The sequence below is a fragment of the Paracoccus aeridis genome (assembly GCF_004923205.2).
GTDB classification, from domain to species: Bacteria; Pseudomonadota; Alphaproteobacteria; order Rhodobacterales; family Rhodobacteraceae; genus Paracoccus; species Paracoccus aeridis.
In genome coordinates this window covers 1-54,508 of sequence record NZ_SELD02000019.1, presented here as the reverse complement: position 1 = coordinate 54,508, position 54,508 = coordinate 1, and the positions used below count along the sequence as shown (strand labels likewise).

Genomic DNA, 54,508 nt, shown 5'->3' with positions numbered 1-54,508 from the left:
GCGGCCTGCAGCGAGGGTTCGACCCGCGTGACCTTCGCCAGGTAGATGTTGCCGGCAAGCTGGCGCTTGTTCAGCGTTTCAAAGTCGAACTCCTCGACCTTGGTTCCGTCCACGACGACCACGCGGGTTTCCTCCGCATGGGTTGCGTCGATCAGCATCTTGTTTGCCATGAGTCTTTCTTTCGCGCAGCCGGTCCGGCCCGCGTGTCGGCGGGGAAAGGGACAGGGTGCGGCTTGATGCGGACGCGGGCCGCGCGGCGGTGCCGGTGATGGCGGCTGCGGCCGGGATCATGTCCCGCCGCCCCCTTGCATCATCGTCAATCGCGCGATCCATCGCGTCTCTTTTTCCTGTTGTCCCGGTCCGCGACATGCAGACGGGACGGCGATTGTTCAGGCTGCCCGCGCGTCAGGACGACGCGCCGGGCGGCCGGCTTTCCCGCAAGGCGTGCTGTCCGGAAGATCCGAAACCGGCCGCCAAGCTGCGAAACTGGGGTGCAGGACACAACCGCCGGTTGACGGTCTGGACCATGCATGAGGCCAACATAGGGTGTCCGGTTGCGAAATGACAATCCGAAACTGCCGTGAACCCGGCACGCCGTCCGCTCAGGCCCTGTCACGACATGGTACCGCGGCTCGTGCCCGACCGGGAACGCGACCGAGCGGGCGATGAGGCAGCAGCATCCGATTTCGTGATGACGCGCCGCGCACGCCACCGGGTCCGATGCGGGATCAAGGCCGATCCGCAGCCGCAGCACCGCGCGGACGAAGCGCCCGGCGCCGTCTGGCGACGTCTCGCCGAGCCCAAGCAGCGCATCCTCGCAGGACCGCACGATGGCGCCGTCGCGGCTGGCCAGGTGCAGGAACCACAGCATCGGACACGCCGCCCGCGCCGACAGAAGGAGGTCTTCCGGGTTCGGGCGCGCGGGATCGCCGCCTAGTTGCGGGTCGTTGGAACAGTGGATGACGGGTTATCCCGGGGTCACGATGTCCCAGGTCCGGCCGCAGCAGCGCCAGGTCGCCGTGCCCTGCACCCGGTCGCCGGTCCAGCGGATCAGGCTTTCGACCCGCCGGCCGGCCATCTCAGCCGCCCGACAGGTAGTCGCCGCGGCTGAGCCCGTATTTCGCCATCTTCTCGTTCAGCGTCCGCCGCGGCAGGCACAGCTCGTCCATGACCGCGCTGATGCTGCCCTTGTGGCGGCGCATCGTGTTGTCGATCAACATCTTCTCGAACGACTCGACGTATTCCTTGAGCGGCTTGCCCTCGGTCGTGGTGGCCTCGCGCGCCTCGTCACCCTCGGTCATCAGCAGCGAGGTGATCGACCCCGTGCCGCGCCGGTTCTGCAGCACCGCGCGTTCGGCCACGTTGATGAGCTGGCGGACGTTGCCCGGCCACGGCGCCTGCAGCAGCTGCGCGGCTTCCTGCGCCGTCACCTGCGGCGGCTCGCAGCCGTATTCGTCGGCGAACTGCTCGGTCGTCCGGTTGAACAGCGAAAGGATGTCCTCGCCGCGCTGGCGCAGCGGCGGCACGGTGATCTGCAGCGCGGACAGGCGGTAGAACAGGTCGGGGCGCAGGCTGTCCTCGGCCCGTCGCCCCTCGCCGCGGGCGTTGGAAATGGCGATGATCCGGGTCTCGGCCGGTGCGCCCTGCTCGGCGATGAAGGCCAGCAGCCGCGCCTGCACGGCGTCCGACAGCGCCTCGACGTCCTCGAGGCACAGCGTGCCCCCGCGCGATTCCTCGACCGCCGGAAGACCGTCCTCCAGCGGGCCGAACAGCCGCGCGGTCAGCGCCTCGTCGTTGTAGGCGGCGCAGCTGATCTGGACGAAGCGCTTGGTCGCGCGCGGGCCCACCGCGTGCAGCGCGTGCGCCACCAGCGTCTTGCCGGTCCCCGTCTCGCCGTCAATCAGCACGTGGCCGTCGGCCTGCCCGAGATCCAGGATGTCCTCGCGCAGCCGGTCCATCGCCGGGCTCGCGCCCACGAGCTTCGACATGACCTGCTGGCCCTCGCTCAGGTCGCGGCGCAGGGCGCGGTTGTCCAGCGTCATGCGGCGGGCCTGCGAGGCCTTCTTCACCAGCTCAGTCATGCGGTCCGGGTTGAAGGGCTTTTCCATGAAGTCCATGGCGCCCAGCCGCATCGCCTCGACCGCCATCGGCACGTCGCCGTGGCCGGTGATCATTATGACCGGCAGGCCGCTGTCCAATCCCATCAGGCGCTTGAGGAACGCCATCCCGTCCATCCCCGGCATGCGGATGTCGGACACCACCACGCCGGGCCAGTCGGGGCCGATGACCTTCAGCGCGTCCTCGGCGCTGGCGAACACCTCGGTCCGGTAGCCCGACAGGCCGAGCCACTGGCTGATGGAATCGCGCATGTCCGGTTCGTCGTCGACGATCGCCACGGTCAGACCTTGCGTCATGACTTGCCTTTCCTGTTTCATTCGGCGGCCGTGCGCCGGCTGTCCAGCCGCGGCTGGTGCAGCGGCAGTTCCAGATCGAACGCCGCCCCCCCGCCTTCGGGATTGTGTGCGGTCAGCCTCCCGCCGAAATCCGCCACGATCCCGGACGATATGGCAAGCCCCAACCCCGTGCCCTCGCCCGGCCCCTTGGTTGTCCAGAAGGGTTCAAACAGCTTTTCCAGGTCGGCGACACCGGGGCCGTTGTCGCGGACCGACAAATGCGCGTGAGAGGCGCTGTCCACGGTGATCGCGATCGAGGGGTCGCGCTGGTCGCGCGTCGCGTCCATCGCGTTGCGGATCAGGTTGATGATGACCTGCTCGAGCCGGATCCGGTCGCAATAGACCATGACGGGATCGCGCGGCTGGCTGCGCTGCAGCCGCACCCGCCGGTTGCGAAGCTGCGATTCCATCATCGTGAGCGCGCCCGACAGCGCCATGCGCAGGTCCACCGGCTCGAACGCCTCGCCGCCCTTGCGGGCATAGGACTTGAGCTGCCGCGTGATCGCGCCCATGCGTTCAAGCAGGTCGTCCACCCGCTGGAAGCTCGACAGTGCCTCGTCCGGACGCCCGCGTTCCAGCAGCAGCCGCGCCCCCGCGAGATAGGTCTTCATCGCGGCGAGCGGCTGGTTCAGCTCGTGGCTGATCCCCGCGGACATCTCGCCCAGCGCGGCGAGCTTGCTCGACTGCTGCACGGTCTGTTCGGCCACGCGCAGCTCGCGCTGCATCCGCTCGCGTTCGGCGATCTCGCGCGTCAGGCGCGTGTTCAGCGCCCGCAGGTCCGCCGATTCGCGCCTGTAGCGGTTGGTCATGGTGCGGGCGCGACGGGACAGGATGTAGAAGCCGGCCGCCAGCGCCATCGCCAGCGCCATGATCTCCAGCGCGAGATAGGCGTTCACCCGGTCGCGGATGGAATCGTAGCTGCTGAACAGGGTCATCCGCCAGCCCCGGAAGGGGATCCGCGTCTCGGTCTGCATCACGGCCTTGCCGCGGATATAGGCGTCGGCCGGCTGGTTGGCCCAGTCGGTCGTGACCTGGAACGCGCGCGAGATCGCGCTTGGCGCCGATCGCACCGCGAGCGCCTGATCCATCTCCAGCCCGCGCCAGCGCGGCTCGGTCGTCAGGATGATCTGGCCCTGGCTGTCGGTGACCGCCACCGCGTCGGAAATGCCCGCCCAGGATCGTTCCAGCCGCGACAGGTCGGCCTCGACCACGATCACGCCCAGCGAGCGGCCGTCCGACACCACCGCGCGGGAAAAGTTGAACTCGTGCCGCCCGGTGGGCGAGGCGGAGACGGTGAAGACCGTGTCGTTCGCCCGCAGCGCCTCGACGTAGAAGGGCGCGAGGACGTAGTTCGTGCCCAGAAGCTGCCGGTTCGTCGCGCCCACGGTGCGGCCCGACCCGTCCAGCAGCCGGATCGAGGCCGCGCCGATATCCTTCTGCGCCGACATCAGCCGCGCCGAGGTGGTGGAGAAGTCCTGCCCCATCAGCGACGAGATCAGGTTCGGGTCGCGCGCCAGCAGCAGCGGCACCACCGCGGTCCGCTGCAGTTCCGACAGAAGGTTCCCGGTGTAGAGCGCGGCGCGCAATTCCGCCCGGACCCGGGTGTTTTCCGAAAAGCGCTCGGTCAGCCAGTGGTTGGTATAGAAGATCGTGCCGATCGCCGCCGCGATCAGCAGTACCGCCATGACGCGCTGCGCGATGCGCCCGCGCGCGGCGCGCGACCCTTCGCGCCCCTCGCCCGCCCGATCCTCGGGACCCTCTGCAGAAATGTCGGGATCAGGCATCAGCCCCGTCCGCTGCGTCGCTCGCCGCAGTGATAGACCCTGGCGTTCCGCCGCTCAACGACGGCGGCGATAGCGATGGCGGCCGCGACGTGGTTGCGGCTTGCGAAAAAGTGCGGCTGGAGGGCCGGGGTCACGCGGCGACCAGCCCCGCGACCAGCCCCTCGAACATGCGGGCGCCGTCGGTGCCGCCGTGGACGGGGTCGGCCGCACGCTCGGGGTGGGGCATCATGCCCAGCACCCGGCGGTTGTCCGACAGGACGCCCGCAATATCCTCGACCGAGCCGTTGCAGGCGGGCGCGTAGCGCAGCGCGATGCGGCCTTCGCCCTTCAGCCGGGCAAGGCCGTCGGCGTCGACCTGATAGTTGCCGTCGTGATGCGCGACCGGGATGCGGATCCGTTCCCCGACGGCGTAGCGCGACAGGTACGCGCTTTCATTCTCCTCGACCGTCAGGTCGGCCTCGCGGCACAGGAACGTCAGCCCCGCGTTCCGCATCAGCGCGCCGGGCAGCAGGCGCAGCTCGGTCAGGACCTGGAAGCCGTTGCAGACGCCCAGCACGAAGCCGCCGCGCTCGGCATGGCGCGAGATCGCGGCCGCGACCGGCGACTGCGCGGCGATGGCGCCGCAGCGCAGGTAGTCGCCGAAGGAAAACCCGCCCGGCACCGCAACGAGGTCCGTTCCCGCCGGAAGCTCCGCATCCTTGTGCCAGACGCGGGTCACGTCGGCGCCCGCACGCTTCAGCGCGACGGCAAGGTCGCGGTCGCAGTTCGAGCCGGGAAAGGTGACGACGGCGGCTTTCATGGCGGCATTCTCCGGGACGACGGCCTTGGCGTCGGGCTTGCAGGGGACGGCACGCACATAGCGCGCGGCGCATCGCGAATAAAGGGGGAACCCCGGCCGGGCCGCGCCCGTTCATCGGTCAACCGCCACCATATCCGTGCAGGAGGCCGCGATGATCGCCACCCGACGCCAGACCGTCATCCTCGGCGCGGCGGCGCTGACCGCGCCGCTTTTGCTGCCGCGGGGCCTGTTCGCGCAGGCAGCCGCCACCCCATCTGCTGCGGGGACGCTCCCGTTCCTCACCCCAGTCGAACACGCGTCGATGATGCTGACCCTCGGCGGGCAGTCGATCCTCGTCGACCCGGTCGGGGGCGCCGACAAGTTCGCGGGCCTGCCGGCGGCGGCCGCGATCCTCGTGACGCACGAGCATCAGGATCACTTCGACCCCGACACGCTGCAAGCGCTGCTGCCGGACGGGGCGGCGCTGATCGTGAACCCGGCAGTCGCGGAGAAGCTGCCCGAGACGCTGCGGTCCCGCGCCACCGTGATGGCCAGCGGCGACACCGGCGAGGTCGCGGGCCTGGGGATCGAGGCCGTGCCCGCCTACAACACCACGCCCGACCGGCTGCAGTATCACCCGAAGGGCCGCGACAACGGCTACGTGCTGACCTCGCCCGACCACGGCCGCATCTACATCGCGGGCGACACCGAGGACACGCCCGAGTTCCGCGCGCAGTCCGACATCGACACGGTCTTCCTGCCCATGAACCTGCCCTACACGATGACGGCGGAACAGGCCGCAGCAGGCGTCACCGAAATGAAACCGCGCCGCGCCGTCCCCTACCACCACCGCGGCACCGATCCCGCGACCTTCCGGGCCGCGTTGCAGGCGGCGGGCAGCGAAACCGAGGTCGTCGTCCTCGACTGGTACCCCGACAGCGGGAACCCGACCGGCGAGGTGCCGGCATGATGGCGGCGCGGCTCACCGGAACCGGGCTCGCGATCCTGCTTGCCCTCGCCTCTCCCGCGCTCGCCCGGGAGGGCGCCCCGAACGTGGTGGAAGGGCATCCGACCAACGCGTTCATGCCCGGCTTCCCCGAAACCATCGACGGGCTGGTGCGCGAATCGATCCAGAGCAAGCCGGCCGAAGGCCGGATCGTCGCGAACTACCGCGCCCCGGATGACAACCGGCTCGTGCAGATGCTGCTCTACGCGCTCTACGACGGCGACATCGCCCGGAACATCGAACGTGCCGAAGCCTACATGGCGGACGGCGAGATTCCTGTGACCCGCGCCAGCGTCACCAGCCCCGCCGGCCGGAAGATGGAGTGCCTGACGACGCGGGTCGACGATCAGGGCCACACGTTGTGCGTCGCGGAAATCCTTGGCCGCGCGCTCAACGTCCAGGTGTCGGACGTGGTCGCCGCGGACGCCGACGCCATCCCCGACGACAAGATCGCCGCCGCCCACGACCTCGCGGGCCGGATGGTCGATTCCGTGTCCGAGGCGCCGGAAGGCTGACGAACGCAGACGGGGCCGGGCACTGCTGCCCGGCCCCGCTTCGTCCTGATCGCAGGTCGCTGCGGCGAAGCCGTCAGCCGACCAGCGCCTTGTTCAGGTAGTCGTCCACCTTTTCCAGGTAGCCCATCGTCGTCAGCCATTTCTGTTCCGGGCCCACCAGCAGCGCGAGGTCCTTGGTCATGAACCCGTCCTCGACCGTCTGCACCGTCACCCGCTCCAGCGTCTCGGCGAAGCGCATCAGCTGGTCGTTGCCGTCCAGCTTGGCGCGGTGCTTCAGGCCGCCGGTCCAGGCATAGATCGACGCGATCGAGTTGGTCGACGTCTCCTTGCCCTTCTGATGCTCGCGGTAGTGGCGGGTGACCGTGCCGTGCGCGGCCTCGGCCTCGACCGTCTTGCCGTCGGGCGTCATCAGGACCGAGGTCATCAGCCCCAGCGACCCGAAGCCCTGCGCCACGATATCGGATTCCACGTCGCCGTCGTAGTTCTTGCAGGCCCAGACATAGCCGCCCGACCACTTCAGCGCGGACGCCACCATGTCGTCGATCAGGCGATGTTCGTAGCCGATCCCCTTGGCCTTGAACTGGTCGGCGAACTCGGCGTCGAACACCTCCTGGAAGATGTCCTTGAAGCGGCCGTCATAGGCTTTCAGGATCGTGTTCTTGGTCGAGAGATAGACCGGATAGCCACGCTGCAGGCCGTAGTTGAGGCTGGCCCGGGCGAAGTCGCGGATCGAATCGTCGAGGTTGTACATCCCCATCGCCACGCCGGCGCCGGGCGACTGGAACACCTCGTGCTCGATCGTCTCGCCGTCCTCGCCCACGAACTTGATCGACAGCGTGCCCTTGCCGGGGAAGCGGAAGTCGGTGGCCTTGTACTGGTCGCCGAAGGCGTGGCGGCCGACGATGATCGGCTGGGTCCAGTGCGGCACCAGGCGCGGCACGTTCTTGGCGATGATCGGCTCGCGGAAGATCACGCCGCCCAGGATGTTGCGGATGGTGCCGTTGGGCGACTTCCACATCTTCTTCAGGCCGAACTCCTCGACCCGCGCCTCGTCCGGGGTGATGGTCGCGCATTTGACGCCGACGCCGTACTGCTTGATCGCGTTGGCGGCGTCGATGGTGACCTGGTCCTCGGTCCGGTCGCGTTCCTCGATGCCGAGGTCGTAGTATTTCAGGTCGACGTCCAGATAGGGCAGGATCAGCTTCTGCTTGATGAAATCCCAGATGATCCGGGTCATCTCGTCGCCATCGAGCTCGACGACGGGGTTGTCTACCTTGATCTTGGTCATGGGATTTCCCTGGCTGAGGATGCTTGGGCGCGGCTTATCGGAAACGTCCCGGATTGAAAAGCCGGGCCCGGGCACGGACCCGGCCAAGGACCCGGGGCGAAGGGCGGCGGGACGTGGACCCGCCGCCCGTGCCTGTCCGTGGTGGTGAGAACGCGGCGGTTCCGCCCACCTAACATTTGCTTAACCGAAGGCTCGGGCAGGCAACTGGCCGGCAGCGGGGCCGTTGCCTGCGTGCACGCCGACATACGAGGACGCCATGCCGCACAGAACCCTTGCCGCTCTCCTGACCGCGACCGCGCTGACCGCCGGGACCACGGCAGCCTTCGCCCAGGCCGCCACGGCCCCCGGCAGCGAGCCTCCGACCCCGGCACCCGCCGCGCCGATGACCTCGACCGCGCCCGCAGCCTCGCCCGTGGCGGCGACCGACGCCCCGGCCTCGTCGGACGCCCCGGCAACCTCGCCCGCGACTGCCCCCGCAGCGTCGCCCGCGCCCGCACGTGACGCGCCTGCACCGGCCGATGCGAGCGCCGCGCCGACGACCTCGACCCCGCCGGCGGCAGCCCCGGCGACCGCGGCCGACACCCCGGCAACCTCGCCCGCCACGCCGCCCGCAGCGGCTCCGGCCGACGCGGCCGCCACACCCGCGGACGACGCAGCGCCGCTGGAAAAAGGCCGGGCCACCGCCGACATGACGGCGGTGCTCGACAAGCTGGCCGAGCTCGGCGCGGACCCGATCGGCACCCTGACGCCCGAGGAACAGCGGCGCGAGCCGACCCCTGCGGATGCGGTGATGGCCGTGATGAAGGACCGCGGGATCGCGATGCCGGCCGGTCTGGCGGCGATCAGGACGCAGGACGTCAGCTACACCGACGCGGCCGGCGGCCAGCAGCCAATCCGCATCTACACGCCCGAAGGGGAAGGCCCGTTCCCGCTGGTCGTCTACTACCACGGCGGCGGCTGGGTGATCGCGGACATCGACACCTACGACGCATCGGCCCGCGCCCTTGCCGAGGGTGCGAAGGCGGTCGTCGCCTCGGTCGAGTACCGCCACGCGCCGGAAAGCAGGTTCCCCGCTGCGCACGAGGACGCGAACCTCGCCTATCGCTGGCTCGTCGAGAACTCGGGCAGCCTGAACGCGGACGCCGAGCGGCTGGCGGTCGCGGGCGAAAGCGCCGGCGCGAACCTCGCCATGAACGTGGCGATCAACGCCCGGGACGCGCAGCTGGCGCAGCCCGACCACATGCTGCTGGTCTATCCGGTGGCGGGCAACGACATGGACACGCCGTCCTACCAGACCTACGCCGACGCCCAGCCGCTGTCGAAACCGGCGATGGAGTGGTTCGTGAGCCACGTCTTCGCCGACCCGTCACAGACGGCGGACCCGCGCCTCGACCTCGTGGACCGCACCGACCTTTCCGGGCTGCCGCCGGCCAGCGTCATCAACGCGCAGATCGACCCCCTGCTGTCCGAAGGCGAACGGCTCGCCAAGGCGCTGCAGGAACAGGGCGTCGAGACGACGCAGAAGACCTATGACGGCGTGACGCACGAGTTCTTCGGCATGGGCACCGTCGTGCCCGAGGCGAAGGAGGCGATGACGCTTGCCACCACGGCGCTGTCTCAGGCCCTGGGCGTCAAGTAACGAAAACGCCGCGCGCCTTGTCGGGCACGCGGCGGACCGGTCGGCCGGCGTCGCGGCCAGCTCTCAGCGCGAGCTCTCCGTCAGCCGGCGACGGACATAGCCCTGCACCTTGTCGATCATCGGCTTCATGTAGACCTCGTCGTCGCGGAAGAAGTGGTCCGCCCCCTCGATTTCCTCGTGAGTGATGGTGATCCCCTTCTGCTCGCGCAGCTTCGCCACCAGGTTGTTGATGTCCTTGGGCGGCGCCACCCGGTCGGAACTGCCGTTGATGATCAGCCCCGACGACGGGCACGGCGCGAGGAAGCTGAAGTCGTACATGTTCGCGGGCGGCGAGACGCTGACGAAGCCCGTGATCTCGGGCCGCCGCATCAGCAGCTGCATCCCGATCCAGGCACCGAAGCTGAACCCCGCGACCCAGCAGTGCTTGCTGTTGGGGTTCATCGCCTGCAGGTAGTCCAGCGCCGACGCGGCATCCGACAGCTCGCCGATGCCGTCGTCGAACTCGCCCTGGCTGCGGCCCACGCCCCGGAAGTTGAACCGCATCACCGTGAAGCCCATCCGGTGGAACGCGTAGTGCAGGTTGTAGACCACGCGGTTGTTCATCGTCCCGCCGTATTGCGGGTGGGGGTGCAGCACGATGGCAAGCGGCGCGTCGGCCTTGGGCTGGGGATGGTAGCGGCCTTCCAGGCGACCTTCGGGTCCGGGAAAAATCAGCTCGGGCATGGGAATCCTTTGAGGACGGGCAATTCTTGACGCGGACGGGTCACAGCCTTACGACCGGAGACGCGCGCGCAGCCATTCGCGCGGACGTCATATTCCGGCAGCACATGCGGGCTTAACGCACCCGGCGTTGCGCCGTCAATCGCGGCCGCACCCCGCCCGGGCAACGCGGCGCGACCACGAGATGGGGGCATGCCATGAAGCTTTCAACCAAGGGCCGTTACGCGATGGTCGCGCTGGTCGACCTCGCCACCGCCGGCGAGGGGCTGACGACGCTGGCCGACATCTCGAAACGCCAGGACGTGTCGCTGCCCTATCTGGAACAGCTGTTCGTGCGCCTGCGCCGCGCCGGGCTGGTGAAATCGGTGCGCGGCCCCGGCGGCGGCTACCGGCTTGCCCGGTCGCCGGAAACGATCCGCGTGGCCGAGGTGCTGGGCGCCGTCGACGAGACGGTGAGCGCGCTGCATGTCGGCGCGGGCGCGTCGGGCGGGCAAAGCGGAAGCCTGGCACAGGCGCTGTCGGACCGGCTTTGGGAAAGCCTGTCGGCGCATGTCTACGTGTTCCTGCACAACGCGACGCTGGCCGACGTGGCGAAGAACGCGCTGCTGCCCTGCCCCGCGGTCCCGGGGATCCTGTCGGTCGTGGACGACGCGCCCGTCGCCTGAGGCCGGACCCGGCGCCGGACCCCAAAAAGGCCGCTACTGCCGCCCGTCCACCCGCACGAAGTCGCGCACGTCGCCGCTGCCGGGCTGGACATCGGCCCAGCTGTCGGCTGCGAAATCCACGACCAGCGTGGCGGCGGTCGGGAAGCGCCGGAAATCGGGGTCCAGCGGCGGCCGCTCGGGCAGCATGGCCGCGAAGGCCGCGATGCCCGGATTGTGGCCGATGACCATGACCGTGTTCATCGTCGCCGTCCGCAGCACGTCCATCATCTCGTCAGGCTCGGCGTGGTAGAGCTCGGGCCTCAGCTGCAGCGGCGGCCGCGTCTCGAACACCGCCGCCGCCGCACGTTCCCACGTCTCGACGGTCCGGCGCGAGGTCGAGCACAGCACCTCCTCGGGGTCGTAGCCGCGGCTCGCGAGCCAGTCGCCGAGCGCCCGCGCCGACCGGCGCCCGCGATCGTTCAGCGGGCGGTCATGGTCGTCCATCGACGGATCGTCCCAGGCGGACTTGGCGTGGCGCGTCAGGATCAGCCGACGGATTCCGGTCGCGGTCATTCAGTGCCCTTCCCTCCCCCAGTTCGATCCGAAGCCTGCCACCCGGCTCGGACAGCCGCAACGGGTTAAATCACCGCAAGCGGGCACCCGCGCGGCGGCGGTGCCTCAAAGCCCGCTGTCGCCCTGGCGCAGCCCGTGCGGCTTGACCCGCGGCTCGGTCGACCGGATCAGGCTGCCCGCGCCCTGCTCTGTGAACAGCTCCAGCAGCGCGGCATGGGGCACCCGCCCGTCCAGTATCACGACCGCGCGCACGCCCTTGTCCAGCGCCATCAGCGCGGTCTCGGTCTTCGGGATCATGCCCCCGGCGATGGTGCCGTCGGCGATCATCGCGCGCATCTGGTCGGGGTGCATCTGCGTCACGACCTGCCCCGACGCGTCCTTGACCCCCGCCACGTCCGTCAGCAGCAGCAGCCGGTCGGCCTGCAGCGCGCCTGCGATGGCGCCCGCGGCGGTGTCGCCGTTGACGTTGAAGGTCTCGTTGTCGGCCATGCCGGTCGCGACGGGCGCGATCACCGGGATCAGCCCGGCCTGATAGAGGTCGCGGATGATCTGGATGTTCATCTCGATCGGGCGGCCCACGAAGCCCAGTTCCGGGTCGTCCGCCTCGCACACCATCATGTCGTCGTCCTTGCCGGAGATCCCGATCGCGCGCCCGCCCGCGTCGTTGATCGCCTGAACGATGCGCTTGTTGACGAGACCGGACAGCACCATCTCGACCACCTGAACCGCTTCCTTGGTGGTCACGCGCTTGCCGCGGACGAAGCGGCTCTCGATCCCGAGCTTGCCGAGCAGGTCGTTGATCATCGGCCCGCCGCCATGGACCACGACCGGGTGGATGCCCACCTGCTTCATCAGCACGATGTCGCGCGCGAACTCGGCCATCGCGTCGTCGTCGCCCATCGCGTTTCCGCCGAACTTCACCACGACGACGGCCCCCGCGTAGCGCTGCATGTAGGGCAGCGCCTCGGACAGGGTGTGGGCGGTGGTGGCGAAATCCCGGTTCATGTTCTGCTGTCTCATCCGTGCGTCCCCAAGTCGGGGCGGAGGCTAGGGCGCAGCGCGGCCGAGGTCCAGCCTCAGCAAAGACCGGCGATCACGGCCCGGAGCGTCGCGATCCCCTGCCCCTTCTCGGACGAGGTCACGACCAGTTCGGGAAACGCGGCGGGGTGCTTCTGCAGTTCGTCCTCGACCTGCGAGACGGTCTGCGCCAGCGCCTGCGTCCCGATCTTGTCGGCCTTGGTCACGACCACCTGGAACGGCACGGCGGACCGGTCGAGCAGCGACATGATCTCGTGGTCCACGGGCTTCACGCCGTGGCGCGCGTCGATCAGCGCAAAGGCGCGCCGCAGCGTCGGGCGGCCGGCGAGATAGGCCTTCAGCAGCGCCTGCCACTTCTTCACCACTGGCAGCGGCGCCTGCGCGTAGCCGTAGCCGGGCAGGTCCACGAGATAGCCGCGCTCGCCCAGGGCGAAGTAGTTGATCTCCTGCGTGCGGCCGGGGGTGTTCGAGGCGCGCGCGATCCCCTTGCGGCCGGTCAGCGCGTTGATGAGGCTCGACTTGCCGACGTTCGAGCGGCCGGCGAAGCAGACCTCGGGGCGGTCGGCGGCGGGCATCCCGTCCATCGCGACCACGCCCTTGACGAAGTCCACCGGGCCCGCGAACAGCAGCCGCGCGGCCTCGGCGGCCTCGGGCTCGGGCTCGGGGGCGACGGGGAACGCGACCCTCACAGGATCACCGCCGCGTCGCCCGGGCGGATCGTGCCGGGGGTGCGGACCTCGGCGTAGACGCCGAAATCCTGGTGGCCGAAGTGCCGCTCCAGCTCGGCCGGCGTGTCGCCGTCGAGGCAGCCGGTCTCCGTGTCGGCGCTGGTCGCGGCGCAGCGCCCGATGGGCTCGACCACGTCCAGCTCCACCTCGCCCACGCGGATGCGGCGGCCGAGCAGCCCCCGTTCGGCCAGCGGCGCCCAGCCGTCGATCCACAGGTTCCCGCGCCAGCGATCGACGCCGAGCGCGCGGCCGAAGCGCTCCTCGACCAGCGCGAGCGAGGACAGCGACAGGATCGACACGAACGGCCTGTTCACGTCCGTGAGCGCCTGCGGCCCCTCGACCAGCCGCGCGGCGGGCGCCTTTCCGGCCGGCGCCCACAGGGGCTGCAGCCAGTCGATCAGGGGGGCGTCGCCCGTCGCCGGGTCGAAGCGCAGGGTCGGGCGTCCGGGATGGGTCAGGACCAGATCGGCCCCGTCCCAGCCGCCGCGGATCGCCTGCAGCGGCGCCGAGGCGACGCCGCGCACGAAGGCCGCCTTGGGCAGCCAGCGGTCGAGCGCCCCGTCCGCCAGATGCCGCAGCCCGTCCTCGTGCAGCACGGCGAAGCGGCGATCGCCGGGCAGCGGCCGCGACGGCTCAAGCGCGGCGGCGTCGAGCGCCTCGCCCCCGATCGACTTGACCGGATAGCGGAACAGATGGGCCAGCCGGCCCACCCCGTCCTGCGCCGGATCGACCGCCCCGGTCATCCCTTGCGACGCCGCTTGGGCAGGCTGTCGCGGATGTTGCCGAACAGCTGCGGCGGGTGCCCGTGCATCGACATGATCGTGTACTGCTGCGCGATCGTGATGGTGTTGTTCGCGATCCAGTACAGCACCAGCCCCGAGGCGAAACCGCCCAGCATGAACATGAAGATCCAGGGCATCCACGCGAAGATCATCTTCTGGGCCGGGTCGGCGGGTGCCGGGTTCAGCTTCTGCTGCAGCCACATGGTGATGCCCAGCACGATGGCAAGCGCGGGCAGCGACAGCGAATGCAGCAGCGTGCCTTGCGCGGGCGGCGAATAGGGCAGCAGCCCGAACAGGTTCAGCAGGCTCGACGGGTCGGGTGCGGCGAGGTCGCGGATCCAGCCGACCCACGGCGCATGCCGCAGCTCGATTGTGACGAAGATCACCTTGTAGAGCGCGAAGAAGATCGGGATCTGCAGCAGCATCGGCAGGCACCCTGCGGCGGGGTTGACCTTCTCGCGCTTGTACAGCGCCATGACTTCCTGCTGGTACTTGGTCCGGTCGTCGCCGGTCCGCTCCTTGATCGCCTCCATCTCGGGCTGCAGCTCGCGCATCCGCGCCATCGAGACATACGATTTCCGCGCCAGCGGGAACACCAGCATCTTGAGGACGAAGGTCAGCGCGATGATCGCCCAGCCCATGTTGCCGATGATCCCGTGCAGCCAGTGCAGGAGATGGAAGATCGGCTTGGTCAGGAAGTAGAACCAGCCCCAGTCGATCGAATCGACAAAGCGCTGGATGCCCCGGTTTTCCTGGTAGCCGTGCAGGACCTCGTAGGTCTTGGCGCCGGCGAACAGGAACGACTGCGAGCTGACCTGCGTGCCGGGCGCCACGGTCTGCACCGGCATCCGCGCCTCGGTCTGGTAGATGTCGGCGCCAGGCGCGTATTTCACCACCGCCGTGAAGGGCTGGCCCGGCGCGGGCGCGAGCGTGGTCATCCAGTACTTGTCGGTAAAGCCGATCCAGCCGTTGGCGGTGACCTGGCGCACGTCGGCGGGGCCTTCGCCCGCGACCGGGTCAAGGTCGGCGACGTCGCCGTAGTCTTCCTCGACCAGCTCGCCGTCGACCATGCCGACCGCCCCTTCGTGCAGGACGAAGTAGTTCTGCGTGTCGGGCCGGCCGTGCCGCGCGATGATCCCGTAGGGCGCGGCCGAGAACGGCGCCGCGCCGGAGTTTTCCAGGCTCTGCGTGACGGTGAACAGGTAGCGGTCGTCAAGTTCGAACGTGCGGCGGAAGACCTGGCCCGCACCGTTGTCCCAGGCCAGCGTCACCGGCTGGCCGGGGGCCAGCGTCTGGCCGGATTCCAGCGTCCACACGGTCGCGGGGCCGGGCACCAGCGCCGGATCGACCCCGGGGCCGGGGGTCCACCCGTAGACGGCATAGTATGGCTTCTGCAGCACGACCTCCGGCTCGGTCGCGGGCGCGGCGGCGGTCCCTTCCTGGGTCACGCGAAGCTGGGCCGTGGGCGACAGCAGCCGGACAAAGGGCGAGGCAGGATCCAGCGTCTCGCGGTAACCGGTCAGCAGCAGGTCGTCGATGCGCCCGCCGGCAAGCGAGATGCTGCCCCGCAGCGATGGCGTGTCGATCGCGACGCGCGGCGCATCCCGGCTCGGATCGGCGGAACCGGCATCCGCCACGCCGGGCGCCGTGCCGGGTGACGTGCCGGCGGCGGTCCCGACCGGCGCGCCCGCCGCGGGAGTCGTCGCGGGAGTCGTCGTGGCGGTGGGCACGGCCGAGGGATCGACGGTCGGTTGGGGCGGGGCGAAGAATGCATACCATCCGATCATGACCAGCGCGGAAAGCACCATCGCCAGGATCAGGTTGCGGTTGTTGTCGTCCATCGGGTCACCGGCCTTGCGTCATACCGCGCCGCTTCAATCGAAGGGGCGCCACAAGGTCAAGGGAAAAGCCCGGATGCCGGGCCAGGCGGGCGGGCCCGCCGGAGCTTCAAGGTCAGGCGCGACAGACGACCTGCCGCCATAAACCTGCGGTTAACGCAGGGATGCTAGTCGACGCAGGTCCACGTCAACTCGAAGGCTTCCCATGGCATATGCGACGATCGATTTCCACAACCCCCACACGGGCGCGCTGAAGCAGGCGCCGGTGGGTTTCTCGTGGACAACGCTGCTCTTCGGCTTCTTTCCGGCGCTGTTCCGCGGGCATTTGATGGGGGCGCTCATCATGTTCCTGCTCGGCTTCGCCACGTTCGGCCTTTCGGGACTGGTGTTCGCGTTCATCTACAACAAGATGTACGTGAGGCATCTTCTGGGCGAAGGCTTCAAGGTCGCGCGGTCGTCGTGGGACGTGGGCCAGATCTCGCGGAAGCTGCGGATGGACCTGCCGCTGGATGAGCCGCAAGGCCTTGCGCTGGCGGCCTGACCCGGGCCGACGTGCGGCATCGTCGCCGACGCCGCCGCACATCCGAAGTCATCTGTCCGTCAGGACCGGCACGTCCGGATCGGCTGCGTCCGGGCCCGCCTTCGGCAGCAGGTCCGCGAAGTCGAACAGCGCCGGGTCGAGCAAATGCGACGGGCGCACGTTCATCAGCGCCCGGAACATCACCTGCCGGCGGCCGGGGCTGCGCGCCTCCCATTCGTCGAGCAGCCGCTTCACCTGCACCCGCTGCAGCCCTTCCTGGCTGCCGCAGAGGTCGCAGGGGATGATGGGATAGTCCATGGCGCGGGCGAACCGGTCGCAATCCGCCTCGGCCACGAACGCGAGCGGGCGCAGCACGTTCAGGTCGCCGTCCTCGTTCAAGAGCTTCGGCGGCATCGTCGCCAGCCGGCCGCCGTGGAACAGGTTCATGAAGAAGGTTTCCAGCATGTCGTCGCGGTGATGTCCCAGGACGACGGCCGAACACCCTTCCTCGCGCGCGATGCGGTACAGGTTGCCGCGGCGCAGGCGCGAACACAGCGAGCACATGGTCCCGCCGGGCGCGATCTTGTCGACGACGACCGAATAGGTGTCCTGGTACTCGATCCGGTGCGCGACGCCGCGATCCCTGAGGAACTCGGGCAGGACGGTCGCGGGGAAGCCGGGCTGGCCCTGGTCGAGGTTGCAGGCGAGCAGATCCACCGGCAGCAGCCCGCGCCACTGCAGTTCGTGCAGGACCGCAAGCAGGGTATAGCTGTCCTTGCCGCCCGACAGGCAGACCAGCCAGCGGTCGCCGGGGTTCACCATCGAATAGCTGTCGATCGCGGACCTTACCTCTCGCACCAGCCGCTTGCGCAGCTTGCGGAACTCGGTCGACGCGGGCGCGCCGCGGAACAGCGGGTGGATGTCGCCGCCCGCGTCGGGTTCGTGCCCGGCTTCCGCGCCCGCCTGCATGTTCATGCCGCGAACCGCGACACGACGAAGCTCGTCAGCGCCAGCACGACCAGCGCCGCGATGATGATGAGCGACAGCCCCAGCAGCAGGTTCCGCGGCTTGCCGGGGGGACGCTCGCGCCTGTCGCGCCGGGTGGGCCGTTCGCTCATGTCCTGTCCTTGCATGAAGGGGCGCTGCAGGCTGTTTCGTGCCCCGGCACCGGATCGTAGCCGGCGGACCCCCACGGATGGCAGCGGGCGACGCGGCGGGCGGCAAGCCAGCTTCCGCGCAGCGCCCCGTGCCGGTCCAGCGCCTCGAGCGCGTAGGCCGAGCAGGTCGGCTGGAAGCGGCAGGCGTGCCCGATCCAGGGGCTGAGGACAAGCCGGTAGGCCCGCACCGGCAGCGCGACGATCCGGGCGAGCGGGGTCATGTGCCGCGCCCCTTCTTCGGCGGCCGGTTCGGGCGGTGGTGCGGCTGCCCCTCGGGCTGCGCATGGATGCGGTCGAGCGCGGCCGCGAGGTCGGCCCGCAGGTCGGTGAAATCGCGGTTGATGGTGGCATCGGGCCGGCCGACGAGGACGTAGTCCCATCCCGCGCGCCCGCCCGCGGGCAGCAGCTCGGCCGCGAGCGCGCGCAGGCGCCGCTTGGCGCGGTTGCGGGCGACGGCGTTGCCGATCTTCCTGGAACAGGTGAAGCCCACGCGCATCGCCGGGTCCGCCGCGCCTTCGCCCGCGGCGCCGCGCTGGCGCGCCTGCAGCAGAAAGCCCGCCGTTCCCTGACGGCGGGCCGAGGCAGCCCTCAGAAAATCGGCGCGCTGGCGCAGCCGTTTGATGCGGGGCTTGCCCCCCGCGCCTTCGGCGACGACCCGACCGGGCGCGTCGCAACCAGCCGGGACCACGGGATCAGGCGGAAGCTGTGCCGCCGCCCTGTCCACGATCGCCCCGCACGCGATCAGGCCGACAGGACCTTGCGGCCCTTGGCGCGGCGCGCGTTCAGGACCCGGCGGCCGCCTTTGGTCGCCATGCGGGCACGGAAGCCGTGGCGGCGCGCGCGAACGAGGTTCGACGGCTGGAAGGTGCGTTTCATGGTCTTCACTCCGAAGTACGGGTGTGCGCGCTCGACGGCCGGACGGCCCGCGGCGCGCGCAGGTGATGCGAAGCCCGCCTGATAGAAGCGCCCCGGGCGCGAGTCAACCACCGAAAGCGCGATGGCGCCGGACCGCGGCGGCGCACATGGCCGGCGCACATGGCCAGCGCACAGGGGCGGCCGTTGGAACCCCGCACGCCTCACGGTTGTTTGATCGCGACGGGTTGCCCCGGCCGGTCGCGTCATGCAAGCGGGCGTCGAGGGTGCGCGATATCGGGAGCAGATGAACTTCAACACGCTATCAGGCCGGTTCGCCGCACTCACGATCCTGTTCGTGGTGCTGGCCGAGGCCGCGATCCTGATCCCCTCGGTCAGCAATCACCGCCGCGACTATCTCGACAGCCGGCTGGAGCGGGCGCAGATCGCCAGCCTCGCCCTGCTGGCGACCGACGAATCGATCGCGTCCGACCTGGAATCGGAACTGCTGGAAACCGCCGGGGTCTACAACGTGGTCCTGCGCCGCGACGACATCCGCAGGCTGGTGCTGTCCTCGCCCCTGCCCGCCCCCATCAACGCGACCTACGACCTGCGGGATCCGAGCTTCGTCGCCCTGACCCGCGACGCGCTGCGGCTGCTGGTCCAGCCGCAGAACCAGATCATCCGCGTGATCGGCGCCCCGGTCCTGCAGGCGGGCCAGCTGATCGAGATCACCATGGACAGCGCCCCCATGCGGGCCGAGATGATCGACTTCGGGCTGCGGCTGCTGGCGGTGTCGGCGGCGTTCTCGATCCTGACGGCGCTCCTGCTGAACCTCGCCGCGCAGCGGCTGATCGTGCAGCCGATCCGGCGCGTGATCGGGCACATGATCGCCTATGCGAACGCCCCCGACGACGCCCGCCGCATCATCGAGCCGGCCGCCAGCATGGCCGAGGTCCGCGCCGCCGAGACCGCGCTCGCCGCCATGCAGCGGACCGTGACCTCGTCCCTCAAGCAGCGCGAGCGGCTGGCGCAGCTGGGGCAGGCGGTCGCCAAGATCAGCCACGACCTGCGCAACGTCCTGTCCACCAGCCAGATCCTCGCCGACCGGCTGGAGGGCAGCGCCGACCCGGGCGTGCGGCGCACGGCGCCGAAGCTCGTGGGATCCATCTCGCGCGCGGTGAACCTGTGCGAGACGACGCTCGCCTTCGGCAAGGCCGAGGAAGCGCCTCCGCAGCTGTCGCTGTTCAACCTGTCCACGCTGGTCGGCGACGTGATCGAGGCCGAGAGGCTGGCGACCGAAAGCCGCGACTCGCGCGAGGGCGCGGGCGACAAGCCGGAGGCGGTCGAGTTCCTGACCGACCTGCCCGCGGGCCTGACGATCAGGGCCGACCGGGAGCAGCTTTACCGCGTGCTCACGAACCTTGTCCGCAACGCCCGCCAGGCGATCGAGGCGACTCGCCGCCCCGGCACGATCGAGATCGGCGCGGGCGAGAACGAGACGGGCTGGTGGCTGCGCGTGGGCGACACCGGGCCGGGCCTGCCGGAAAAGGCGCTGGCGAACCTGTTCCAGCCCTTCACCGGCGGCATCCGCAAGGGCGGCACCGGCCTTGGCCTCGCCATCGCCGCCGACCTGATGCGCGGGCACGGCGGCACGCTGGATCTGGTGCGCACCGGCGGGGACGGGACCGAGTTCTGCCTGAACCTGCCGCGCCACCCGCACGCGATCCACGGCTGACGCCCGCCCGCCCCGCTCCGGCCCGTCCTGTTCGCCCCGGCCTGGTTCGCCCGGTTTAGCGCGAAACCTGGGCACCCGCCCGAACTTTCCGCTTGCATCCCCCTGCCGGGGTCCGTAGGAACCGCCCTCACGACGGACCCGTAGCTCAGCTGGATAGAGCACCAGACTACGAATCTGGGGGTCGGGCGTTCGAATCGCTCCGGGTCCGCCATTGAACAAAGGGCTTAGGCATCGCTGCCTTGGCCCTTTTTCTTTTTCCGCCGCCCGCCCCGGAGCCTTCGACATGTCACGGCAAGCCCCCGCGCTGGGGATCGACTTCGGCACCTCGAACTCCGCCGCGGGCTTTCTCCACGACGGCAGGCCCCGGCTGATCCCGATGGCGCCGGGCCGGGCGACGTTGCCGACGACCTTCTTCTTCGACTTCGAAAGCCGCCGCACGCTGATCGGAGAGGCGGCGAACCGGGCGCTGCTGGACGGGAACGAAGGGCGGTTCATGCGCGCGCTGAAGCGGGTGCTGGGCACGTCGCTGATGCACGAGAAGCGGCAGATCCTGAACGAGCGCGTCACCTTCGTCGAGGTGATCGCGCGCTTCCTTTCCCACATCAAGGCGCGGGCCGAGGCCGAGACGGGCCTGACCTTCGAGCGCGCCCTGTCGGGCCGGCCCGTCGTCTTCCACGGCACCGGCGACGTGCGCGAGGCGCAGGCCGAGGACGACCTGCGGCGCTGCTACATGGCGGCGGGGTTCCGCGAGGTCGACTTCATGGCCGAACCCGAGGCCGCGGCGATCGCCAGCGGGGCGCTGGACGCCGCCGGGAGGGTCGGGCTGATCGTGGACGTGGGCGGCGGCACCTCGGATTTTTCGCTGTGCCGGGCGGGGGCGGGCGGGGTCGAGATCCTCGCCAGCCACGGCGTCAGGATCGGCGGGACGGACTTCGACCGGTCCATCAGCATCGACAGGGTGATGCCGCTGCTGGGCAAGGGAACCGAGCTTCGCAAGGCGATGGGGCCGGGCACGTCGCCCACGCCGAACGCGATCTTCAACGACCTCGCGACGTGGGAAAAGATCCCCTTCGTCTACACGCCCCAGAACCGCCGCATGACCGCCGACATGGTGCGGCTGGCCGAGGAGCCCGCGAAGCTTTCGCGCCTGGCCCGCGTGCTGGATGACGAACTGGCGCACGACCTCGCCTTCGCGGTCGAGCGCGGCAAGATCGCGGCGAACGGGGGCGACGAGAACCCGCGCATCCGGCTGGACCAGGTCGAGCCGGGGCTTTCGGTGCCGCTGCCCGCAGAGGCGCTGGCGGAATGCCTTGGCCGCCACGCCGACGCGCTTGCGCGCGGCGCGGCCGAGACGCTGCGGATGGCAGGCATCGCGGCGGCGGACGTGGACCAGGTGGTCTATGTCGGCGGCTCCAGTCTGATGTCGATGGTGTCGGACAGGATGCGGGCAGAGTTTCCCGCCGCGCGACATTCCTTCGCCGAGGTCTTCACCGCCGTCGCCGACGGCTTGGCCATCGCCGCCGCGCGCTGAGGCGCGCCAGGGCGCACGTCCCGCGACGCGGAGAAACCGTGGCGCTTCGGCCACGTGCGCCGGTCCTGGAACCGGCGGGGGCAACCGAACCCCTGCCTGCCGCGTTGCGCCCGCGAACCCGTGGGCCCTTCGCCGTCTGCGCGAAAGCAGGGGCCCACGACAGCACGCCGACATGCCGTCCCTACCCGCAATGCGCCGACTGCGGTGCGGATGGCCGCCCAGACCGCGCCGCGGCGCCACGAGATCATCCCACCCCTCGGCAGGAGAACGCGCATGACCGACCTTCCCGGACGCCCCAGCAGGCGGGGTTTTCTGAAGGCTTCGGCCGCGGGGGTCGCGATGGCCTTGCTGCCGCTTTCCGCCAAGGCCCAGCAGGCCGCCGCGCCCGTGCCGCTGGAACAGTACCAGCCGGTGTTCTTCACCCCCGCCGAATGGGCCTTCGTCATGGCCGCGACGGCGCGGCTGATCCCGTCCGAGGGCGACGGCCCCGGCGCGATCGAGACGCGGGTGCCCGTCTTCATCGACCTCCAGCTTGCCGGCGAGTTCGGCCAGGCCGCCGACTGGTACATGGAAGGGCCGTTCGCTCCCGCGGCCGACCCGCTGCTGGGCTGGCAGACGCCGCTGACCCCGGCCGAGGTCTATCGCCAGGCCATCCCCGTCTTCGACGCCTGGTGCGCGCAGACCTACAACGCGGCCTTCACCGCGCTGGACCCCGCCCGCCAGGACGAGGCGCTCGCCGCGCTGGAGGAAGCCGCGATGCTCGCGCCCGAGATCCGCGACTTCTTCTCGATCCTGCTCGACAACACCAAGGAAGGCTACTTCTCGGACCCGATCTACGGCGGCAACCACGGGATGCAGGCGTGGGTCTACATCGGGTTCCCGGGGGCGCGGGGGGCGTTCCTCGAATGGGTGGAACGTCATGACGTGCCCTACCCGCTGGGCCCGGTTTCCATCAGCGGCGAAAGGGCCTGAGCATGGCAAGGCAGGAACCCCGCAAGGACGTCGTGATCGTCGGCCTGGGCTGGACCGGGTCCATCTTGGGGATGGAGCTGTCGCAGGAAGGGCTGGACATCGTCGCGCTCGAGCGCGGCGCGGACCAGGACACCGTCCCCGAGTTCAAGTACCCCGACATGCTGGACGAGCTGCGCTACGGCGTGCGGCTGGGCCTGGTCCTGAAGCCCCGCAACCAGACGCTCACCATCCGCCGCGGCCCGGACGAGGTCGCGCTGCCGTTCCGCAGCTTCGGGTCGTTCCTGCCGGGCAACGGCGTAGGCGGCGCGGGCGCGCACTGGAACGGGCTGAACTGGCGCCCGCAGCCCGAGGAACTGAAGCTGCGCAGCCACGTCCGCGACAACTGGGGCGAGCAGATCATCCCCGAAGGAATGCTGCTCGGCGACTATCCGGTCAGCTACGACGAGCTCGAGCCGTTCTTCGACCGCTTCGAGCACGTCGCGGGCATTTCCGGGCAGGCCGGCAACCTCAACGGCCAAATCATTCCCGGCGGCAACCCGTTCGAAGGGCGGCGGTCGCGCGACTATCCGATGCCGGCGCTGCCGGTGACCTACGACGCCCGCAAGTTCGCCGAGGCCGCGGCCGCGATGGGCTATCATCCGTTCAAGGCGCCGTCGGGCATCGCCTCGACCGCCTACGTCAATCCCTACGGGATGCAGATGGGGCCCTGCACCTTCTGCGGCTTCTGCGAGCGCTACGGCTGCTTCCAGTATTCCAAGTCCGCGCCGCAGACGATGATCCTGGACGCGCTGCGCCGGCAACCGAACTTCAGCTACCGCACCGGGGCAGAGGTGCTGCGGGTCGAGAAGGCGCCGGACGGCAAGACCGCGACCGGCGTCACCTACTGGGACCACGCCGCCGGCGAGGAGGTGTTCCAGCCCGCCGACCTGGTGATCCTGGCGGCCTACCAGCTGTTCAACGTCCACCTGATGCTGCTGTCCGGGATCGGCCAGCCCTACGACCCGGTGACCGGCGAGGGCGTGACCGGCAAGAGCTACGCCTACCAGATGAACGGCAGCGCCACGCTGTTCTACCGCGATGAAGTGTTCAATCCCTTCGTCGGCCACGGCTCGAACGGCATGTCGATCGACGATTTCGGCATGAACCAGATCGACTTCGGGCGCGAAGGCTTCATCGGCGGCGCCTACTGGCGGTCCGGCCAGACGAACGGCCAGCCGATCCGGTCCATGCCGCTGCCGCGCGACAGCGCCGAGTGGGGGGCCGGGTGGAAGAAGGCGGTCGGCGACTGGTACGGCCACGTCATGTCGATCGGGTCGCACGGCTCGCACATGGCCTATCGCGGCAACCACCTCGATCTCGACCCGACCTACCGCGACAGGTTCGGCCGGCCGCTCATGCGGATGACGTTCAACTGGCAGGAAAACGACCTGCGGATGAACCAGTTCATGCGCGCCAGGATGGCAGAGGTCGTCGCCTTCATGAAGCCCGACCTGTCGCAGCTGTCCTTCAAGGACCTGGGCGCGCGCTACGACATCCGCCCCTACCAGACGACCCACAACACCGGCGGCCACATCATGTCCGAAAACCCGGCCGAGGGGGTGGTGAACCGCTATTCGCAGGTCTGGGGCATGCACAACGTGTTCGCCACGGGGGCGGGGAACTTCGTGCAGAACACGCAGTACAACCCGACCGGCCTTGTCGGCGGGCTGGCCTACCACACCGCCGACGCAATCCGCCGGCAGTATCTTTCCAACCCCCGCCCGCTGGTCTGAGGAGCGTCGAGATGAGGACCTTTCTCCGGATCGTCGCCCTGCTCGCCCTGACGGGCGTGATCGTCCTGCTTGCCATGATCTTCGTGCCCGTGCGGCTGACACCCGCCGTCGCGGCGCTGCCCGCCGACTGGCGCCCGGCCGAGGGCCAGGGCGAATACGTCATGCGCGCGGGCGATTGCGCGGCCTGCCACACCGCCGAGGACGGCCGGCCCTTCGCGGGCGGGCGGCCGATCGAAAGCCCGATGGGCACGATCTATTCCACCAACATCACGCCCGACCCCGACCAGGGGATCGGCCGCTACACGCTGGACCAGTTCCGGGCCGCGCTCTACGACGGCATCCGGGGCGATGGCGCGCATCTCTACCCGGCGATGCCGTATGAGAACTACCGCATGCTGACCGAAGAGGACGTGCGGGCGCTGTACGACTACTTCATGAACGAGGTGCCGCCGGTGGCCGACCCGATCCCGGCGACCGACCTCGCGTTCCCGTTCAACCAGCGCTGGGGCATCCGCGCGTGGAACTGGCTCGCGCTCAGGCACCCGGCGGGGTTCACCCCGGTCTATGGCGACGAGGTGCTGGACCGCGGCAAGTACCTGGTCGAGGCGCCCGGCCACTGCGGCGCCTGCCACAGCCCGCGCAACCTGCTGATGATGCAGGACGGGGTCACGCTGGACGGCGGCCGCTTCCTGCAGGGCGGCGCGATCGCCGGGTGGGAAGCGCCGCCGCTGTCCGGCCCCGCCTCGGCCCCGCAGCGGTGGGACATTCCCGACATGGCGCGCTATCTCGGCACGGGCCGCAACAACCACTCGACCGCGAACGGCGAGATGGGGCTGGTGGTCGAGGAATCCATGCAGCACCTGACCCCCGACGACCGCATCGCGATCGCCGCCTTCCTCAAGGGGATGCCCGGTGGCGAGGTCGTGCTGCCCGCCACCACCGAGCCGTCCGAAACCGTCGTCATCCCGCACCAGCCCGCGGGCGACGCGGGCAAGGAGACCGAGGCGCTGCTGGTGTCGGCGCCCGCCGACATGGCGATCGGCCCGCGGCTTTACGCCGACAACTGCATGGCCTGCCACTTCGCATCGGGCACCGGGGCCGCGCAGATCTTCCCCAAGCTCGCCGGCAACACGCTGGTGCAGTCGGACGAGACGATGCCGCTCATCTCGATCATCCTGAACGGGGCGCATGTTCCCTCGACCGCGCAAAGGCCGATGCAGCTGGTGATGCAGGGCTACCGCGACCGCCTGAACGACCAGGAGGTCGCGGAACTCGCGACCTTCCTGCGTTCGGCATGGGGCAACGACGCCGGGCCGATCACGACCGAGCGGGTGGCCGAGGTGCGCGCGGAAACCGCCGAGGACGCGGGCGACCCCGACGACACGGCGCGGGACTGACCGGCCCGCCGCGCTTGGGGCCTGCGCAAGCCCCAAGCCCGCCGGCACGCGATGGCAGCATGGTCGGGTGACGGACGCCGCCGGTGCTCAGCCATTCCGGGCGAGCCAGTCCGTGATTTCGGGGCGCAGGCTTGCCGCGCCGTCCTCCACCCCCGCCGCGACCAGCTTCGACAGCTCCGACAGGTCGATCCGGCGGAACAGGTGCTTGACCGGGCCGATCGACGCCGGGCGCATCGACAGCCGTCGCAGGCCCAGCGCGGCGAGGGTCGCGGCCTCGATCGGGCGGCCCGCATCCTCGCCGCAGAAGCTGAGCGGCACCCCCGCCTCGTTGCTGCGATCCACGATCTGCTTCAGCAGGAACAGGAACGACGGCGACAGCGTGTCGTAGCGGCGGCGCACCGCCTCGTTCTCGCGGTCGGCGGCGAAGAAGAACTGCTTCAGGTCGTTGCCGCCGATCGACAGGAAGTCGCAGGACTGGAAGAACGACCGCGGCGCAAAGGCGATGGACGGCGTTTCCAGCATCGCGCCCACGCGGATCTCGGTCGGCAGCTCGTGGCCGTGCATCCGCTCGCGTTCGATCTGCTCGTCGAGGATGGCGCGGGCGCGGGCGAATTCGGACGGCTCGGCCACGAACGGGAACATGATGCTGAGCGGCCGGCCCGCCCCCGCGCGCAGCAGCGCCTGCAACTGCATCCGCAGCACGCCGCGCTTGTCGAGGCCCAGCCGGATCGCGCGCCAGCCCATCGCGGGATTCGGCTCGTCCTGCGGCTTCATGTAGGGCAGCACCTTGTCCGACCCGATGTCCAGGGTGCGGAACACCACGGGCTTGCCCTTTGCGTTGTCCATCACCTTGCGGTAGAGCCGGGCGAGATCGCCGCGTTTCGGGACGCGGGTCCGGGTCAGGAACTGAAGCTCGGTCCGGAACAGGCCCACGCCTTCGGCCCCCGACCCTTCCAGCGACGGAAGGTCGGCCATCAGGCCCGCGTTCATGAACAGCTCGACCCGGGTGCCGCAGGTTGCGACGGCGGGCAGGCCCCGCAGGTCGGCGTAGCGCTTCTGCGCCTCGGCCTGCATCGCGATCTTGTCGCGGAAGGCGGCGGCGACGCTTTCTTCCGGGCGCAGGTGGACGATGCCGGTGTCGCCGTCGACGAAGATCGGATCGCCGTTCAGCGCCTCGGACGCGATCCGGCCCGCGTTGACCACCAGCGGGATCGCGAGCGAACGGGCGACGATGGCCGCGTGGCTGCCGACGCTGCCTTCGGCAAGCACCACCCCGCGCAGCTTGCGTCCATAGTCCAGAAGCTCGGCCGGGCCGATGTTGCGGGCGACGAGGATCGGGTTCTCGGGCATCTCTGCCCCGGTGTCGCGCCCCTGCCCCGTGAGGATCCGCAGAAGCCGGTTCGACAGGTCGTCGAGGTCGTGCAGCCGCTCGCGCAGGTAGGGATCGGCCGCGCGCTCCAGCCGCGCGCGGGCCTGCCCCTGTTCCTTTTCCACCGCCGCCTCGGCCGACAGGCCAAGGTCGATGTCCTCCTCCATCCGCCGCAGCCAGCTGCGCGAGTTGGCGAACATCCGGAAGGTTTCCAGCACGTCGGCATGGTCGCCCGCGCCCAGCGACAGGTCGGCCATCAGCGCGTCGAGCCGCGAGCGCAGCATCGCGACCCCTTCGTTCAGGCGGGCGCGTTCGCGCTGGGGATCGTCGCCCACCGGGTTCGTGACGACGACGCGCGGCTCGTGCAGCCAGACATGCCCTTCGGCCGAGCCCTCCTGCCCGCTGGTGCCCCGGAACACGGCGGGAAAGCGGTGCGTCGCAGGCCCGCCGTCGTTGCCGCCGGCGAAGGCGCCAAGCTCTGCCATCTCCGCCAGCACCATCGCCACGACCTCGAGGCCGTAGCATTCGTCTTCGGTGAACTGGCGCGACTGACGCGACTGCACGACCAGGACGCCCAGCTTCTCGCCCACGCGCTGGATCGGCACGCCGAGGAAGGACGGATAGACCTCCTCCCCCGTCTCGGGCATGAAGCGGAAGCCCGGCTCGGCAGGGGCGTTCGCCGTGTTGATCGGCTGGCCCATGCGGGCCACGCGCCCCACCAGCCCCTCGCCCAGCCGAAGCCGGGTGTGGTGGACGGATTCGGGGCGCAGCCCCTCGGTCGCGCACAGTTCCAGCGTCTGCGGGTCGCGGAACAGGTAGATCGAGCAGACCTCGGTCCCGATCGAATCGGCGATGTGGTGGGTGATGTTGTCGAGCCTGTCCTGGCTCGCGCCCGGCGCGGCAAGCGTGTCCCTGAGCCGCTGCAGCAGCTTGCGGGATTCGCTTTCGGCCAAGTCTCCGCTCAACTTCCCTCCCCCGCCGCCTGGCCTCGCCTTCGGCTATGGCCGATCCCGCGGATCAGGCCTGTTCAAGCTGGAAGGCATCATGCAGCGCCTGCACGGCCAGTTCCATATACCTGCGGTCGATCAGAACCGAAATCTTGATCTCGCTGGTTGCAATGACCTTGATGTTGACGTTCTCGTCGGCGAGCGCCTTGAACATGCGCGCGGCGACCCCGGCGTGCGACCGCATCCCGATCCCCACGACCGACACCTTGGCCACGTCGTCGTCCACCGCGAGCTCGTCATAAGCGATCGCGCCGCCGGCGCGCGCGTCCTCCATCGCCTTCTTGGCGCGCTCGACCTGGTTGATCGGGCAGGAGAAGGTCATGTCCGTGACCGCGCCCGGATGATCCTCGTAGTCGCGTTCCGAGATGTTCTGGACGATCATGTCCACGTTCACGCCCGCGTCCGCCAGCGGCTGGAAGATGGCGGCCGAGATGCCGGGCCGATCCTCGACCGTGACCAGCGTGATCTTGGCCTCGTCGCGGCTGTAGGCGACGCCCGAAACGACCTTGGATTCCATGATCTCGTCCTCATCGCAGACCAGCGTGCCGCTGGTTTCATCCGTGTCCTCGAACGAGGACAGCACCCGCAGGCGCACGTTGTAGCGCATCGCCAGCTCGACCGAGCGGGTCTGCAGCACCTTCGCGCCGAGCGACGCCAGCTCCAGCATCTCCTCGAACGCGATCCTGTCCAGCTTGCGCGCCTTGCGCGCGATCCGCGGGTCGGTCGTGTAGATGCCGTCCACGTCGGTATAGATGTCGCAGCGTTCCGCGTCGAAGGCGGCGGCAAAAGCGACCGCGGTGGTATCGGACCCGCCCCGGCCCAGCGTCGTCACGCGGCCGTCGGGCGCGATCCCCTGGAACCCCGCGACGACCGCGACCTTCATCCCTTCGGCGAACTTCGCATCGAGGTTGTCGCGCGGGATCGACACGAACCGGGCCGAGCCGTGCTGCGCGGTGGTGTTGATCGGGACCTGCCAGCCCTGCCAGCTGCGCGCCGGCACGCCCATTTCCTGCAGCCTGAGCGCCATGAGGCCCGCGGTGACGTTCTCGCCCGAGGCCACGACCGCGTCGTATTCGCGCGCGTCGTAAAGGCGCGAGGTGCCCTCGACCCAGCCCACGAGCTCGTTGGTCTTGCCCGACATGGCGCTGACGATGACGATGACGTCGTAGCCGCGATCGACCTCGCGCTGGACCTTGCGGGCCGCATTCGCGATGCGGTCGATGTCGGCCACCGACGTGCCGCCGAATTTCATCACCAGAAGCGGCATGAAGGCCCCTTAGTCGCCGAGGGTGGAACGCGCGGCGTCATAGGCCGGACCGGCCGGAAGGGCAAGCGGGCACCACGCGATTGCGCGGGCGCGGGGTCGCCCGTCCGGTGGACTTCAGCTGACCCGGCTGCGGGGGCGGAACGGCAGCGGCGCGACCGGGATGCCGTCCTCCAGCAGCTTGCGCGCCTCGTCGATGCGCGCCTCGCCGTGGATCGCGCGTTCCGGCCTGGTGCCTTCGTGCATCGCCCGCGCCTCGGCGGCGAAGCTCATCCCGACATAGTCCGACGTCGTCTCGACATGCCGGCGCAGCTTTTCCAGCGGCGTCATGTCCTCGGCGGCAGGGCGCAGGGTCGGCTCGCCCCGGCTCGCGACCGAAGGTGCCATAAGCGCCTTTTCCACGTCCGCGCCGCCGCAGGTCGCGCAGGTGACCTGGCCCGCCGCTTTCAGCCGGTCGAAATCGCCGGCCGACCGGAACCAGCCGTCGAAATCGTGCCCCTCGGCGCAGCGCAGCGTATAGCGGATCATGGATCGGCCTCCTTCGGGCAACATATCGTGGTCCGCCGCGTCGCGATCAAGCGCGGCGCTGCCTCGCGCGTCCCGCGAGGGCGAGGATGCGGTCGACCAGCGCCCCGGGGTCCCCTGCCCGGTCCCGCAGCACGGCGCGCGCGCGCCGGCCCATCGCCCGCGCCGCTGCCGGATCGGCCGCGAGCCGCGCCACTGCCGCGCCCAGGTCGCCGGCGCCGACCCCAAGGCTCGCGCCGGCCGCGCCGAGCGCGGCGTAGCCCTCGGCCGCGTTGCCGACATGGGGCCCGTGCAGGATGGCGCAGCCGTGGCCCGCAGGCTCCCACGGGGTGTGCCCGCCATGATCGACCAGCGACCCGCCCGTCAGGCAAAGCCCGGCGGCGTCGTACCAGCGCGCCATCTCGCCCAGCACGTCGACCAGAACGACCGCACCGTCCCGGCCGACCGCGCCCGCCGACCGCCGGGCCGCGTCGAGGCCCCGCGCCCGGATCATCGCCGCCACCTCGTCCCCGCGGCGCGGGTGGCGCGGGGCAAGGATCAGCTGCAGGTCCGGCACCCGGGCGCGCGCCTGCAGGAAGGCGTCGAGCACCAGCTCCTCCTCCCCCGCGTGGGTCGAGGCGGCGAGCCAGGTCCTGTCGCGCCGGGCCGATGCGGGCGGGACGGGGGTGGCGGCCGGGTCCAGCAGCTTCAGTTGCAACCGGGGCAGCAGCGCGCCCGGAGAAAGGCCCAGGGCGATCAGCCGCGATTCGCTTGCCCCATCCTGCGCCGACAGCGCGTCGAGCCCGCCCAGCACCGGCCCGATCAGCCCCCGCGCCCGCGACCAGCGCGCCGCCGACCGCGCCGACATCCGCGCGCCCGCCACGACCTGCGCGATCCCGCGCAACCGGGCGGCGGCGGCGCGGTTCGGCCAGATCTCGTTTTCCAGCGTCACCAGAACCGCCGGGCGATGGCGGTCGAGGAAGCGGTCCACGGCGCCCGGCAGATCGAGGGGCGCCAGCCGCGCGGGGACGCCCCACCCGGCGGCGACCGCGCGCCCCGTCACCGTGTTCGCCGTCACCACCACCGGCAGATCGCGCCCGAGCGCTTCCACGAGCGCTTCCACGATCCGGCGGCCCGAGTTCAGCTCCCCCACCGACGCGCCGTGCAGCCAGACGCCGCCCGGACGATGCGCCGGGCCCGCGTCCAGCACCATGCGCTCGCGCCAGTCCGGCCCCGCGATGCGTGCCGCGGCGCCCGCGACGGGGCCGGCGAAGGTCGTGAGCGCGCGATAGATCATGCCGCCTTTCCGAAAAGCCGATGCGCGGCGCGGACGAGGATCGTGACCGTTTTCCGGGCTTCCGGCGACGCGACATCAGGGGCTTGCCGGAAGCCTGTAAACGGGAAAGCCCGCGTCGGGTAGCAGGAAAACGCCCCCTTCCCGCGCCAACCGGCGGGCCGGGGCAGACGTGCGGAACATCAGTCGCTGCCGCGCCTCGACCGAACCAAGAGGCGCGCCGAATCGCGGCCGAACGGGGGTCCGGCACCGTCGCGGCAAGGGCGGCCCGGCAGGACGTGGCACGCGCCCGCAACCTGCCGTCGCAAGCACATCGCTGCGCGCGCGGTAAGGGACGTTGCTGCGCCGGGCCCGCCGGCGGACTTGTCGGCGCCAGTGGCGGGCCTGTCCGGGCGGGGGCTTGGCGGTCATCGGCACCCATGCAACAATGCTGGCAAGGCAGGCGGGGAAAGGGCATCCGAGAAGGTGCGCCCTCCAGGCTCCACCGGCCGCCGGAACCCTCGCGAGGGGTTTCAGTTCAGCCGGGGGAGCGTATGACCGAACTGACACTCGACCGCGCGTGGCCTTGCATCTTCACCCCGTGCGACGCGCAGAAGGTGGCGTCCATCCAGCTTGCGCCCGAAACATGGGCCGCGCGCCAGCCCCTGGTCCACGCCAGCATTCCGCTGTCGAGTTCGCTCTACCTCGAACATGGCCTGCTGGGGCGCTACCGGACCGACAGGCTCGGGCGGCGGCAGTTCCTGAGCCTGCAGATCCCGGGCGACTACGTGGATCTGCCCGCCTACATGCTGGGCCACCTGGACCATAATCTTGAAGCGATCAGCGAGGCGGTCGTGCGCCGCACGCCGCACGACGCCGTCCACATGTTGCGGCAGCAGGAACCCGACCTGTTCCAGAAGCTGTGGAAGATCTCGCTGATCGACTCCTCGATCGATCGCTACTGGACCTTCCGCGTCGGCCGCCTGGTGGGCCGGGCGCGGGTCGCCAATTTCTTCTGCGAGATGCTGCTGCGGTTCTACGCGCGGGGCCTGTGCGACTTCGACGGGTTCAGGCTGCAGGTGACGCAGGTGGACCTGGCCGAGATCTGCGGCATGACGCCGGTCCACGTGAACCGGCTGATGGCGGAACTGCGCGACGAGGGGATCTGCACCTTCTCGCAGGGGCACCTGCGAATCACGAACCTTCCCGATCTGTTCCAGACCGGGCAGTATTCCTGGGACTACCTGTATCTCGACCCCGAAACGGACCGCGAGATCCGCAAGCGCGTGACCGCCACCCGCCGCGGGCCCCTGCACAACGGACCGTCGCTGCTGAGCGCCACGAAGGGTGCGGGGCCGATCTGATCGGCGATGCCGGCGCGCGGGGACGCGCCGGGCGGCTGCGCCCTGCCCCGCGCGCGGGCGGGCGGGTGAGCGCGATGAGGATCGGCGGCAGCGTCTCAGGCTTCATCCGCCATGCGCCATTCAAGGCCCGTGAAGCCCTCGCGGAAGGCGAAGATCACCAGGTGCTTGTCGACGACATAGCGCAGGTTGATGATGGCCTTCGCGTCCTCGCCCTCGACCCGCACGACAAGCGCGCCATCCTCGGCCTTGAGGCGGACGGTCCCCGCCTCGACCGCGAAATCGGCGGTGTCCGCGTCCGAGCGGACCTCGATCTTGTGGGCGAAGTGCTTGGCGAGCTGCTGGACATATTTCGCGGCGCTCGGCGTGGGATAGCGGGCGGTCGAGATCATGGCGGTCTTTCAGTGCAGGACGCGGAGGGTGTCGTCGGAAGGCTTGGGGAAGGGTGAGCCAAGCTGGTCGTGCCAGTGGTGGTGCAGGACCAGCGGGCGGTCGTCGTGGCGCGAGACCTCGATCGGCGTGTCGTAGAGCGCCGACAGCACCGGCTCGGTCAGCACGGTTTCGGGCGCGCCTTCGGCCACGATGCGGCCGTCCTTCATGGCGATGATGTGGTCGGCCCAGGCGGCGGCATAGTTCACCTCGTGCACGACGGTCAGGACGCTGCGGCCGCGGGCGCCCACCAGATCGGCCAGCCGCGCCATCAGCGTGCGGGAATGGGCCATGTCGAGGTTGTTCAGGGGCTCGTCGAGCAGCAGCCAGTCGGTCCCCTGGGCGAAGGTCATCGCCAGATGCGCGCGCTGCGCCTGCCCGCCCGAGATCTCGTCGAGGAAGCGGTGGCGGAGCGGCGTCAGCCCGAACGCGTCCAGCGCCTGCTCGACCGCCTCGCGGTCGGCGGCGCGGGGGCGGCCGTGGTGGTGCGGCCAGCGGCCGAAGCCCACCAGCTCGGCCACCCGCAACCGGCTGGCGACGTGGGTCTGCTGGCCCATGACGGCCATCGCCAGCGCCAGCCGCTCGGTCCCGGTCGTGGCGAGGTCCAGCCCGTCGATCTCGATCCGGCCGGCCTGCAGCGGCTCCAGCCGGGCGACCAGCCGCAGCAGCGTGGACTTGCCGGCGCCGTTCGGGCCGATCAGCGCAATCAGCTTGCCGCGCGGCAGGGTCAGGTCGATGTCATGCAGGATCGGCGTGGCGCCGATCCGATGGGTCAGCCCGTTGATGCGGATCATCGGACACGTCCTTTCAGCAGAAGGAACAGGAAGAACAGGCCGCCCGCGAACTCGACGACGACCGAAAGCGTGGCGGCCTGGCCCATCAGGCGCTCGAACAAGGTCTGGCCGGCAACCAGGACCACCGCGCCGATCAGCCCGGCGGCGGGCAGCAGCACCGCATGGCGGGCCGAAGGCGCGAGCCCGTGCGCCAGCCCCGCGACCAGCAGGCCGAAGAACGCGACCGGCCCCACCAGCGCGGTCGAGACCGAGACCAGCATCCCCACCAGCCCGAGCGTCACCAGCACCAGCCGGTCGAAGCGCAGGCCCAGCGACACCGCGGCCTCGCGCCCCAGCGCCACGACGTCGAGACGCGGCGCAAGCCACATCGCGCCCGCCATGCACAGCGCGGCGATCCCGCCCGCGACGGGCAGCAGGGCGGCGTCGATGCTGCCGAAGCTGGCGAAGCTGACGCTCTGCACCACCGCGAACGCGTTGGGGTCCATGATCCGGGCGAGGAAGGTCGACAGCGAACGGAACAGCACGCCGAGGATCACCCCGGTCAGGATGGTGCGCGGGATGTCCTTCGCCCCCCGCCCCACCAGCGTGCCGAACAGCATGGCCGCCAGCAGCGACATGGCGGCGACACTGGCCAGGAACCTGGCGGCGTTCGGCAGGGCGGCGAAGCCCGCGACCCCCAGCGAGGCGACCAGCCCGGTCTGCAGCAGCACGTAGAGCGCATCGAAGCCCATGATCGACGGCGTGAGCACCCGGTTCGCGGCCACCGTCTGGAACAGCACCGTGGCGATGCCCACGGCTGCGCCGACGACGACCAGCCCCGCCAGCTTGGTGCCGCGCAGCTGCAGGATGAAGGCGCGGTTGCCGCCGCCGATCCCCTGGAACATCCAAACCAGCGACGAGGCCGCGAGCAGCGCCAGAAGCGCCGCGATCAGGGTGGCGGCGGGCCTATCCATGCGCGCTATCCATGCGAGACGGGCCGGTAGAGAAGCCACAGGAAGATCACCGATCCGGCGATGCCCAGGATCGTGCCGACCGGGATCTCGTAGGGATGGCGCACGATCCGGCCGAGCAGGTCGCAGGCCAGCAGCAGCCCCGCGCCGCCCGCCGCGACGACGGGGATCGAGGCGCGCAGGTTGTCGCCCATGATCCGGGCGACGATGTTCGGCACCACCAGCCCGACGAAGGGGATCATGCCGACCGTCGTCACCACCAGCGCCGAGACGACCGAGACGACGACCATCCCCAGCCGCATCACCCCGCGCGTGGACAGGCCGAGGCCGATCGCCACCCCGTCGCCCAGCGACAGGATGGCGAAGCGGTCCGCCGCGAACCACGCAAGCCCCGCCGCCGCCCCTGCGATCCACAGCAGTTCATAGCGGCCCGCGATCACGCCCGAGAACTCGCCCGACCCCAGCCAGGTGCCCACGAACTGCAGCAGGTCCGCCTCCCACGCGATCCAGGTCACGACGCTGCCGATGATGCCCGACAGGACCAGCCCTGCGATCGGGACCAGCATCACCTCGCGCACCGGCAGGCGGCGGACGATGGCGAGGAAAAGCGCCGTGCCCGCCATCGCCGCAAGGCTGGCCGCGACCATCTTGATCCAGATCGGCGCGGCGGGGGCCAGCAGCGTGATGCCCAGAAGCCCGAGCGCCGCGCTTTCCCCCGTGCCCGCCGTGTCGGGCCCGACGAAGCGGTTGCGCACCAGGCTCTGGATCACGGTGCCCGCGACGGCCAGCGCCGCGCCCGTCAGCAGCACCGCGAGCGTCCGCGGCAGCCGCGATTCCATCAGCACGAGGGTCGTCCACCCGCCGCCGGCCGCAAGGTCGATGCGCGCGGCGCCGGTGCCAAGGCTCGCCAGCACCAGCAGCGCCAGCGCCAGCCCGGCGGCGAGAGGACGGGCGTTCATCCCGCGAGTGCTGCGGCCAGCACGTCCAGCGTCTCGGTCAGCGCGGTGTAACCGCCGGGCGCGAGATAGACGTTGCCGGCCGGCAGGTAGACGACGTGGCCGTTCTTCCAGGCGTTGGTCTGCCGCACCAGCTCGTTGTCCAGCGTGGCCTGGGCCGAAGGCTCGTCCGCCCCGATCGCCGCGCCGCGGTCCAGCACGAACAGCCAGTCGGGGTTGGTCTCGGCGATGAATTCGTGGCTGATGGCGTCGCCGTGGCTGGCGTCCTTGTCCAGCGGCCCGCCCGCCTGCGGCAGCCCGGTTACGTCATAGATCCAGCCGAAGCGCGAGCCGGCGCCATAGGCCGACATCTTCGGCCCGTTGGTCAGGACGACCAGCGCCGTGCCCTTGTCCCGGCCCGCATCCGCCAGCGCAGCCAGCTTCCCGTCGACCTCGGCGATCAGCGCCTGACCCTCGGTCTCCTTCCCGAACAGGGCGGCCAGCGCCGCCAGCCGGGCCTTTGCGTCGTCGATCAGGTCGGCGCCGTCCACGGTCATGTCGATGGCGGGCGCGACCTGCGCCACGGCGTCCTTCTTTGCCGCAGAGCGGTTGGCGACCACGATCAGGTCGGGGCCAAGCGCGGCCAGCCCCTCGAGGTTCGGCTCCTGCAGTGTGCCGACGGGGGCGGCGGTGCCGGCGAGTGGCTGCAGGTAGTCGAGGTACAGCTTGTCGGGCACCCCCGCGGGCGTCACCCCCAGGGCCACCATCGTGTCGACCACGCTCAGGTCGAGAGCGGCCACCTTGGCGGGCGCGCCGGGCAGGGAAACGGAACCCTGCGCCGTCTCGACCGTCACGTCGGCAAGGGCGGGGAAGGCCATCAGGGTGGCGAATCCGGCAGACAAGATCATGCGCATGGGGCGAGTCCTTTCCTGAGCAAGAGCGTCAAGCATTCTCCGCTCCGGTTATGAAGTCTGACAACATGAGTCAACTATAACGAACGTCGCAGTTTCAAGAGGCGGAGAATATCTTTGTATACTCCGCTGCGCCCGCCCCGAAGATCCTGCCCGCCGGGGCTGTCGCGCATGACGGTGACGCTGGTCTACCATGCGCGCCCAGAGGAGGTGCTGATCACCGTCGGCTCGCAGAATGCGCTTTTCCTGGCGATCGGCATCCTCGCCAAGCCGGACCGGCTGGCCGTGATCGAGGAGCCGGGATATCCGGATTTCGTGGAAACGCTCCGCCGCTCGGACGCGCCCTGGCGGTGCGTTCCCGTGGACAGGGACGGCCTGGACCCGGCGAAGCTGCCGGATCGGACCCGGCTCGTGGTTGCCACGCCCAGCCACAACATTCCGACCGGCGCGACCATGCCGCTGCAACGGCGGATGGACCTGCTGGCCCGCGCGGAGGTCGATGATTTCCTGATCATCGAGGATGATTACGATTACGAGATGTCCTATCTCGCGCCGCCGCTTCCCGCGCTCAAGTCCCTCGACCGGCAGGGCCGCGTGATCTACCTGGGCAGCTTCTCGAAGTCGCTGTTTCCGGGCCTGCGCATCGGCTACCTGGTGGCAGGCGAGCCAATGATCGCCGCGGCCCGCGACGCCCGCGCGATCATGCTGCGCCACCCGCCCACGCATCTGCAGCGGACCACGGCCCATTTCCTCGCGCTGGGTCACTACGATGCCCATGTCGTGCGGCTTCGCGAGGAGATGCAGAGACGGCGCATCGAGATGATGGATGCGCTCGGCAGGACCGAGTTTCGCATTGCCGGAACCGCGCGCGATGGCGGCGCCAGCGTCTGGCTGTCCGGCCCTGACGAGATCGACAGCATGGATCTTGCCGAACACGGCCGGCGCCGCGGCGTCCTGATCGAGCCGGGCGCGGTGTTCTTCGAGACGCCGCCGCGGCCATGCCCGTTCTTCCGCCTGGGATACGGCTCGATTCCGTCGGACAAGATCCGCCCGGGAATCGAGCAGCTGCAGAAGGCCTGCGACGAGCTGCGGTAGCCGGCGCAGCCGGCGCGTCAGCGCCCCAGGATGCGGCGCAGGTCGGATGCCCCGGGCTGTTCCCCGAAGACCAGCTGGCTTTCGATGTGCCGCAGATGCCGCTCGATCAGTTCACGCGCCATCGTCCCGTCGCGCTTCCTGATCGCCGTGGCGATGGCGGCGTGCTCGTCGTCCTCGCACAGGATGTGGTTCGAACCTGCGAAGAACCCGATGATGAGAGAGCTGCGCATGATGAGTTCGCGCAGGAAGTCGGACAGGACGTCGTTGCCGCTGATCCGCGCGACCACCATGTGGAACTCGCCCGACAGGCCGATCGCCCGCGCCCGATCCCCGCTGGTGCGGGCCGCGGCTTCCGCCCCGACCGCCTCCTCCAGTTCGGCGATGTCGTGATCGGTGGCGTGAAGCGCGGCATTGCGGGCCAGCGTCTTCTCGATCGCCCGGCGCGCCTGGAACACGTTGCGCGCCTCCTGCTCGGCGGGCACGCGCACGAAGGCGCCACGGTTGCGCTTCAGCTCGACCGTCTTGCGCGCGGCCAGGACCACCAGAGCGCGGCGAACATCGGACCGGCTGCAACCGTAGATATCGCAAAGCTCGGGCTCGCTCAGCTTGGTCCCGGCCCTGAGCCGCTGTTCGAGGATCGCGCTGGTCACGCCATCCACGATCCGGTTTTCCGCACAATCCGTCATGGGAGCGATCGACAGTCTGTCCTGCATGGCCACCGACAAGGGGGGCGCGCGAACCTATGCCGGGCCGTGGCGGGGCACAAGAACGAAGATCGTGACGGTCCTTCAATGAATCGTTGACATTCCGGGCCCGAACTAGCGACGATCCGCGACGAACCAGATCGGAGACCGCCATGAAGATCCTGCTCGTCAACCCCAACGCGACTGCCTCGATGACCGACAAGATCGCGGCCAGCGCGCGCCGGGTCGCCGGGCCGGACGTCGAGATCGTCGCGCGGACCGGCGAGGGATCGCCCGCCAGCATCGAGGGCCACCATGACGAGGCGATGTCTGTGCCTGCGCTCCTGCGCCACGTGCGCGAGGGCGAGCGCGAGGGCGTGGCCGGGGTGGTCGTCGCCTGCTTCGACGATCCCGGCATCGGGGCCTGCCGCGAACTGGCCAGCGGTCCGGTGATCGGCATCGCCGAAGCGGCGATGAAGGCGGCGACCATGCTGGCGACCAGCTTTTCGGTGGTGACCACGCTGCCGCGCTCGGTCCCGGTGATCGAGGAACTGGCCCGCCGCTATGGCGTGGACCACCAGTGCCGCAAGGTCCGCTCGGCCAGCATCCCGGTGCTTGCGCTCGAGGAGGAGGGATCGGGCGCGAAGGAAAAGGTCCGCGACGAGATCCTGCGCGCCATCCGCGAGGACAATTGCGAGGCCATCGTGCTGGGCTGCGCCGGAATGGCCGACCTGACCGACTGGCTCAGCCGCGAAACCGGCGTGCCGGTGATCGACGGGGTTACCGTGGCGGTCAAGTTCGTCGAGGGGCTGGCCGCGGTCGGCCTGGGGACCAGCAAGTTCTGCGCCTATGCGCAGCCGAACGAGAAGTGACGCAAACGCGCGACATCCGAAAACGGGAGGTGGAAATGTCGTCAGTTGAAGGCGTGCCCGGTGTGGGAGCACTGGAAGCCGGGCAGAAGAAGGTGGGCGAGGAAACGCTTGCCCCGCAACGCGAGCGGATCATGGACCCGTGGTCCTATCTGTTCGCCTGGCTGGGGGGTTGCGTGTCGATCGGGACCTTCACCGTGGGGTCTGGGCTGGTGGGGACGCTGAACCTGCTGCAGGTGTTCCTGGCGATCGCGATCGGATGCACCGTCATCGGCCTCGCGCTGGCCATAAACGGGGCCGCCGGACACAAGTACGGCATTCTATTCATGGTTCAGGCCCGTTCGTCCTTCGGATTTGCCGGGACGCGCCTGCCTGCGCTGGTCCGGTCGGTGCCGGCCATCGTCTGGTTCGGCTTCCAAAGCTGGATCGGCGCGGGCGCGCTGAACCTGGTGTCGGTGACGCTGTTCGGATTCGACAGCATCGTGTTCTGGTTCATCGCCTTCCAGTTCCTGCAGATCGGCCTGTCGGTGCTGGGCTTCAGCGGGATCAAGTGGCTGGAGAACATCGGCTCGGTCTTCATCATCGGCGCGCTGATCTACATGTTCTTCAGCGTCATCAACAAATACGGCAACGAAATCTCGACCAATCTCCTGCAGGCCGAGGGAAGCTGGGGCGCGCCGTTCTGGGGGGCCACCATGCTGTTCCTGGGCGTCTACAGCACGATGATGCTGAACGTCTCGGACTATTCGCGGGAACTCAAGGAAACCGTCTCGCCGCTGCGGCAGGTGGTGATCTACGCGAACTCGATCCTGCCCGCGACGCTGTTCATGGGGCTGATCGGGCTGATGGTGTCGAGCGCGACCGGAGAGGTCGACCCGATCAAGGTCTTCTCCAGCGCGGTGGACAACAAGGTCCTGCTGATCATCACGCTGCTCTTCATCGTCTTCGCGCAGGTGACGACGAACGTCCTGAACAACGTCATCCCGCCGGCCTATGCGCTGATGGATGTCTTCAAGCTGAACTTCAAGACCTCGGCGGTTCTGGTCGGGTTGCTGGCCTTCGCGACCTTCCCCTGGGAACTGGTCAAGGACGAATCCGCGGCCGGGCTGAACCTGTTCATCCAGACCTATTCGGCCTTCCTGGGCCCGATCTTCGCGGTGCTGGTGGTGGATTACTATCTTTTGCGCAAGCGCCAGCTGAACCTTGACCTGCTCTATGACGAGAACGGCCCCTACCGGGGCGTGAACTGGGCGGCCATCATCGCGACGGCGCTCGGGGTCGTGGTGGCGCTGATCTTCAACAGGATCTCGTGGTATGCCAGCCTGATCCCGGCCGGGCTGGCCTACTACATCCTGATGAAGTCGATGCCCTCGGCGCGCCGGTTCCTGGCGAACTGACATCGATCCGGCCGCCCCCGCACGGGGCGGCCGGCTACGCCCCCCTCTCCGACTGATGGAAGCAATGGCGCGGCATGGGCATCCAGGCGCGCATCACGGGATAGCGGTTTCATGTCTCACCCCGGCAGATGCAGGCCCGCGAGGTTCCAGGCCCCAATGAACAGGGTTCCGATGACCAGCAGCGCGCCGAGACCATGTTTCCACCGGAAAGCGACGCCACGTCATTGACAGCTTTGGCGACGTCGTCCTTCGTATCCCGGACTTGCGTGCTTGACAGGGGAGGATGCCGCTATGTCCGAAGTTACTGATTCTGCAGACCGGAAAGGGAACGCCGCAGCCGAGAGTGCCGCGGCGCTTGAGCATCCCGCATCGCCGGCGCGCCGAGGATTGCTGAAGACCACCGGGCTTTCCGCCCTGGGCGCGATGATCGGCATGGCAATCCCGTTCGAGCGCAATCTTCCTGCCGGGATCGTCCCGGTGGCGCTCGCCCAGGATTCGGGAGAGGAACTGATGGGAGGCAAGTCCGGCCTCACGCTGCTGAGCGACAAGCCCCTGAACGCCGAGACGCCCGCGCATCTGCTGGACGACGACGTCACGCCCTATGAGCGGATGTTCGTGCGCATGAACGGGCTGGCGCCGCAGACAGCGCTCGACATGAACGCCGAGGGCTGGACGCTGGCCGTGGACGGCGAGGTCGAGACACCGCTTGAACTGACGATCGACGATCTCAAGTCGCGCTTCGAGACCGTCACCCGGCGGCTGGTGATCGAATGCGGCGGCAACGGGCGCGCCTACTTCTACCCTGGCACCTCGGGCAACCAGTGGACCATGGGCGCGGTCGCCTGTTCCGAATGGACCGGCGTGCGCCTGAAGGACGTGCTGGAAGCGGCCGGGGTCAAGCCGAGCGCGGTCTACACCGGCCATTACGGCAACGACGTGCACCTGTCGGGCGACGACGAGAAGCAGTCGATCTCGCGCGGTGTCCCGATCGCGAAGGCGCTGGAGGAGGACGGCCTGATCGCCTGGGCCATGAACGGCCAGCCGATCCCGGCACTGCACGGCTTTCCGCTGCGGCTGGTGATCCCGGGCTATCCGGGGTCCGTGTCGCAGAAATACCTGACCCGGATCTGGGTGCGCGACCAGGTGCATGACGGCGAGAAGATGGGCGGGGATTCCTACCGGATGCCCGCGTATCCGGTCGCGCCGGGGACCGAGGTGCCCGCCGAGGACATGGAGATCCTGACCGTGATGCCGGTGAAGTCCGTCATCACCTTCCCGCAGACCGGGGCCGCAGCGCCCGTGGGCCAGGCCACCGAGGTGCGCGGCCATGCCTGGGCAGGCGATGGCGACGTCAAGGCGGTCCATGTCTCGACCGACTTCGGCCAGACCTGGACCGAGGCCCGGCTGGACCCGGCCCCGAACCGCTTCGCCTGGCAGCGCTGGCGGGCGGACCTCACCCTGCCGGAAAAGGGCTACTACGAGGTTTGGGCACGGGCGACCGACATGAACGGCGTCAGCCAGCCGCCGGTATCCCCGGGCTGGAACCCGCGCGGCTATGCCAACAACATCCAGCATCGCATCGCCCTGATCGCGGGTTGACCGATCCCGGACGCGGCGGCTGGCGCCGCGGCGTCCGCCTTCCTTTCCCAGCGAGATTTCCCATGCGACAGTTCAAGACGATTGCCGCCGGCCTGACCGCGGCCGCCCTGCTGACGGCCGGACCGGCGCGCGCCCAAGCCGTCCCTGACCCGATGACCGCCCTACTCGAGCACCCGCCCTATGACGCGCTGCATCCAGCGGGCACGCCCAGGACGGACGACCATGCCGTGGCGGCGCAGCCGGGCACGGTGGCGGATCCCATGGCCGCCGCCGTCCAACCGCAGGACGGCGCGGCGGCCCGAGACGACCTGGCCCAGGCCGCGCCCAATCCCGAATTTGGCGACCTGCCCGATGGTCCCGGCGCCGAGGAAACCTACTACCAGTGTGTCGCCTGCCATTCGACCGCGATCATCCGCCAGCAGCGCGTGACCGACGCCCGCTGGGATTACCTTTGGCAATGGATGGTGGAGGCCCAAGGCATGGTCGAGCCGGACGAGGAGACCAAGCGCGTGATCCTGGCCTACCTCAAGCAGCATTTCTCGTCCGAGCGCTGAGCGGCACGGGCGCTTGCCGGGCTTCGCCTGCAGGCCTCAGCCGGCCTCCCGTCGCGCCGGAGCGGCGGACTGGTCCTGCCATCCTGTCAAGGCGTCCAGCAGCGCCGCCGCGCCCGCCGCGGCAGAGGCGCCCGCCAGCGTCGGCGGTGCGGGTGAAGGCGGCATAGCCGGCGTCCTGAGTGGAAAACGCGCCCGCTATCAGCGACATGGCGGCTAGACGGCGTATCGATGGATATAGCCGGGCTGGGCCCTTCAGCAGCCCTTACCGTAGTCGGAAGGTCAGCGACAGCAGCACGACCCGTACCTGATGCGCTTCGACCTGCCGGCCTACAGCACGGCTGTTAGGCTCGGCTTCTCGCGCAATCCGGGCTCGCGCCTCGACTACCCGCTCGAGGGCCAACGCGCGCGACCTGTCCCGAAGCAGTTGTGGCGCCGGCCGCCTAACCGCGGAATCATCCGGGTTGGCAGCGATGTCCACGACGCCCGGCACCCGGATCGCTTCGCGCCCGAGATCGGGGTGCCAGCGGCACAGGCGGGGGCCGTCAAGAATTTTGTTGCAAACGAAACGAAAATGGGCACAGTCGGCTGGTGGAGCTGTTGGGGGTGATCGAGTGATGAACGGCGCGGCGAGTTCGGCGCAATCCGGCTGTCCCTTTCACGGCTCCGCGGCCGGGCGCAGCTTTGATCCCTTTGGCCCGGCCTATCAGGCCGACCCGGCCGAGGCGCTGCGATGGTCGCGCGAGGGCGAGCCGGTCTTTTTCAGCGAGCCGCTGGGATACTGGGTCGTCAGCCGCTACGATGACATCAAGGCGATCTTCCGCGATCCGATCCTGTTCTCCCCCGCGAACGTGCTGGAAAAGATCACCCCGCCCTCGCCCGAGGCGGTCGAGGTACTGCGCCGCGCCAATTACGGGATGAACCGAACCCTGGTGAACGAGGACGAGCCGGCCCACATGGCCCGCCGCCGCGTCCTTCTGGACGCCTTCACCCCCGAGGCGCTGGCCGCCCACCAGCCGATGGTGCGCGATCTGGTCCGGGCCAAGCTGGACGCCATCGTGGACCGCGGCCGGTCCGATCTGGTCGCCGACTTGCTGTGGGACGTGCCGCTGACCGTTGCGCTGCAGTTCCTGGGCGTGCCGCCCGACGACATGGACCGCCTGCGCAGCTTTTCGGTCGCGCACACCGTCAACACGTGGGGCCGCCCGTCGCCCGAACAGCAGGTCGCCGTAGCCGAGGGGGTGGCCGCCTTCTGGACCTATTCGGGTGAGGTGCTGGCCCGCATGGCGGCACGCATCGACGCGGGCGAACATCCCCACGGCTGGATGTACGACATGATCGCGAAGAACCGCGTCATGCCGGACATCGTGACGGACAACTATCTGCATTCGATGATGATGGCGATCATCGTCGCCGCACATGAAACCACGGCCCTCGCCTCGGCCAACATGTTCTGCCGACTGCTCGAGGACCGGGCGCAATGGGACGCGATCTGCGCGGATCCCGGCCTGATCCCTGCGGCAGTCGAGGAATGCCTGCGCCATTCGGGCAGCGTCGTCGCCTGGCGGCGCGTGGCCACCGCCGACGCGCAGGTCGCGGGCGTGACCATCCCGGCGGGCGGCAAGATCCTGATGGTCACCGCCTCGGCCAACCACGATCCGCGCCATTTCGACAACCCCGATGCGCTGGACATCTGGCGCGACAACGCAGCCGACCACCTGACCTTCGGCTATGGCGCACATCAGTGCATGGGCAAGAACCTCGGTCGGATGGAAATGGCCATCATGCTGGAGGAGGTCTCTCGTCGCCTGCCGCATCTGCAGCTCGAGGATCAGGCCTTCACCTTCCTGCCGAACACATCGTTCCGTGGGCCGGAGGCGGTGTGGGTCCGCTGGGACGTGGCGCTGAACCCCAAGGGCACTCGCCCGACGCGCGATTTCCCGGTCGGGGCGCCCGACCGCAAGGCGATCCAGCGGCAGCTCACGGTCAAGGACGCCCGCCCGCTGGCCGAGCGCGTCCTGGGTATCACGCTTGCCGATCCGCGGGGCCGGCCGCTGCCGGCCTGGACCGCCGGCGCGCATGTGGAAATCGTGCTGCCGGATGGCGAGGGGCGCCGTTATTCCCTGTGCGGGCAGCCCGGCGGGGACTGGCAGATCGCCGTCATGCGCGAGGATGCGGGCCGTGGTGGCTCGCGCTGGATGCATGAGAACGCCCGCCCCGGCATGACGCTGGCCGTGCGCGGGCCGCGCAACCATTTCCGCCTGGACGAGGCGGCACCGGCGCATATCCTGATCGCCGGGGGCATCGGGATCACCCCGATCCTGGCGATGGCGGACCAGTTGAAGGTGCAGGGTCTGCCCTATGAGCTGCACTATGCCGGGCGGGCTGCCGAACACATGGCCTTCCTGGATCGCGCGCGCACCGATCACGGGGACGCGCTGCACCTGCACATCGCCGCCGACGGCCGACGCGCCGATCTGCCGGCGCTGGTCGGGCAGGCCGTGCCCGGCACCCGCATCTCGGCCTGCGGGCCGGGGCGGCTGCTGGACGAACTCGACCGGCTTGTCGCGGGCCGCCCCGACCTGACGCTCGCCTTCGAGCATTTCACCGGCGGCGAGTCTGCCGGCGCGCTGGGGCAGGGCATGCCCTTCACCGCCGTCTGCACTGACAGCGGCCTGACGCTGGAAGTGCCGGGCGACCGGACGTTGCTGCAGGTGCTGCGCGGGGCCGGGCTGGACGTGCCCTCGGACTGCGAGGAGGGCCTGTGCGGCAGTTGCGAGCTTGCCGTGCAGTCTGGCGCGATCGAGCACCGTGACCGTGTCCTGACCGCTGCCGAGCGCGCTGCAGGGGACCGGATCATCACCTGCTGTTCGCGCGCGCGCGGGCGGCTGGTTCTGTCAATCTGAACGACGATCCAAAGGGAGGAACCATGAAGAGCATAACCACCATCGCCGCCGCGGCCGCCGTCGCAGCCTCGGCCGTGCCCGCGTCGGCCGAGATCACGCTGAAGCTGTCGCACTATCTGCCGGCCGTCCACGGCATCCAGACCGACTTCATCGTCCCCTGGACCGAGCAGGTCAGCCAGTGCACCAACGGCGAGGTGAAGTTCGAAATCTCGCCCGGCGGCACGCAGCTGGGCAACGTCGCCAAGCAGCAGGAACAGGTTCTGGCCGGCGTCGTGGACATCGCCCACGGTCTGACCGGCGCGCCGCGCGGCCGTTTCCCCCGCACCTCGCTGATCGAGATGCCGTTCCTCAGCCGCGATGCCGGATCGGCCACCCATGCGCTGTGGTCGCTGTATCCGACCGAGCTGAAGGACGAATACAAGGGACTGAAGGTGCTGGCTCTGCACGCCCATAACGGCGGGCTGCTGCACACCAACGGCAAGCACGTCGAGACGATGGAGGACATGAAGGGCCTGCGCATCCGCACTCCGTCCCCGGCCGTGTCGGAGATGCTGACCTATCTGGGCGCGACGCCGCAGGCGCTGCCGCCGGGCGAGGTCTACGAGAATCTTCAGCGCCACGTCGTCGACGGAACCGTGTTCCCGTGGGATCCGGTCAAGAGCTTCGGCCTGAACGAGGTGCTGACCGACCACCTGGATGCGGGCTTCTACACAGTCTCGTTCTTCTTCGTGATGAACCAGAAGAAGTACGACAACCTGCCCGAAAACGTGCGCAAGTGCATCGACGACGCCTCGGGCGACAATCTGGTGCCCAAGTTCGCCGACTGGTGGAACAAGTGGGACGATGCCGGCAAGGCCGAGGCCGAGGCCGCAGGCCACAGGATCACCGTTGTCTCGGAGGAGGAGCGCGCCCGCTGGCGCGAGGCGTTGGCGCCGATGCTGACCAAGTATCTGGAAACCGCCAAGACCGAGGGAGTTTCCGACCCCGACGCCCTCTACAAGGCGTTCCAGGACAAGGTCGCCGAGTATGAGGCCGCGCATCCGGCCAAATGATGCATTCCGCCCGCGCGGGCCGTCCGCGCGGGACGTCAGCCCTTCGGGAGGGGATGGATGGAAGGTCTACTGCGCGGCATCGACCGCCTGATGGAAGTATTGGGCGCGATCGGCGTGCTGTCCTACTGCACCGCTGCCGCGGTCAGCGTGGCGGACGTGATCGGCCGCCGCTTCGGGATGCCCGTGGTCGGCGTGGTCGATCTGGTGCAGCTGTTCGTCATGGCGGGAGCGTGGCTGTGCATCCCCTGGGGTTTTGCCGCCGGCGCCCATGTCGGCGTCGATTTTCTGCTCGAACGGATGCCCGCCGGCGCGGCGCGAGGGCTCCAGGCCGTGGCGGCGGTGATCGCTGCGGCGGTGATGGCGCTGGTCTTGTGGAAATGCTTCGGCGCCTGGCAGATGCAGGCCCTGCTGGGGGACAAATCCCAGCAACTGGGCATCCCGATGAGCTATTTCTGGGTGCCGCTGCTGGTCGGGGCCGCGGCCTCGATGCTGGCTGCGCTGGCGGTCGTGATCCGGCTGGCCAGCGGGCGCGCCGTCATGTCCACGCAGGCGCACTGAAAGGGAGCCGTCATGTCGATGCCGACAATGGGAATCGCCGGGTTCGTCCTGGCGCTGGCGCTGATCGCTCTTGGCCTGCCGGTCGCGATCGCGATGGCGGTGGTGGGCCTCGGGGGCGTGTGGCTCGCCGGCGGATGGGACCAGATGGTCTATGTGCTGGGCACCGCGCCGTTCGAGTCGATCTTCCCCTATTCATTCAGCGTCATTCCCCTGTTCGTCCTGATGGGTGTCTTTGCCGCCCGCGCGGGCCTGTCGCGCGCGCTGTTCGAACTGGTGAACGGCTTTTTCGGCCACTGGCGCGGGGGTCTTGCCGTGTCCACCATCGGCGCCTGCGCGATCTTCGGGGCGATCTGCGGCTCGTCTCTGGCAACCGTCGCCACCATCGGCCGCGTCGCCATGCCCGAGATGAGGCGTTACGGCTATGACGACAGCCTGTCGTCAGCCTCGGTCGCGGCGGGGGGCACGCTGGGTGTTCTGATCCCACCATCCATCATCCTGGTGATCTTCGGTCTGCTGACCCAGACCTCGATCGGCAAGCTGTTCGTGGCTGCGATCGTGCCCGGCATACTCGGCACCGTGCTGTACGCCATTGCGGCGATGATGCGTGCCCGCATTCGCCCCGACCTCGCCCCGCGGGCCGAGCGGATGGCATGGTCCGGCCGCTCCGCGCTGTTCGAGCGCGTCTGGCCGGTGCTGGGGCTGTTCTTCCTCGTCATCGGAGGAATCCAGTTCGGCTGGTTTTCCCCCACCGAGGCGGCGGCCGTGGGCGCGTTCGGCGCCTTCGTCCTGGCGCTGATCGCCGGGAGCATCACGGGCGCCACCCTCCGCGAGATCGCGCGCGAGACAGCGGGCCTGACCGGCATGATCTTCCTCATCATCATCGGCGCGTCGTTCTTCAACTTCTTCCTGGAAACGACCGGACTGCCGCGGATGCTGGCAGAATCCATCGCCAATTCGGGCCTGCACCCGACCCTGGTGATGGTGCTGATCCTGCTGTTCTACATCGTGCTGGGCTGCTTCATGGATTCGATGTCCATGGTGCTGCTGACGGTGCCGCTGCTGGCCCCGGTCGCGGTGGCGCTGAACTTCGACATGATCTGGTTCGGCGTGCTTGTCGTCACCGTGGCCGAGATCGGGCTGATCACCCCGCCGGTCGGAATGAACCTGTTCGTCGTGCAGGCGACCGTGCCTGGGCTGAAGCAGGCGACCGTGGTACGCGGCATCCTGCCCTTCATCCTGGCGGACTTCGTCCGGCTGGCGCTGCTGGTCGCCTTCCCGGCGATCACGCTGTGGATGGCGACGTGAAACGCTCATGATCTTCGGTCCGTTCGGAAATGTAGTGGCCGGCGAGCGGCCCTTTCCCGAGTGCCTGGAACGTCGACATGCCGCGCCTTGTCGTCGACCCGATTGCTCGACTTGCGGGCGGTCCGTCCTTCGCTGGGGGTCATGTGAACCTTGACCCCTGCCCTCCGCTGCGCTGGAAACCTCTTTCTTCCGCCATCCTGCTGGCATTGTCCTTTCAAGGGAACCAGCGGCAATGCGGTCTTCGACGTCCTCTGCTCCTGCGGCCACAACGCCCGAAAGATCCTCTCCCATCTCAGGACGCTTTTGGCTCTTGATCGTCTTCCTCGGGGCGCTCAGGCCCGCCAACCTCACGCAACAGGCACTGCCGCCATCTGGCTGAAGCCCTGGCGTGAAAGAAAAGGGTCTGCAACTTGAGAACAGCTTTCAAAGCCGATCATCAGGTCCGCAGAGTAACATGGAGGTTACCTCCTCAGAAAGTTCTCCATGCGGGTTTGTCCGTGTCGACATCCCTGTAACAAAGGGCAACAACTGGCGCCGCGCAATCTCGAGAACGCGGCGCAGTTCAGCCACCGGCTGCTCATGGGCGTCAACGCGTAAATCGAGCAGCGGATATTCCTCGGTGCCATGAATCTTCAGGCTGGCCGACTGCCGGCCGCGCATATCCCCGCCCGCTGCCTGCCCAGCCTCCAGAGCTCGCATGAGCCGTTCGTCCAGCGCTTCAGCCGCAGAAACCTCCATGGACTGGGCCATCGCGGCGATAACCTCGGCTCCGGTTAGCATGTTGCCTTGACAGGCAAAGCCGTCGCCGCTCGCCTCGCCGAACCAGGGCGTGCAGTCGTCACCGCTGTGCTGGGCCACTCGCCCGGCTGCGTCGACAATCCCCACCTGGCGCACCTTGCGGCCCGGATCGTCGGCGATCAGCCGCGCGAGCGCCTCGGGCGCGGAGAGACCTTGGGCCAGCAGCGTCAGGCCGTCGATCCCGAGGTAGGGGTTCACCCAGCTTTGCGTGGCGATGGCGCCTACGCCGGGCGCGACGAAGGGGCAGATGGCGCCCACGGCCGGCACCGCGGTCGAGACGGCTACCCCGAGCTGGCCGGTCCGGGCACAGCGGGCGGCGACGGAAAAGGTCATGCGAGGGCCTCCTTGCGGGCGAATGCGTGGCGCGGGTCGGGGACTGCGGCGATCAGCCGGCGGGTATAGTCCTCGCGCGGGGCGCGGAACACCTGCTCGGCCGGGCCGAACTCGACCAGGCGGCCGTGCTGCATCACGGCGACCTGATGGCTGACCTGACGGATCACGGCGAGGTTGTGGCTGACGAACAGCGTGGTCAGCCCCAACTCGGCCTGGATGCGGGCGAAGAGCCGCAGCACCTGCGCCTGGACCGAGACGTCGAGGGCCGAGGTCGGCTCGTCGGCGAGGACCACCTGCGGGTCGAGGATGATCGCGCGGGCGATGGCGACGCGCTGCTTCTGGCCGCCGGACAGCTGGTGCGGCAGCCGCTCGGCGAACTCCGGCCCGAGGCCGACATGGCCGAGCAGCGCGTCGATGCGGGCATCGCGCTCGCGCCCGGTGCCGATGCCGTGCACCTCGAGCGGCGCGCGCAGGATGGCGCGGATCGTCTGGCGCGGGTTGAAGGACGAGGCCGGATTCTGGAACACGGGCTGCACCCGGCGGCGAAAGTCGCGCAGCGCCGTACCCCGCAGGCTGGCGATGTCCTGCCCGCCGATCAGCACCTGACCGGCGCTGGGCCGCGTCAGGCCAAGGACGATGCGCAGCAGCGTGGACTTGCCCGATCCGCTTTCGCCAACAATGCCGAGGGTCTGACCGCGCGGCACGGCGAGGCTGACGCCCTCGACCGCAGCGACGCCAGGGCCGCGGAACATGCCGCCGCCGAAGGTCTTCGAGACGTTACGGATCTCGATAAAGGGATTGCTCATGTCCCGACCTCCGCAAGCGGTGCGTCGAGGCTAGGGGTCGCTGCCAGCAGCATGCGGGTATAATCCTCGGCCGGGGCGGTCAGCACCTGCTCCACCGGGCCGTGCTCGACGACGCGGCCGCCGTTCATGACGTAGACATAGTCGCAAAGCTCGGCCACCACGCCCAAGTCGTGGGTGATGAACATCATGCCCGCCCCGCTGCGGTCGCGGATCGCGCGCAGCAGGTCGAGGATGCCGGCCTGCACGGTCACGTCGAGCGCGGTAGTCGGCTCGTCGGCGATGATCAGGCGCGGTTCGAGCGCGAGGCCGGTCGCGATCATCGCGCGCTGCTGCATCCCGCCCGAGAGCTGGTGCGGCCAGGCGCGCACGGTCTGTTCGGGCCGGGCCATGCCGACCGCGCGCATGAGGTCGAGGACCCGGCCGCGCAGGCCGGTGCCGGTCCCGCGCCGGTGCAGCGCAATCGGCTCGCCCACCTGAAAGCCGACCCGCAGCGTCGGGTTCAGCGACTGCAGCGCATCCTGCGGGATCAGCGCGATGCGGTTGCCGCGCACGTCGCGCATCGCCGCCTCGGGCAGCGCGGTCAGCTCCTGCCCGTCGAGGCGGATGCTGCCGGAAAGGTCGGCGGTCTTGGGCAGCAGGCGCATGACCGAGAAGGCGGTCATGCTCTTGCCCGAGCCGCTTTCGCCGATGACGCCCACGATCTCGCCCGGATGGACCTCGAGGGTGACGCCGTCCACCGCCGTCACCACGCCCCGTCGGCGGCGGAAGCGGACGCGCAGATCGTCAATTGCAAGGACCGGCTGCTGGCCGGGTCGGGCATGCCTGCGGACCATGTCAGTCCCTCAGATGCGGGTCGAAGGCGTCGCGCAGTCCGTCGCCCACAAGGTTGAAGCCAAGGACCGTCAGGAAGATGGCGCAGCCCGGCACCACGCTGATCCAGGGAGCTTGGGCCATGAAGCCGCGGCCCGTCGAGATCATGTTGCCCCAGGACGGATCCGGCGGCTGAGCACCAAGGCCGAGGAAGGACAGCATCGACTCGAGCAGGATGGCATAGCTGAAGGCGGCCGCGGCCTCGACCAGCAGCGGCGCGATGATGTTCGGCAGCACCTCGCGCGCGATGATCCGGGTGTGGCCCATGCCGATCGCCTGCGCCGCCTCGACATACTGCTGGCGCATCACCGCCTGCGTGGCGGCGCGCGCCAGGCGCGAGAAGCCGGGGATGAAGATGATGCCGATGGCCAACATCGCATTGAAGACCGAGGTGCCGAGCGCCGCCATCAGCACCACCGCGAGGAGGATCGCCGGGAACGAGAACAGGACCTCCATGAAGCGCATCAGGACGAGGTCGAGCCAGCCACCGAAGTAGGCAGCGAGGACGCCGATCACGGTGCCCACGACGAGGCCCAGAAGCGCCGCGGTGAAAGCCACCTGCATTGAGACGCGCGTGGCGAAGATGGCGCGCGAGAGCACGTCGCGGCCGAGCTCGTCCGTGCCGAGCGGATGCGCGGCGGTGGGCGGCGAGAGCATCTGTGCCACGTCGAGATCGAGCGGTCCATAGGGCGCCACCTGCGGCGCAAAGATCGCCACCAGCAGCACGGTCAGGACGATTACCCCGCCGATCAGCGCCAGCCGCCAGCGCGGCCAGTTGATTTCACGCCCCATCTCAGGCCGCCTTCTTGTCAGTGACGCGCGGGTCGAGCAGCTGCACCGCCACGTCCACGATCAGGTTCACCACAAGAACGAAGACGGTGATCGAGAGCGCGCTTGCCAGCAGGACCGGGTAATCCCGGTTGAGGATGCCGGTCAGCACGAAGCTGCCGAGGCCGGGAATGCGGAAAATGTCCTCGATCACCACGACCGATCCGAATAGGAAGCCGAACTCGACCGCGGCGACGTTGAGATAGGTCGAGAGCGCGTTGCGGATCGCGTGGCGCAGCACGACGACGCGCTGCGGCGCGCCCTTGGCGCGGGCGGTGCGAATGAAGTCCGACGACATGACCTCGATCATCGCCGCGCGCATGATCCTGACCAGCAGCGCTGACGATACGATCCCGAGCGACAGCGCCGGCATCACCATCAGCCGAAGGTTGGCAACCGGATCCTGCGAGAAGGGGATGTAGCCGCCCGGTGGCAGCAATTTCAGCCGCAGCGTCAGCAGCAGGATAAGCAGCGTCGCAAGAAAGAAGCTGGGCACTGCGCCGAAGAGCGTCGCCAACGTGGTGATGATGCTGTCGGACGCCCTCTGATGGCGCAAGGCGGCCCAGGTGCCGAGGGGGATGGCGATCAGGTTCGCCACGATGAAGGCCAGGCCCGCAAGCTCCAGCGTGACGAGAAAGCGCCGCCCGAGTTCGGGGCCGACATCGACGCCGTTCTGGAAGCTCGTGCCAAAATCGCCGTGCAGCGTGTTGCTGGCCCATTCAAGGTACTGGACGTAGACCGGCCGGTCGAGGCCGTGGGTCGCGTTGAAGCGCGCGATCGCCTGAGGCGTCGCGTCGATCCCGAGCGCCGCGCCCGCTGCCGTCCCCGGCACGACCTTGATCGCGACGAACAGCAGCAGCGAGGCCACCACGAGGGCAAAAAGGAACGACAGCAGGCGGGTGACGAGCGCGGTCATGATGCTTTCGGTCAGCGTCGGGAAGGCCGGGCCCACGCGCAGCGGAGGCCCGGCGAGCAGCGGTATCCCGTCCGGTCACTCGGTGAGCCAGGCGTCCTTGATGGTCTTGAGGAACCCGGTCCGCATCGGCTTGAAGCCCTGCAGCTTGTCGGTATGCGCCGTCAGGATGAACGAGTTCACCAAGGGCACGATCGGCATCTGCTCGAGCGAAAGCTCCTGCTGCTGCTTGTAGAGGGCTTTGCGCTCGTCGGGCGTGACGGCGGTCTTGGCCTTCAGCAGAATGTCGGTCATCGCCGGGTCGCAGGATTTCTGGACGTTGATCGACTGGTCGCAGTTGTAGTTGGCGCCGACGAAGTCGTCGGGGTCGGCCAGCGGACTGAGCCAGTACATCGCCGTCATGTCGAAGTTCGACGGTCCCCAGACCTCGTCCCAGAAGCGCGGTACCTCCATCGTCTCGATCTTGGCCTTGATGCCGACCGCGGCAAGGTTCGCCTGTATGATCGGCGCCATGGCTACCATAGTCGGGAAGGACGAGGCCATCGTCATCGAGGTCTCGAAGCCGTCGGCCAAGCCAGCCTCGGCCAGAAGCGCCCTGGCCTTCTCGGGGTTGGCCTTCGGGGTAAAGTATTCCAGCCCCGAGAACGCCCAGTTCCAGTCGGGGATCACGCCGCCGACCGTGGGCTTGGCCTGACCAAAGAAGGCGCCGCGGACGATGGCGTCGCGGTCAATGGCATGGGCGATCGCCTGGCGCACCTTGGGATAATCGAGGGGCTGACGGGTGTTGTTCGGCAGCAGCCAGAAATAGCGGCTGCCATCGAGGGCCTGGCCGACGATCCCCGGGGTCGAGGTCACCATCGCCCAGTCCTTGGGCGGGATCTCGTTCGAGAAGTTGATCTGACCCGAGACCATGGCGTTGGTCAGCGCCGTCACATCGGCGATGAGATGCATCTCGAGTTCGTCTACGTGCGGCTTGCCGACTTCGAAATAGGCATCGTTCCGCACGAACTTGACCATGCTGCGCGGGGTGTAGCTGACGAACTTGAACGGTCCCGAGCCGACTGGATTGGCGTTCAGGTCATGGCCGCCCTCGACCAGCTTCTTCGGCACAATCGAGCTGCCCGGAAAGGCCATGTAGGTCAGGAACGGCCCGGTCGGGGCCGAGAGGGTAAATCGCACAGTCAGCGGGTCCACCACGTCTACGGCGGTGATCGTGTCGAGCTGCGACTTGTAGGAATAGCCCGAGTCCGGTGCACGAATGCGGTCGAAGGAAAACTTCACGTCCTCGGCCGTGAGGTCACTGCCGTCGTGGAACTTGACCCCGGAACGCAGCTTGAAAGTGTAGCTCTTGCCATCCGGGGCAACCTCGAAGCTTTCCAGGCTGCTGATTTAGTCAGGACTGGGCGGAACGTTTTCCTCGTGG

55 protein-coding genes and 1 tRNA gene (1 of these 56 cut by a window edge) are annotated in these 54,508 nt (G+C 69.2%); 22 read left to right on the top strand and 34 right to left on the bottom strand.

Features of this window, described 5'->3' with window-relative positions; genetic code table 11:
• From ELI80_RS09285 to purQ, 5 genes are all read right to left on the bottom strand, one after another.
• A protein-coding gene (locus ELI80_RS09285) for an Rne/Rng family ribonuclease (protein WP_136650997.1) crosses the window boundary here: on the bottom strand, positions 1–170 show its beginning. It extends 2,719 nt beyond the left edge of the window; the window shows 170 of its 2,889 coding nt (coding positions 1–170); the start codon lies at positions 168–170; the stop codon falls past the left edge of the window.
• A gap of 146 nt (positions 171–316) precedes the next feature.
• Complete coding sequence (locus ELI80_RS09280; protein WP_236641411.1) at positions 317–871, bottom strand: hypothetical protein; 555 nt, start codon at positions 869–871, stop codon at positions 317–319.
• 208 nt (positions 872–1,079) lie between these two features.
• The gene (locus ELI80_RS09275; protein WP_136650996.1) at positions 1,080–2,414 is read right to left on the bottom strand and encodes a sigma-54-dependent transcriptional regulator; all 1,335 of its coding nucleotides are present in this window, start codon (positions 2,412–2,414) and stop codon (positions 1,080–1,082) included.
• A gap of 17 nt (positions 2,415–2,431) precedes the next feature.
• Positions 2,432–4,237 carry a sensor histidine kinase gene (locus ELI80_RS09270; RefSeq protein ID WP_136650995.1) on the bottom strand — a complete coding sequence of 602 codons (1,806 nt, stop codon included), beginning with the start codon at positions 4,235–4,237 and terminating at the stop codon, positions 2,432–2,434.
• 130 nt (positions 4,238–4,367) lie between these two features.
• Entirely contained in the window at positions 4,368–5,036 is a 669-nt protein-coding gene (purQ, locus tag ELI80_RS09265; protein WP_136650994.1) for a phosphoribosylformylglycinamidine synthase subunit PurQ, read from the bottom strand.
• Positions 5,037–5,187: 151 nt separating this feature from the next.
• Here purQ and ELI80_RS09260 point away from each other — a divergent pair, with 151 nt between their 5' ends.
• A complete protein-coding gene (locus ELI80_RS09260; RefSeq protein ID WP_136650993.1) occupies positions 5,188–5,985 on the top strand; it encodes an MBL fold metallo-hydrolase in 798 nt (265 codons plus the stop codon).
• On the top strand, positions 5,985–6,536 hold the full coding sequence (locus tag ELI80_RS09255) for a hypothetical protein (RefSeq protein WP_143803210.1): 552 nt from the start codon (positions 5,985–5,987) through the stop codon (positions 6,534–6,536). Before ELI80_RS09260 ends, ELI80_RS09255 begins: the two co-directional genes overlap by 1 nt.
• A gap of 73 nt (positions 6,537–6,609) precedes the next feature.
• On the opposite strand, the gene ELI80_RS09250 is transcribed toward ELI80_RS09255, so the two are convergent.
• Complete coding sequence (locus ELI80_RS09250) at positions 6,610–7,824, bottom strand: NADP-dependent isocitrate dehydrogenase (RefSeq protein ID WP_136650991.1); 1,215 nt, start codon at positions 7,822–7,824, stop codon at positions 6,610–6,612.
• Positions 7,825–8,080: 256 nt separating this feature from the next.
• Between ELI80_RS09250 and ELI80_RS09240 the strand changes: the two genes are divergently transcribed.
• Entirely contained in the window at positions 8,081–9,463 is a 1,383-nt protein-coding gene (locus ELI80_RS09240; protein ID WP_236641410.1) for an alpha/beta hydrolase, read from the top strand.
• 63 nt (positions 9,464–9,526) lie between these two features.
• Here the strand turns inward: ELI80_RS09240 and ELI80_RS09235 are convergent, their stop codons facing one another.
• A complete protein-coding gene (locus ELI80_RS09235; protein ID WP_136650990.1) occupies positions 9,527–10,186 on the bottom strand; it encodes an alpha/beta hydrolase in 660 nt (219 codons plus the stop codon).
• 194 nt (positions 10,187–10,380) lie between these two features.
• On the opposite strand from ELI80_RS09235, the gene iscR reads away from it, so the two are divergent.
• Positions 10,381–10,848, top strand: a complete 468-nt coding sequence (gene iscR / locus ELI80_RS09230) for a Fe-S cluster assembly transcriptional regulator IscR (RefSeq protein WP_136650989.1) — start codon at positions 10,381–10,383, stop codon at positions 10,846–10,848.
• Between the two features lie 33 nt (positions 10,849–10,881).
• On the opposite strand, the gene ELI80_RS09225 is transcribed toward iscR, so the two are convergent.
• From ELI80_RS09225 to yidC, 5 genes are all read right to left on the bottom strand, one after another.
• Positions 10,882–11,400 carry a SixA phosphatase family protein gene (locus ELI80_RS09225; RefSeq protein WP_136650988.1) on the bottom strand — a complete coding sequence of 173 codons (519 nt, stop codon included), beginning with the start codon at positions 11,398–11,400 and terminating at the stop codon, positions 10,882–10,884.
• A 105-nt stretch (positions 11,401–11,505) separates the two neighbouring features.
• The gene (gene argB, locus ELI80_RS09220; protein ID WP_136651007.1) at positions 11,506–12,405 is read right to left on the bottom strand and encodes an acetylglutamate kinase; all 900 of its coding nucleotides are present in this window, start codon (positions 12,403–12,405) and stop codon (positions 11,506–11,508) included.
• A 71-nt stretch (positions 12,406–12,476) separates the two neighbouring features.
• On the bottom strand, positions 12,477–13,127 hold the full coding sequence (gene yihA, locus ELI80_RS09215; protein ID WP_136650987.1) for a ribosome biogenesis GTP-binding protein YihA/YsxC: 651 nt from the start codon (positions 13,125–13,127) through the stop codon (positions 12,477–12,479).
• On the bottom strand, positions 13,124–13,909 hold the full coding sequence (locus ELI80_RS09210; protein ID WP_136650986.1) for an MOSC domain-containing protein: 786 nt from the start codon (positions 13,907–13,909) through the stop codon (positions 13,124–13,126). Before ELI80_RS09210 ends, yihA begins: the two co-directional genes overlap by 4 nt.
• Entirely contained in the window at positions 13,906–15,789 is a 1,884-nt protein-coding gene (yidC, locus tag ELI80_RS09205) for a membrane protein insertase YidC (RefSeq protein ID WP_136650985.1), read from the bottom strand. Before yidC ends, ELI80_RS09210 begins: the two co-directional genes overlap by 4 nt.
• Positions 15,790–15,991: 202 nt before the next feature.
• On the opposite strand from yidC, the gene ELI80_RS09200 reads away from it, so the two are divergent.
• A complete protein-coding gene (locus tag ELI80_RS09200) occupies positions 15,992–16,327 on the top strand; it encodes a hypothetical protein (protein ID WP_136650984.1) in 336 nt (111 codons plus the stop codon).
• Positions 16,328–16,375: 48 nt separating this feature from the next.
• Here ELI80_RS09200 and ttcA read toward each other — a convergent pair whose 3' ends face one another.
• Genes ttcA through rpmH form a run of 5 tightly spaced genes read right to left on the bottom strand, consistent with a single transcriptional unit; the run spans position 16,376 to position 18,339 of the window.
• On the bottom strand, positions 16,376–17,275 hold the full coding sequence (gene ttcA / locus ELI80_RS09195) for a tRNA 2-thiocytidine(32) synthetase TtcA (RefSeq protein ID WP_136651006.1): 900 nt from the start codon (positions 17,273–17,275) through the stop codon (positions 16,376–16,378).
• Positions 17,276–17,277: 2 nt separating this feature from the next.
• Positions 17,278–17,424 carry a hypothetical protein gene (locus ELI80_RS16050; RefSeq protein WP_161596446.1) on the bottom strand — a complete coding sequence of 49 codons (147 nt, stop codon included), beginning with the start codon at positions 17,422–17,424 and terminating at the stop codon, positions 17,278–17,280.
• Complete coding sequence (yidD, locus tag ELI80_RS09190; RefSeq protein WP_136650983.1) at positions 17,421–17,684, bottom strand: membrane protein insertion efficiency factor YidD; 264 nt, start codon at positions 17,682–17,684, stop codon at positions 17,421–17,423. The genes ELI80_RS16050 and yidD overlap by 4 nt, the downstream gene beginning before the upstream one ends.
• Positions 17,681–18,151 (bottom strand): ribonuclease P protein component, encoded by a 471-nt coding sequence (rnpA, locus tag ELI80_RS09185; protein ID WP_136651005.1) that lies wholly within the window; start codon positions 18,149–18,151, stop codon positions 17,681–17,683. The genes yidD and rnpA overlap by 4 nt, the downstream gene beginning before the upstream one ends.
• A 53-nt stretch (positions 18,152–18,204) precedes the next feature.
• Positions 18,205–18,339, bottom strand: coding sequence for a 50S ribosomal protein L34 (gene rpmH / locus ELI80_RS09180; RefSeq protein ID WP_073061402.1), 135 nt, complete (start codon positions 18,337–18,339; stop codon positions 18,205–18,207).
• Between the two features lie 283 nt (positions 18,340–18,622).
• Here rpmH and ELI80_RS09175 point away from each other — a divergent pair, with 283 nt between their 5' ends.
• The 6 genes from ELI80_RS09175 to ELI80_RS09150 all read left to right on the top strand — a co-directional run bounded on the left by ELI80_RS09175 (position 18,623) and on the right by ELI80_RS09150 (position 25,725).
• Positions 18,623–20,053, top strand: coding sequence for a sensor histidine kinase (locus tag ELI80_RS09175; protein ID WP_136650982.1), 1,431 nt, complete (start codon positions 18,623–18,625; stop codon positions 20,051–20,053).
• Between the two features lie 134 nt (positions 20,054–20,187).
• Positions 20,188–20,264, top strand: a tRNA-Arg gene (locus ELI80_RS09170).
• Between the two features lie 72 nt (positions 20,265–20,336).
• Positions 20,337–21,584: an Hsp70 family protein gene (locus tag ELI80_RS09165; protein WP_136650981.1), complete on the top strand. Its 1,248-nt coding sequence runs from the start codon at positions 20,337–20,339 to the stop codon at positions 21,582–21,584.
• A 273-nt stretch (positions 21,585–21,857) separates the two neighbouring features.
• On the top strand, positions 21,858–22,556 hold the full coding sequence (locus tag ELI80_RS09160; RefSeq protein WP_136650980.1) for a gluconate 2-dehydrogenase subunit 3 family protein: 699 nt from the start codon (positions 21,858–21,860) through the stop codon (positions 22,554–22,556).
• Positions 22,557–22,558: 2 nt separating this feature from the next.
• Positions 22,559–24,328, top strand: coding sequence for a GMC family oxidoreductase (locus ELI80_RS09155; protein WP_136650979.1), 1,770 nt, complete (start codon positions 22,559–22,561; stop codon positions 24,326–24,328).
• A gap of 11 nt (positions 24,329–24,339) precedes the next feature.
• On the top strand, positions 24,340–25,725 hold the full coding sequence (locus ELI80_RS09150) for a cytochrome c (RefSeq protein ID WP_136650978.1): 1,386 nt from the start codon (positions 24,340–24,342) through the stop codon (positions 25,723–25,725).
• Between the two features lie 87 nt (positions 25,726–25,812).
• Here ELI80_RS09150 and ptsP read toward each other — a convergent pair whose 3' ends face one another.
• The 4 genes from ptsP to ELI80_RS09130 form a co-directional block, all read right to left on the bottom strand.
• Entirely contained in the window at positions 25,813–28,059 is a 2,247-nt protein-coding gene (gene ptsP / locus ELI80_RS09145) for a phosphoenolpyruvate--protein phosphotransferase (RefSeq protein WP_136650977.1), read from the bottom strand.
• A 52-nt stretch (positions 28,060–28,111) separates the two neighbouring features.
• Positions 28,112–29,368 (bottom strand): aspartate kinase, encoded by a 1,257-nt coding sequence (locus ELI80_RS09140; protein WP_136650976.1) that lies wholly within the window; start codon positions 29,366–29,368, stop codon positions 28,112–28,114.
• A gap of 114 nt (positions 29,369–29,482) precedes the next feature.
• Entirely contained in the window at positions 29,483–29,893 is a 411-nt protein-coding gene (locus ELI80_RS09135; protein ID WP_136650975.1) for a DUF1178 family protein, read from the bottom strand.
• A gap of 46 nt (positions 29,894–29,939) precedes the next feature.
• On the bottom strand, positions 29,940–31,166 hold the full coding sequence (locus ELI80_RS09130) for a 3-deoxy-D-manno-octulosonic acid transferase (protein ID WP_136650974.1): 1,227 nt from the start codon (positions 31,164–31,166) through the stop codon (positions 29,940–29,942).
• A 530-nt stretch (positions 31,167–31,696) separates the two neighbouring features.
• On the opposite strand from ELI80_RS09130, the gene ELI80_RS16045 reads away from it, so the two are divergent.
• A complete protein-coding gene (locus ELI80_RS16045) occupies positions 31,697–32,506 on the top strand; it encodes a Crp/Fnr family transcriptional regulator (RefSeq protein WP_161596445.1) in 810 nt (269 codons plus the stop codon).
• 95 nt (positions 32,507–32,601) lie between these two features.
• On the opposite strand, the gene ELI80_RS09120 is transcribed toward ELI80_RS16045, so the two are convergent.
• From ELI80_RS09120 to ELI80_RS09100, 5 genes are read right to left on the bottom strand one after another with little or no spacing between them, the layout of a single operon-like run.
• Positions 32,602–32,895 carry a DUF2218 domain-containing protein gene (locus tag ELI80_RS09120; RefSeq protein ID WP_136650972.1) on the bottom strand — a complete coding sequence of 98 codons (294 nt, stop codon included), beginning with the start codon at positions 32,893–32,895 and terminating at the stop codon, positions 32,602–32,604.
• 9 nt (positions 32,896–32,904) lie between these two features.
• Positions 32,905–33,726, bottom strand: coding sequence for an iron ABC transporter ATP-binding protein (locus ELI80_RS09115; protein WP_136650971.1), 822 nt, complete (start codon positions 33,724–33,726; stop codon positions 32,905–32,907).
• Entirely contained in the window at positions 33,723–34,679 is a 957-nt protein-coding gene (locus tag ELI80_RS09110; RefSeq protein WP_136650970.1) for an iron chelate uptake ABC transporter family permease subunit, read from the bottom strand. The genes ELI80_RS09115 and ELI80_RS09110 overlap by 4 nt, the downstream gene beginning before the upstream one ends.
• Positions 34,680–34,684: 5 nt before the next feature.
• Positions 34,685–35,635: an ABC transporter permease gene (locus tag ELI80_RS09105; RefSeq protein ID WP_136650969.1), complete on the bottom strand. Its 951-nt coding sequence runs from the start codon at positions 35,633–35,635 to the stop codon at positions 34,685–34,687.
• Positions 35,632–36,525 carry a siderophore ABC transporter substrate-binding protein gene (locus tag ELI80_RS09100; protein ID WP_236641409.1) on the bottom strand — a complete coding sequence of 298 codons (894 nt, stop codon included), beginning with the start codon at positions 36,523–36,525 and terminating at the stop codon, positions 35,632–35,634. The genes ELI80_RS09105 and ELI80_RS09100 overlap by 4 nt, the downstream gene beginning before the upstream one ends.
• Before the next feature lie 168 nt (positions 36,526–36,693).
• On the opposite strand from ELI80_RS09100, the gene ELI80_RS09095 reads away from it, so the two are divergent.
• Positions 36,694–37,617 carry an aminotransferase-like domain-containing protein gene (locus tag ELI80_RS09095; RefSeq protein WP_136650968.1) on the top strand — a complete coding sequence of 308 codons (924 nt, stop codon included), beginning with the start codon at positions 36,694–36,696 and terminating at the stop codon, positions 37,615–37,617.
• A 17-nt stretch (positions 37,618–37,634) separates the two neighbouring features.
• Here the strand turns inward: ELI80_RS09095 and ELI80_RS09090 are convergent, their stop codons facing one another.
• On the bottom strand, positions 37,635–38,330 hold the full coding sequence (locus tag ELI80_RS09090) for a GntR family transcriptional regulator (protein ID WP_236641408.1): 696 nt from the start codon (positions 38,328–38,330) through the stop codon (positions 37,635–37,637).
• Positions 38,331–38,473: 143 nt separating this feature from the next.
• On the opposite strand from ELI80_RS09090, the gene ELI80_RS09085 reads away from it, so the two are divergent.
• The 4 genes from ELI80_RS09085 (at position 38,474) to ELI80_RS16425 (ending at position 42,719) form a co-directional block, all read left to right on the top strand.
• On the top strand, positions 38,474–39,172 hold the full coding sequence (locus tag ELI80_RS09085) for an aspartate/glutamate racemase family protein (RefSeq protein WP_136650967.1): 699 nt from the start codon (positions 38,474–38,476) through the stop codon (positions 39,170–39,172).
• A gap of 35 nt (positions 39,173–39,207) precedes the next feature.
• Complete coding sequence (locus ELI80_RS09080; protein ID WP_136650966.1) at positions 39,208–40,566, top strand: NCS1 family transporter; 1,359 nt, start codon at positions 39,208–39,210, stop codon at positions 40,564–40,566.
• Positions 40,567–40,953: 387 nt separating this feature from the next.
• Positions 40,954–42,165: a sulfite oxidase gene (locus tag ELI80_RS09075; RefSeq protein ID WP_236641407.1), complete on the top strand. Its 1,212-nt coding sequence runs from the start codon at positions 40,954–40,956 to the stop codon at positions 42,163–42,165.
• 62 nt (positions 42,166–42,227) lie between these two features.
• The gene (locus ELI80_RS16425) at positions 42,228–42,719 is read left to right on the top strand and encodes a hypothetical protein (protein WP_236641406.1); all 492 of its coding nucleotides are present in this window, start codon (positions 42,228–42,230) and stop codon (positions 42,717–42,719) included.
• A gap of 36 nt (positions 42,720–42,755) precedes the next feature.
• Here ELI80_RS16425 and ELI80_RS16520 read toward each other — a convergent pair whose 3' ends face one another.
• Positions 42,756–42,884, bottom strand: a complete 129-nt coding sequence (locus ELI80_RS16520; RefSeq protein WP_268939864.1) for a hypothetical protein — start codon at positions 42,882–42,884, stop codon at positions 42,756–42,758.
• Positions 42,885–43,026: 142 nt separating this feature from the next.
• On the opposite strand from ELI80_RS16520, the gene ELI80_RS09065 reads away from it, so the two are divergent.
• The 5 genes from ELI80_RS09065 to ELI80_RS09045 are packed head-to-tail and all read left to right on the top strand — an operon-like array spanning position 43,027 to position 48,537.
• A complete protein-coding gene (locus ELI80_RS09065; protein ID WP_143803209.1) occupies positions 43,027–43,326 on the top strand; it encodes a hypothetical protein in 300 nt (99 codons plus the stop codon).
• Positions 43,327–43,333: 7 nt separating this feature from the next.
• Positions 43,334–45,622, top strand: coding sequence for a cytochrome P450/oxidoreductase (locus tag ELI80_RS09060; protein WP_136650964.1), 2,289 nt, complete (start codon positions 43,334–43,336; stop codon positions 45,620–45,622).
• 23 nt (positions 45,623–45,645) lie between these two features.
• The gene (locus ELI80_RS09055; protein ID WP_136650963.1) at positions 45,646–46,674 is read left to right on the top strand and encodes a TRAP transporter substrate-binding protein; all 1,029 of its coding nucleotides are present in this window, start codon (positions 45,646–45,648) and stop codon (positions 46,672–46,674) included.
• A 57-nt stretch (positions 46,675–46,731) separates the two neighbouring features.
• Positions 46,732–47,232: a TRAP transporter small permease gene (locus ELI80_RS09050; protein ID WP_201740596.1), complete on the top strand. Its 501-nt coding sequence runs from the start codon at positions 46,732–46,734 to the stop codon at positions 47,230–47,232.
• Positions 47,233–47,244: 12 nt separating this feature from the next.
• A complete protein-coding gene (locus ELI80_RS09045) occupies positions 47,245–48,537 on the top strand; it encodes a TRAP transporter large permease (protein ID WP_136650962.1) in 1,293 nt (430 codons plus the stop codon).
• A 423-nt stretch (positions 48,538–48,960) separates the two neighbouring features.
• Here the strand turns inward: ELI80_RS09045 and ELI80_RS09035 are convergent, their stop codons facing one another.
• The 6 genes from ELI80_RS09035 to ELI80_RS09015 all read right to left on the bottom strand — a co-directional run bounded on the left by ELI80_RS09035 (position 48,961) and on the right by ELI80_RS09015 (position 54,465).
• Positions 48,961–49,668, bottom strand: a complete 708-nt coding sequence (locus ELI80_RS09035) for a DUF1028 domain-containing protein (RefSeq protein ID WP_136650960.1) — start codon at positions 49,666–49,668, stop codon at positions 48,961–48,963.
• Positions 49,665–50,474, bottom strand: coding sequence for an ABC transporter ATP-binding protein (locus ELI80_RS16215; protein WP_201740595.1), 810 nt, complete (start codon positions 50,472–50,474; stop codon positions 49,665–49,667). The genes ELI80_RS09035 and ELI80_RS16215 overlap by 4 nt, the downstream gene beginning before the upstream one ends.
• Positions 50,471–51,307 (bottom strand): ABC transporter ATP-binding protein, encoded by an 837-nt coding sequence (locus tag ELI80_RS16210; RefSeq protein WP_201740594.1) that lies wholly within the window; start codon positions 51,305–51,307, stop codon positions 50,471–50,473. The genes ELI80_RS16215 and ELI80_RS16210 overlap by 4 nt, the downstream gene beginning before the upstream one ends.
• Position 51,308: 1 nt before the next feature.
• A complete protein-coding gene (locus ELI80_RS09025; protein WP_136650959.1) occupies positions 51,309–52,136 on the bottom strand; it encodes an ABC transporter permease in 828 nt (275 codons plus the stop codon).
• A gap of 1 nt (position 52,137) precedes the next feature.
• Positions 52,138–53,088 carry an ABC transporter permease gene (locus ELI80_RS09020; RefSeq protein ID WP_136650958.1) on the bottom strand — a complete coding sequence of 317 codons (951 nt, stop codon included), beginning with the start codon at positions 53,086–53,088 and terminating at the stop codon, positions 52,138–52,140.
• 75 nt (positions 53,089–53,163) lie between these two features.
• On the bottom strand, positions 53,164–54,465 hold the full coding sequence (locus ELI80_RS09015) for an ABC transporter substrate-binding protein (RefSeq protein ID WP_268939867.1): 1,302 nt from the start codon (positions 54,463–54,465) through the stop codon (positions 53,164–53,166).
• Between the last annotated feature and the right edge of the window lie 43 nt (positions 54,466–54,508).

Excerpts from the sequence above, each read along its gene's own strand:
- ELI80_RS16520 (WP_268939864.1), bottom strand. The coding sequence starts at position 42,884 with ATGCCGCCTTCACCCGCACCGCCGACGCTGGCGGGCGCCTCTGCCGCG.
- ELI80_RS09255 (WP_143803210.1), top strand. The coding sequence starts at position 5,985 with ATGGCGGCGCGGCTCACCGGAACCGGGCTCGCGATCCTGCTTGCCCTC.
- yidD (WP_136650983.1), bottom strand. The coding sequence starts at position 17,684 with ATGACCCCGCTCGCCCGGATCGTCGCGCTGCCGGTGCGGGCCTACCGG.
- purQ (WP_136650994.1), bottom strand. The coding sequence starts at position 5,036 with ATGAAAGCCGCCGTCGTCACCTTTCCCGGCTCGAACTGCGACCGCGAC.
- ELI80_RS16050 (WP_161596446.1), bottom strand. The coding sequence starts at position 17,424 with ATGAGCGAACGGCCCACCCGGCGCGACAGGCGCGAGCGTCCCCCCGGC.
- ELI80_RS16425 (WP_236641406.1), top strand. The coding sequence starts at position 42,228 with ATGCGACAGTTCAAGACGATTGCCGCCGGCCTGACCGCGGCCGCCCTG.
- ELI80_RS09140 (WP_136650976.1), bottom strand. The coding sequence starts at position 29,368 with ATGCCGCTTCTGGTGATGAAATTCGGCGGCACGTCGGTGGCCGACATC.
- ELI80_RS09200 (WP_136650984.1), top strand. The coding sequence starts at position 15,992 with ATGGCATATGCGACGATCGATTTCCACAACCCCCACACGGGCGCGCTG.
- ELI80_RS09065 (WP_143803209.1), top strand. The coding sequence starts at position 43,027 with ATGCGCTTCGACCTGCCGGCCTACAGCACGGCTGTTAGGCTCGGCTTC.
- ELI80_RS09045 (WP_136650962.1), top strand. The coding sequence starts at position 47,245 with ATGTCGATGCCGACAATGGGAATCGCCGGGTTCGTCCTGGCGCTGGCG.
- ELI80_RS09155 (WP_136650979.1), top strand. The coding sequence starts at position 22,559 with ATGGCAAGGCAGGAACCCCGCAAGGACGTCGTGATCGTCGGCCTGGGC.
- ELI80_RS09120 (WP_136650972.1), bottom strand. The coding sequence starts at position 32,895 with ATGATCTCGACCGCCCGCTATCCCACGCCGAGCGCCGCGAAATATGTC.
- ELI80_RS16215 (WP_201740595.1), bottom strand. The coding sequence starts at position 50,474 with ATGAGCAATCCCTTTATCGAGATCCGTAACGTCTCGAAGACCTTCGGC.
- ELI80_RS09235 (WP_136650990.1), bottom strand. The coding sequence starts at position 10,186 with ATGCCCGAGCTGATTTTTCCCGGACCCGAAGGTCGCCTGGAAGGCCGC.
- ELI80_RS09130 (WP_136650974.1), bottom strand. The coding sequence starts at position 31,166 with ATGATCTATCGCGCGCTCACGACCTTCGCCGGCCCCGTCGCGGGCGCC.
- ELI80_RS09270 (WP_136650995.1), bottom strand. The coding sequence starts at position 4,237 with ATGCCTGATCCCGACATTTCTGCAGAGGGTCCCGAGGATCGGGCGGGC.
- ELI80_RS09260 (WP_136650993.1), top strand. The coding sequence starts at position 5,188 with ATGATCGCCACCCGACGCCAGACCGTCATCCTCGGCGCGGCGGCGCTG.
- ELI80_RS09110 (WP_136650970.1), bottom strand. The coding sequence starts at position 34,679 with ATGGATAGGCCCGCCGCCACCCTGATCGCGGCGCTTCTGGCGCTGCTC.
- ELI80_RS09175 (WP_136650982.1), top strand. The coding sequence starts at position 18,623 with ATGAACTTCAACACGCTATCAGGCCGGTTCGCCGCACTCACGATCCTG.
- ELI80_RS09025 (WP_136650959.1), bottom strand. The coding sequence starts at position 52,136 with ATGGGGCGTGAAATCAACTGGCCGCGCTGGCGGCTGGCGCTGATCGGC.
- ELI80_RS16210 (WP_201740594.1), bottom strand. The coding sequence starts at position 51,307 with ATGGTCCGCAGGCATGCCCGACCCGGCCAGCAGCCGGTCCTTGCAATT.
- ELI80_RS09240 (WP_236641410.1), top strand. The coding sequence starts at position 8,081 with ATGCCGCACAGAACCCTTGCCGCTCTCCTGACCGCGACCGCGCTGACC.
- ELI80_RS09090 (WP_236641408.1), bottom strand. The coding sequence starts at position 38,330 with ATGCAGGACAGACTGTCGATCGCTCCCATGACGGATTGTGCGGAAAAC.
- rpmH (WP_073061402.1), bottom strand. The coding sequence starts at position 18,339 with ATGAAACGCACCTTCCAGCCGTCGAACCTCGTTCGCGCGCGCCGCCAC.
- ELI80_RS09210 (WP_136650986.1), bottom strand. The coding sequence starts at position 13,909 with ATGACCGGGGCGGTCGATCCGGCGCAGGACGGGGTGGGCCGGCTGGCC.
- ELI80_RS09095 (WP_136650968.1), top strand. The coding sequence starts at position 36,694 with ATGACGGTGACGCTGGTCTACCATGCGCGCCCAGAGGAGGTGCTGATC.
- ELI80_RS09035 (WP_136650960.1), bottom strand. The coding sequence starts at position 49,668 with ATGACCTTTTCCGTCGCCGCCCGCTGTGCCCGGACCGGCCAGCTCGGG.
- ELI80_RS09165 (WP_136650981.1), top strand. The coding sequence starts at position 20,337 with ATGTCACGGCAAGCCCCCGCGCTGGGGATCGACTTCGGCACCTCGAAC.
- ELI80_RS09160 (WP_136650980.1), top strand. The coding sequence starts at position 21,858 with ATGACCGACCTTCCCGGACGCCCCAGCAGGCGGGGTTTTCTGAAGGCT.
- ELI80_RS09150 (WP_136650978.1), top strand. The coding sequence starts at position 24,340 with ATGAGGACCTTTCTCCGGATCGTCGCCCTGCTCGCCCTGACGGGCGTG.
- iscR (WP_136650989.1), top strand. The coding sequence starts at position 10,381 with ATGAAGCTTTCAACCAAGGGCCGTTACGCGATGGTCGCGCTGGTCGAC.
- ELI80_RS09135 (WP_136650975.1), bottom strand. The coding sequence starts at position 29,893 with ATGATCCGCTATACGCTGCGCTGCGCCGAGGGGCACGATTTCGACGGC.
- ELI80_RS09020 (WP_136650958.1), bottom strand. The coding sequence starts at position 53,088 with ATGACCGCGCTCGTCACCCGCCTGCTGTCGTTCCTTTTTGCCCTCGTG.
- ELI80_RS09050 (WP_201740596.1), top strand. The coding sequence starts at position 46,732 with ATGGAAGGTCTACTGCGCGGCATCGACCGCCTGATGGAAGTATTGGGC.
- ELI80_RS09225 (WP_136650988.1), bottom strand. The coding sequence starts at position 11,400 with ATGACCGCGACCGGAATCCGTCGGCTGATCCTGACGCGCCACGCCAAG.
- ELI80_RS09250 (WP_136650991.1), bottom strand. The coding sequence starts at position 7,824 with ATGACCAAGATCAAGGTAGACAACCCCGTCGTCGAGCTCGATGGCGAC.
- ttcA (WP_136651006.1), bottom strand. The coding sequence starts at position 17,275 with ATGCAGGCGGGCGCGGAAGCCGGGCACGAACCCGACGCGGGCGGCGAC.
- yidC (WP_136650985.1), bottom strand. The coding sequence starts at position 15,789 with ATGGACGACAACAACCGCAACCTGATCCTGGCGATGGTGCTTTCCGCG.
- ELI80_RS09115 (WP_136650971.1), bottom strand. The coding sequence starts at position 33,726 with ATGATCCGCATCAACGGGCTGACCCATCGGATCGGCGCCACGCCGATC.
- argB (WP_136651007.1), bottom strand. The coding sequence starts at position 12,405 with ATGAACCGGGATTTCGCCACCACCGCCCACACCCTGTCCGAGGCGCTG.
- ELI80_RS09280 (WP_236641411.1), bottom strand. The coding sequence starts at position 871 with ATGCTGTGGTTCCTGCACCTGGCCAGCCGCGACGGCGCCATCGTGCGG.
- ELI80_RS09055 (WP_136650963.1), top strand. The coding sequence starts at position 45,646 with ATGAAGAGCATAACCACCATCGCCGCCGCGGCCGCCGTCGCAGCCTCG.
- ELI80_RS09100 (WP_236641409.1), bottom strand. The coding sequence starts at position 36,525 with ATGCGCATGATCTTGTCTGCCGGATTCGCCACCCTGATGGCCTTCCCC.
- ELI80_RS09275 (WP_136650996.1), bottom strand. The coding sequence starts at position 2,414 with ATGACGCAAGGTCTGACCGTGGCGATCGTCGACGACGAACCGGACATG.
- ELI80_RS09080 (WP_136650966.1), top strand. The coding sequence starts at position 39,208 with ATGTCGTCAGTTGAAGGCGTGCCCGGTGTGGGAGCACTGGAAGCCGGG.
- ELI80_RS09060 (WP_136650964.1), top strand. The coding sequence starts at position 43,334 with ATGAACGGCGCGGCGAGTTCGGCGCAATCCGGCTGTCCCTTTCACGGC.
- ELI80_RS09105 (WP_136650969.1), bottom strand. The coding sequence starts at position 35,635 with ATGAACGCCCGTCCTCTCGCCGCCGGGCTGGCGCTGGCGCTGCTGGTG.
- ELI80_RS09085 (WP_136650967.1), top strand. The coding sequence starts at position 38,474 with ATGAAGATCCTGCTCGTCAACCCCAACGCGACTGCCTCGATGACCGAC.
- ELI80_RS16045 (WP_161596445.1), top strand. The coding sequence starts at position 31,697 with ATGACCGAACTGACACTCGACCGCGCGTGGCCTTGCATCTTCACCCCG.